Annotated in this window: 58 protein-coding genes, 1 tRNA gene, 1 pseudogene and 2 riboswitches (1 of these 62 running past the window's edge); of the genes and pseudogenes, 39 read left to right on the top strand and 21 right to left on the bottom strand. The window is 74.4% G+C overall.

Going from position 1 to position 54,913, the window contains the following annotated elements:
* Positions 1-86: 86 nt before the first annotated feature.
* Positions 87-506 carry a hypothetical protein gene (locus tag ACGF5C_RS24645; RefSeq protein WP_393305210.1) on the bottom strand — a complete coding sequence of 140 codons (420 nt, stop codon included), beginning with the start codon at positions 504-506 and terminating at the stop codon, positions 87-89.
* A 191-nt stretch (positions 507-697) separates the two neighbouring features.
* On the opposite strand from ACGF5C_RS24645, the gene ACGF5C_RS24640 reads away from it, so the two are divergent.
* Together ACGF5C_RS24640 and ACGF5C_RS24635 are read left to right on the top strand one after the other, a co-directional pair.
* Complete coding sequence (locus tag ACGF5C_RS24640; RefSeq protein ID WP_393305208.1) at positions 698-1,783, top strand: S-(hydroxymethyl)mycothiol dehydrogenase; 1,086 nt, start codon at positions 698-700, stop codon at positions 1,781-1,783.
* Positions 1,783-2,412: an MBL fold metallo-hydrolase gene (locus ACGF5C_RS24635; protein ID WP_393305206.1), complete on the top strand. Its 630-nt coding sequence runs from the start codon at positions 1,783-1,785 to the stop codon at positions 2,410-2,412. Before ACGF5C_RS24640 ends, ACGF5C_RS24635 begins: the two co-directional genes overlap by 1 nt.
* A 112-nt stretch (positions 2,413-2,524) precedes the next feature.
* On the opposite strand, the gene ACGF5C_RS24630 is transcribed toward ACGF5C_RS24635, so the two are convergent.
* Together ACGF5C_RS24630 and ACGF5C_RS24625 are read right to left on the bottom strand one after the other, a co-directional pair.
* Positions 2,525-2,860, bottom strand: a complete 336-nt coding sequence (locus ACGF5C_RS24630; RefSeq protein ID WP_393305204.1) for an ATP-binding protein — start codon at positions 2,858-2,860, stop codon at positions 2,525-2,527.
* A complete protein-coding gene (locus tag ACGF5C_RS24625) occupies positions 2,782-3,462 on the bottom strand; it encodes an anti-sigma factor RsbA family regulatory protein (protein WP_393305202.1) in 681 nt (226 codons plus the stop codon). Before ACGF5C_RS24625 ends, ACGF5C_RS24630 begins: the two co-directional genes overlap by 79 nt.
* 155 nt (positions 3,463-3,617) lie before the next feature.
* Between ACGF5C_RS24625 and ACGF5C_RS24620 the strand changes: the two genes are divergently transcribed.
* The 13 genes from ACGF5C_RS24620 to ACGF5C_RS24560 all read left to right on the top strand — a co-directional run bounded on the left by ACGF5C_RS24620 (position 3,618) and on the right by ACGF5C_RS24560 (position 18,327).
* Positions 3,618-4,094 (top strand): VOC family protein, encoded by a 477-nt coding sequence (locus tag ACGF5C_RS24620; RefSeq protein ID WP_393305201.1) that lies wholly within the window; start codon positions 3,618-3,620, stop codon positions 4,092-4,094.
* Between the two features lie 66 nt (positions 4,095-4,160).
* Positions 4,161-5,282, top strand: a complete 1,122-nt coding sequence (locus tag ACGF5C_RS24615; RefSeq protein ID WP_393305199.1) for a DUF3626 domain-containing protein — start codon at positions 4,161-4,163, stop codon at positions 5,280-5,282.
* 328 nt (positions 5,283-5,610) lie between these two features.
* Positions 5,611-6,318 (top strand): hypothetical protein, encoded by a 708-nt coding sequence (locus tag ACGF5C_RS24610; RefSeq protein ID WP_393305197.1) that lies wholly within the window; start codon positions 5,611-5,613, stop codon positions 6,316-6,318.
* Positions 6,319-7,126: 808 nt separating this feature from the next.
* The gene (locus tag ACGF5C_RS24605; protein ID WP_393305195.1) at positions 7,127-7,723 is read left to right on the top strand and encodes a hypothetical protein; all 597 of its coding nucleotides are present in this window, start codon (positions 7,127-7,129) and stop codon (positions 7,721-7,723) included.
* A 264-nt stretch (positions 7,724-7,987) separates the two neighbouring features.
* Complete coding sequence (gene fdh / locus ACGF5C_RS24600) at positions 7,988-11,284, top strand: formate dehydrogenase (protein WP_393305193.1); 3,297 nt, start codon at positions 7,988-7,990, stop codon at positions 11,282-11,284.
* Positions 11,274-12,221 carry a 4Fe-4S dicluster domain-containing protein gene (locus tag ACGF5C_RS24595; protein WP_393305191.1) on the top strand — a complete coding sequence of 316 codons (948 nt, stop codon included), beginning with the start codon at positions 11,274-11,276 and terminating at the stop codon, positions 12,219-12,221. The genes fdh and ACGF5C_RS24595 overlap by 11 nt, the downstream gene beginning before the upstream one ends.
* On the top strand, positions 12,218-13,318 hold the full coding sequence (gene nrfD, locus ACGF5C_RS24590) for an NrfD/PsrC family molybdoenzyme membrane anchor subunit (protein WP_393305189.1): 1,101 nt from the start codon (positions 12,218-12,220) through the stop codon (positions 13,316-13,318). The genes ACGF5C_RS24595 and nrfD overlap by 4 nt, the downstream gene beginning before the upstream one ends.
* A 45-nt stretch (positions 13,319-13,363) precedes the next feature.
* Positions 13,364-13,459, top strand: a tRNA-Sec gene (locus tag ACGF5C_RS24585).
* 20 nt (positions 13,460-13,479) lie between these two features.
* On the top strand, positions 13,480-14,784 hold the full coding sequence (selA, locus tag ACGF5C_RS24580) for an L-seryl-tRNA(Sec) selenium transferase (protein WP_393305187.1): 1,305 nt from the start codon (positions 13,480-13,482) through the stop codon (positions 14,782-14,784).
* A gap of 2 nt (positions 14,785-14,786) precedes the next feature.
* Positions 14,787-16,550 (top strand): selenocysteine-specific translation elongation factor, encoded by a 1,764-nt coding sequence (gene selB / locus ACGF5C_RS24575; protein ID WP_393305185.1) that lies wholly within the window; start codon positions 14,787-14,789, stop codon positions 16,548-16,550.
* Between the two features lie 40 nt (positions 16,551-16,590).
* Positions 16,591-16,788 (top strand): hypothetical protein, encoded by a 198-nt coding sequence (locus ACGF5C_RS24570; RefSeq protein ID WP_350687479.1) that lies wholly within the window; start codon positions 16,591-16,593, stop codon positions 16,786-16,788.
* Position 16,789: 1 nt separating this feature from the next.
* Positions 16,790-18,067 (top strand): hemolysin family protein, encoded by a 1,278-nt coding sequence (locus ACGF5C_RS24565; protein ID WP_393305183.1) that lies wholly within the window; start codon positions 16,790-16,792, stop codon positions 18,065-18,067.
* A gap of 74 nt (positions 18,068-18,141) precedes the next feature.
* Positions 18,142-18,327 carry a hypothetical protein gene (locus tag ACGF5C_RS24560; protein WP_350684010.1) on the top strand — a complete coding sequence of 62 codons (186 nt, stop codon included), beginning with the start codon at positions 18,142-18,144 and terminating at the stop codon, positions 18,325-18,327.
* A 7-nt stretch (positions 18,328-18,334) separates the two neighbouring features.
* Here ACGF5C_RS24560 and ACGF5C_RS24555 read toward each other — a convergent pair whose 3' ends face one another.
* Entirely contained in the window at positions 18,335-18,985 is a 651-nt protein-coding gene (locus tag ACGF5C_RS24555; RefSeq protein WP_393305181.1) for a hypothetical protein, read from the bottom strand.
* 120 nt (positions 18,986-19,105) lie between these two features.
* On the opposite strand from ACGF5C_RS24555, the gene ACGF5C_RS24550 reads away from it, so the two are divergent.
* Positions 19,106-19,309 carry a hypothetical protein gene (locus ACGF5C_RS24550; RefSeq protein WP_393305179.1) on the top strand — a complete coding sequence of 68 codons (204 nt, stop codon included), beginning with the start codon at positions 19,106-19,108 and terminating at the stop codon, positions 19,307-19,309.
* Here ACGF5C_RS24550 and ACGF5C_RS24545 read toward each other — a convergent pair.
* From ACGF5C_RS24545 to ACGF5C_RS24535, 3 genes are all read right to left on the bottom strand, one after another.
* Complete coding sequence (locus ACGF5C_RS24545) at positions 19,306-19,785, bottom strand: hypothetical protein (RefSeq protein ID WP_393305177.1); 480 nt, start codon at positions 19,783-19,785, stop codon at positions 19,306-19,308. The genes ACGF5C_RS24550 and ACGF5C_RS24545 overlap by 4 nt on opposite strands.
* Positions 19,782-19,994: a phosphatidylethanolamine-binding protein gene (locus tag ACGF5C_RS24540; protein ID WP_350683982.1), complete on the bottom strand. Its 213-nt coding sequence runs from the start codon at positions 19,992-19,994 to the stop codon at positions 19,782-19,784. Before ACGF5C_RS24540 ends, ACGF5C_RS24545 begins: the two co-directional genes overlap by 4 nt.
* 81 nt (positions 19,995-20,075) lie before the next feature.
* Entirely contained in the window at positions 20,076-20,957 is an 882-nt protein-coding gene (locus ACGF5C_RS24535; protein WP_393305175.1) for a universal stress protein, read from the bottom strand.
* Positions 20,958-21,076: 119 nt separating this feature from the next.
* Between ACGF5C_RS24535 and ACGF5C_RS24530 the strand changes: the two genes are divergently transcribed.
* The 15 genes and pseudogenes from ACGF5C_RS24530 to ACGF5C_RS24460 all read left to right on the top strand — a co-directional run bounded on the left by ACGF5C_RS24530 (position 21,077) and on the right by ACGF5C_RS24460 (position 33,349).
* Positions 21,077-21,823, top strand: a complete 747-nt coding sequence (locus ACGF5C_RS24530; protein WP_393305173.1) for an SAM-dependent methyltransferase — start codon at positions 21,077-21,079, stop codon at positions 21,821-21,823.
* 166 nt (positions 21,824-21,989) lie between these two features.
* A pseudogene (locus ACGF5C_RS24525) lies at positions 21,990-22,568 on the top strand (PP2C family protein-serine/threonine phosphatase); the annotation flags it as partial.
* A gap of 53 nt (positions 22,569-22,621) precedes the next feature.
* Positions 22,622-23,083, top strand: coding sequence for a MarR family winged helix-turn-helix transcriptional regulator (locus tag ACGF5C_RS24520; protein WP_393305171.1), 462 nt, complete (start codon positions 22,622-22,624; stop codon positions 23,081-23,083).
* Between the two features lie 328 nt (positions 23,084-23,411).
* Positions 23,412-24,053, top strand: a complete 642-nt coding sequence (locus ACGF5C_RS24515) for a CDP-alcohol phosphatidyltransferase family protein (protein ID WP_393305169.1) — start codon at positions 23,412-23,414, stop codon at positions 24,051-24,053.
* Positions 24,050-24,994 carry a DUF881 domain-containing protein gene (locus tag ACGF5C_RS24510; protein ID WP_393305167.1) on the top strand — a complete coding sequence of 315 codons (945 nt, stop codon included), beginning with the start codon at positions 24,050-24,052 and terminating at the stop codon, positions 24,992-24,994. Before ACGF5C_RS24515 ends, ACGF5C_RS24510 begins: the two co-directional genes overlap by 4 nt.
* Complete coding sequence (locus ACGF5C_RS24505; RefSeq protein ID WP_091106953.1) at positions 24,991-25,323, top strand: small basic family protein; 333 nt, start codon at positions 24,991-24,993, stop codon at positions 25,321-25,323. Before ACGF5C_RS24510 ends, ACGF5C_RS24505 begins: the two co-directional genes overlap by 4 nt.
* 10 nt (positions 25,324-25,333) lie before the next feature.
* Entirely contained in the window at positions 25,334-26,299 is a 966-nt protein-coding gene (locus ACGF5C_RS24500; protein ID WP_393305165.1) for a DUF881 domain-containing protein, read from the top strand.
* Positions 26,300-26,354: 55 nt separating this feature from the next.
* Entirely contained in the window at positions 26,355-26,735 is a 381-nt protein-coding gene (gcvH, locus tag ACGF5C_RS24495) for a glycine cleavage system protein GcvH (RefSeq protein ID WP_393305163.1), read from the top strand.
* Positions 26,736-26,951: 216 nt separating this feature from the next.
* A complete protein-coding gene (locus ACGF5C_RS24490) occupies positions 26,952-27,404 on the top strand; it encodes an FHA domain-containing protein (RefSeq protein ID WP_393305161.1) in 453 nt (150 codons plus the stop codon).
* Positions 27,405-27,454: 50 nt separating this feature from the next.
* Positions 27,455-28,156: a MerR family transcriptional regulator gene (locus ACGF5C_RS24485; RefSeq protein ID WP_393305227.1), complete on the top strand. Its 702-nt coding sequence runs from the start codon at positions 27,455-27,457 to the stop codon at positions 28,154-28,156.
* A gap of 176 nt (positions 28,157-28,332) precedes the next feature.
* Positions 28,333-28,797, top strand: coding sequence for a bifunctional nuclease family protein (locus ACGF5C_RS24480; RefSeq protein WP_089014393.1), 465 nt, complete (start codon positions 28,333-28,335; stop codon positions 28,795-28,797).
* 188 nt (positions 28,798-28,985) lie between these two features.
* Entirely contained in the window at positions 28,986-29,573 is a 588-nt protein-coding gene (locus tag ACGF5C_RS24475) for a MerR family transcriptional regulator (RefSeq protein ID WP_357697420.1), read from the top strand.
* Between the two features lie 729 nt (positions 29,574-30,302).
* On the top strand, positions 30,303-31,487 hold the full coding sequence (locus ACGF5C_RS24470) for a nitric oxide synthase oxygenase (RefSeq protein WP_393305225.1): 1,185 nt from the start codon (positions 30,303-30,305) through the stop codon (positions 31,485-31,487).
* A gap of 3 nt (positions 31,488-31,490) precedes the next feature.
* A complete protein-coding gene (locus tag ACGF5C_RS24465; RefSeq protein ID WP_393305159.1) occupies positions 31,491-32,723 on the top strand; it encodes a globin domain-containing protein in 1,233 nt (410 codons plus the stop codon).
* A complete protein-coding gene (locus ACGF5C_RS24460; RefSeq protein WP_393305157.1) occupies positions 32,720-33,349 on the top strand; it encodes a hypothetical protein in 630 nt (209 codons plus the stop codon). The genes ACGF5C_RS24465 and ACGF5C_RS24460 overlap by 4 nt, the downstream gene beginning before the upstream one ends.
* A gap of 94 nt (positions 33,350-33,443) precedes the next feature.
* Here the strand turns inward: ACGF5C_RS24460 and ACGF5C_RS24455 are convergent, their stop codons facing one another.
* Positions 33,444-34,103: an NAD(P)H-binding protein gene (locus ACGF5C_RS24455; RefSeq protein ID WP_393305155.1), complete on the bottom strand. Its 660-nt coding sequence runs from the start codon at positions 34,101-34,103 to the stop codon at positions 33,444-33,446.
* Positions 34,104-34,191: 88 nt separating this feature from the next.
* Here ACGF5C_RS24455 and ACGF5C_RS24450 point away from each other — a divergent pair, with 88 nt between their 5' ends.
* Positions 34,192-35,082, top strand: coding sequence for an NAD-dependent protein deacetylase (locus ACGF5C_RS24450; RefSeq protein ID WP_393305153.1), 891 nt, complete (start codon positions 34,192-34,194; stop codon positions 35,080-35,082).
* A gap of 21 nt (positions 35,083-35,103) precedes the next feature.
* Here ACGF5C_RS24450 and ACGF5C_RS24445 read toward each other — a convergent pair whose 3' ends face one another.
* Positions 35,104-35,448 carry a YybH family protein gene (locus tag ACGF5C_RS24445; protein ID WP_393305151.1) on the bottom strand — a complete coding sequence of 115 codons (345 nt, stop codon included), beginning with the start codon at positions 35,446-35,448 and terminating at the stop codon, positions 35,104-35,106.
* A gap of 91 nt (positions 35,449-35,539) precedes the next feature.
* A riboswitch (glycine riboswitch) is annotated at positions 35,540-35,640 on the top strand.
* Between the two features lie 75 nt (positions 35,641-35,715).
* On the opposite strand from ACGF5C_RS24445, the gene gcvP reads away from it, so the two are divergent.
* A complete protein-coding gene (gcvP, locus tag ACGF5C_RS24440; RefSeq protein WP_393305149.1) occupies positions 35,716-38,538 on the top strand; it encodes an aminomethyl-transferring glycine dehydrogenase in 2,823 nt (940 codons plus the stop codon).
* A gap of 125 nt (positions 38,539-38,663) precedes the next feature.
* Here the strand turns inward: gcvP and ACGF5C_RS24435 are convergent, their stop codons facing one another.
* Positions 38,664-38,864, bottom strand: coding sequence for a DUF5999 family protein (locus ACGF5C_RS24435; protein WP_347669485.1), 201 nt, complete (start codon positions 38,862-38,864; stop codon positions 38,664-38,666).
* Between the two features lie 90 nt (positions 38,865-38,954).
* Here ACGF5C_RS24435 and ACGF5C_RS24430 point away from each other — a divergent pair, with 90 nt between their 5' ends.
* Entirely contained in the window at positions 38,955-40,184 is a 1,230-nt protein-coding gene (locus ACGF5C_RS24430; RefSeq protein ID WP_393305147.1) for a chorismate-binding protein, read from the top strand.
* An 84-nt stretch (positions 40,185-40,268) separates the two neighbouring features.
* Here the strand turns inward: ACGF5C_RS24430 and pip are convergent, their stop codons facing one another.
* Positions 40,269-41,231, bottom strand: a complete 963-nt coding sequence (pip, locus tag ACGF5C_RS24425; protein ID WP_393305145.1) for a prolyl aminopeptidase — start codon at positions 41,229-41,231, stop codon at positions 40,269-40,271.
* Between the two features lie 52 nt (positions 41,232-41,283).
* Between pip and ACGF5C_RS24420 the strand changes: the two genes are divergently transcribed.
* Complete coding sequence (locus tag ACGF5C_RS24420; protein WP_393305143.1) at positions 41,284-41,766, top strand: MarR family winged helix-turn-helix transcriptional regulator; 483 nt, start codon at positions 41,284-41,286, stop codon at positions 41,764-41,766.
* A 140-nt stretch (positions 41,767-41,906) separates the two neighbouring features.
* On the opposite strand, the gene ACGF5C_RS24415 is transcribed toward ACGF5C_RS24420, so the two are convergent.
* The 5 genes from ACGF5C_RS24415 to ACGF5C_RS24395 are packed head-to-tail and all read right to left on the bottom strand — an operon-like array spanning position 41,907 to position 47,416.
* A complete protein-coding gene (locus tag ACGF5C_RS24415) occupies positions 41,907-42,728 on the bottom strand; it encodes an SWIM zinc finger family protein (protein WP_393305141.1) in 822 nt (273 codons plus the stop codon).
* A complete protein-coding gene (locus tag ACGF5C_RS24410; RefSeq protein WP_393305139.1) occupies positions 42,725-45,463 on the bottom strand; it encodes a DEAD/DEAH box helicase in 2,739 nt (912 codons plus the stop codon). The genes ACGF5C_RS24415 and ACGF5C_RS24410 overlap by 4 nt, the downstream gene beginning before the upstream one ends.
* Positions 45,460-45,624 carry a hypothetical protein gene (locus ACGF5C_RS24405; RefSeq protein WP_393305138.1) on the bottom strand — a complete coding sequence of 55 codons (165 nt, stop codon included), beginning with the start codon at positions 45,622-45,624 and terminating at the stop codon, positions 45,460-45,462. Before ACGF5C_RS24405 ends, ACGF5C_RS24410 begins: the two co-directional genes overlap by 4 nt.
* Positions 45,621-46,436: an ABC transporter permease gene (locus tag ACGF5C_RS24400; RefSeq protein ID WP_393305136.1), complete on the bottom strand. Its 816-nt coding sequence runs from the start codon at positions 46,434-46,436 to the stop codon at positions 45,621-45,623. The genes ACGF5C_RS24405 and ACGF5C_RS24400 overlap by 4 nt, the downstream gene beginning before the upstream one ends.
* Positions 46,433-47,416: an ATP-binding cassette domain-containing protein gene (locus ACGF5C_RS24395; protein WP_393305224.1), complete on the bottom strand. Its 984-nt coding sequence runs from the start codon at positions 47,414-47,416 to the stop codon at positions 46,433-46,435. Before ACGF5C_RS24395 ends, ACGF5C_RS24400 begins: the two co-directional genes overlap by 4 nt.
* Before the next feature lie 74 nt (positions 47,417-47,490).
* On the opposite strand from ACGF5C_RS24395, the gene ACGF5C_RS24390 reads away from it, so the two are divergent.
* The gene (locus ACGF5C_RS24390) at positions 47,491-48,279 is read left to right on the top strand and encodes a TetR/AcrR family transcriptional regulator (protein ID WP_393305134.1); all 789 of its coding nucleotides are present in this window, start codon (positions 47,491-47,493) and stop codon (positions 48,277-48,279) included.
* Between the two features lie 10 nt (positions 48,280-48,289).
* Complete coding sequence (gene def, locus ACGF5C_RS24385; RefSeq protein ID WP_393305132.1) at positions 48,290-48,799, top strand: peptide deformylase; 510 nt, start codon at positions 48,290-48,292, stop codon at positions 48,797-48,799.
* Positions 48,800-48,949: 150 nt separating this feature from the next.
* Here def and ACGF5C_RS24380 read toward each other — a convergent pair whose 3' ends face one another.
* The 3 genes from ACGF5C_RS24380 to ACGF5C_RS24370 form a co-directional block, all read right to left on the bottom strand.
* On the bottom strand, positions 48,950-50,530 hold the full coding sequence (locus ACGF5C_RS24380) for a VWA domain-containing protein (RefSeq protein ID WP_393305130.1): 1,581 nt from the start codon (positions 50,528-50,530) through the stop codon (positions 48,950-48,952).
* A gap of 265 nt (positions 50,531-50,795) precedes the next feature.
* Complete coding sequence (locus tag ACGF5C_RS24375) at positions 50,796-51,572, bottom strand: GNAT family N-acetyltransferase (RefSeq protein ID WP_393305128.1); 777 nt, start codon at positions 51,570-51,572, stop codon at positions 50,796-50,798.
* A gap of 69 nt (positions 51,573-51,641) precedes the next feature.
* Positions 51,642-51,998, bottom strand: a complete 357-nt coding sequence (locus ACGF5C_RS24370; protein WP_357697383.1) for a helix-turn-helix domain-containing protein — start codon at positions 51,996-51,998, stop codon at positions 51,642-51,644.
* A 101-nt stretch (positions 51,999-52,099) separates the two neighbouring features.
* Between ACGF5C_RS24370 and ACGF5C_RS24365 the strand changes: the two genes are divergently transcribed.
* Positions 52,100-52,711 (top strand): malonic semialdehyde reductase, encoded by a 612-nt coding sequence (locus ACGF5C_RS24365; RefSeq protein WP_393305126.1) that lies wholly within the window; start codon positions 52,100-52,102, stop codon positions 52,709-52,711.
* Between the two features lie 93 nt (positions 52,712-52,804).
* Here the strand turns inward: ACGF5C_RS24365 and ACGF5C_RS24360 are convergent, their stop codons facing one another.
* Together ACGF5C_RS24360 and ACGF5C_RS24355 are read right to left on the bottom strand one after the other, a co-directional pair.
* Entirely contained in the window at positions 52,805-53,581 is a 777-nt protein-coding gene (locus ACGF5C_RS24360; RefSeq protein WP_393305124.1) for a sulfite exporter TauE/SafE family protein, read from the bottom strand.
* 119 nt (positions 53,582-53,700) lie between these two features.
* Positions 53,701-53,958, bottom strand: a complete 258-nt coding sequence (locus tag ACGF5C_RS24355; protein ID WP_393305122.1) for a hypothetical protein — start codon at positions 53,956-53,958, stop codon at positions 53,701-53,703.
* A 94-nt stretch (positions 53,959-54,052) separates the two neighbouring features.
* Between ACGF5C_RS24355 and ACGF5C_RS24350 the strand changes: the two genes are divergently transcribed.
* Positions 54,053-54,832, top strand: coding sequence for an endonuclease/exonuclease/phosphatase family protein (locus tag ACGF5C_RS24350; RefSeq protein WP_393261805.1), 780 nt, complete (start codon positions 54,053-54,055; stop codon positions 54,830-54,832).
* A gap of 15 nt (positions 54,833-54,847) precedes the next feature.
* A riboswitch (ZMP/ZTP riboswitch) is annotated at positions 54,848-54,913 on the top strand (it continues 19 nt past the right edge of the window).

Here is a 54,913-nt window from a genome sequence, read left to right as displayed (position 1 = left end):
TGCTGGCCCCACGGGCGACGGGCAGGCGCACCGCCCCGTGGCGCGCCGACGCCGCCTGCGGTGTCGGCGAGACGCCCCGGGTGGCGTCAGCGGAAACGGCGACGGTGGGTCAGGTCGTCCACCACCAGGGTCAGGCCGGCCCCGAGCAGCCAGACGTCCTTGGCCAGGCCGATGCCCTGCTGGGTGGGCTTCAGGCTGCCGGGCTCGCGCATCCCCGGCGTCTTGAGGTAGAGCTGAACCAGACCCGCGCCGAACGCGGCCAGCCCCAGCCCCGCGAGCGCCGACGGGACGAACGGCGCGAGCAGCGCCGCGCCCAGGGCGACCTCGGCCCGGGAGAGCAGCCGGGCGAACCGGTTCGGGTCGAGCTGCCCGAGCTGCGGGATCGCCCCGACGGCCATCCCGTGCATGCCCTGCGCCGCCTCCCCTTCCAGGCTCCGCTTGCCCAGGCCGGAGTTGAGGATGAACGCGCCGGTGCTGACCCGCAGCGGCAGATGACTGACCTTCATGGCGCACTCCCGTCCCACCGTCGAACCGTGCCCCCGCCTACCCCGCCCATGAGGTGATAACCACCCGACCTGGCATTGGGACCACCGATGATCAGCGGTAGCGTCGCCGAGGGGACGTCACCCCACGGTGCCGCCGCGGCGCACCCTGGATGACGGCGGCGCGGCGCGCCGGCGTGGAGCAGGAGGAAATCGTGAGCCAACAGGTCAGGGGAGTCATTTCCCGCAGCAAGGGCGCGCCGGTCGAGGTGACGACGATCGTGGTGCCGGACCCGGGGCCCGGCGAGGCGGTCGTGCGGATCCTGTCCTGCGGGGTCTGCCACACCGACCTGCACTACCGCGAGGGCGGCATCAACGACGACTACCCGTTCCTGCTCGGGCACGAGGCCGCCGGCATCGTCGAGGAGGTCGGGGCCGGCGTCGACACCGTCGCGCCCGGCGACTTCGTGGTGCTCAACTGGCGCGCCGTCTGCGGGGTGTGCCGCGCCTGCCGCCGGGGCCGGCCCTGGTACTGCTTCGCCACCCACAACGCGTCCCAGAAGATGACCCTCACCGACGGCACCGAACTCGCCCCGGCGCTCGGCATCGGCGCCTTCGCCGAGAAGACGCTGGTCCACGCCGGCCAGTGCACGAAGGTGGACCCGGCCGCCCGGCCCGCCGCCGTCGGGCTGCTCGGCTGCGGCGTGATGGCCGGTCTCGGCGCCGCCATGAACACCGGCGGGGTCACCCGGGGCGACTCGGTGGCCGTGATCGGCTGCGGCGGCGTCGGGGACGCGGCGGTCGCCGGCGCGGCGCTGGCCGGCGCGACGACGATCATCGCGGTGGACACCGACCCCCGCAAGCTCGACTGGGCCCGCAAGTTCGGCGCCACGCACACCGTGAACGCCCGCGAGGACGACGCGGTCGAGGCGATCCGCGCCGCGACCGGCGGCTTCGGCGCCGACGTGGTGATCGACGCGGTGGGTCGCCCGGAGACCTGGAAGCAGGCCTTCTACGCCCGCGACCTGGCCGGCACCGTCGTGCTGGTGGGCGTGCCGACGCCGGAGATGACCGTCGACGTGCCGCTGCTGGACGTGTTCGGCCGCGGCGGCTCGCTGAAGTCGAGCTGGTACGGCGACTGCCTGCCCAGCCGGGACTTCCCGATGCTCACCGAGCTCTACCTGCAGGGCCGCCTCGACCTGGACGCGTTCGTCACCGAGGAGATCGCGCTGGACGGGGTCGAGGAGGCGTTCGCCCGGATGCACCGCGGCGACGTGCTCCGCTCGGTGGTGGTCCTCTGATGGCGGCCCGCGTCGACCACGCCGTCACCTCCGGCACCTTCTCCCTCGACGGCCAGACCTTCGACGTGGACAACAACGTCTGGGTCGTCGGCGACGACACCGAGTGCGTCGTCGTCGACGCCCCGCACGACGTCGACGCGATCCTGGCCGCCGTCGGCGACCGGCGGGTACGCGCCGTCCTCGCCACCCACGCCCACGACGACCACGTCCGGGTGGCCCCGGCGCTGGCCCGGGCCACCGGCGCGCCGGTGCTGCTGCACCCCGCCGACCGGGTGCTGTGGGACATGGTGCACCCGGACGAGGCACCGGGCGGGGAGCTGCGCGACGGGCAGACCGTCGAGGTGGGCGGGGTCGCGCTGACCGTCCTGCACACTCCCGGCCACAGCCCCGGCGCGTGCAGCTTCCACGCCCCGGCGCTCGGCGTGGTGTTCACCGGCGACACGCTCTTCGCCGGCGGGCCCGGCGCCACGGGGCGCTCGTACAGCGACTTCGGCACGATCGTCGCCTCGATCCGGGACCGGCTGCTCACTCTGCCGCCGGAGACGGTGGTGCACACCGGGCACGGCGACAGCACCACCGTCGGCGCGGAGGCCCCGCACCTGGACGAGTGGCTGGCCCGAGGGCACTGACCGCGCGGGCCGGCGGGCCGGCCACGGTCGGCCCGCCGCCCGGACCGGACCCGCCGGCCCGGTCCGGGCGACGCCGCCCACCCGGCGCGCGGGGGAGTAGCGTCGGCGTCGGTCAGAGCGGGCGGCGGATGTGCAGGCGGACCGTCGTGCCGACGGCGGTGCTGTGCACCCGGACCAGGTCGCAGAGCGCCTGCACGATCACCAGGCCCCGCCCGCCGACGCCGTCCTTCGCGGGAGCCAACCGGCCGGCCAGCGGGTCGGTCAGCCAGCCGTCGTCGTGGATCTCGCAGACCAGGTGCTCGGCGGTCCGCCAGACCCGCAGCACGCCCGCGCCCCCGGCGTGCGCGATGCTGTTCGTGGCCAGCTCGGTCACCGCGATCTGCAGGTCGGCCACCCGGTCCTCGTCCAGCCCGGCGGCCTGGCCGTGGCCGGCGACGAACGCGCGCACGGCGGGCAGGCTGTCGACCTGGTAGGCCAGTGCCGCGACCGGTTCCGTCGGTGCCGGCAGCGGGGTGTTGTAGCGGGCGACCACCTCCGACGGGGCGTACGCCCCGCTCGACCGCCGCCCGCGTCGTCGACGAGCACCGGGTGCGTGGCGCACGCGTCGGTCAGCACGTCGTCGTCGAGGCCCGCCACGTCGTACGGGCAGAGGATGGTGGCGTCGCGGCCGGCGAACGCCATGTTGATCAGCGCCTCGTGCTGGGCGCAGGCCGGATACTCGGTGTCGCTGCGCCCGGCCCAGATCGGCTCGCCGATGATTCGGACCCGCCGGCCGGCGTGCTCGTCGATGAACGCCTGCAAAACCCACGGGATGATCCGCCCCGGGTTCCGGCCGGCCTCGGTCATGTCCGCCCAGCGCACGCCGTCCATCGCGCCGACCGCGGCGCGGAGCAGCCACAGGTTGGCGCCGGGCATCGCGACCAGCACCGGCTCTGCGGCGGCCAACCCGCTGGTGATGAACGGCACGGTGCCCGCCAACAGTTCGCCCGGGTCGCGGTAGAAGAGGCCCTCGTGCACGAAGGTGCCCGCTGTGCCGCCCGGCCCGGTCACGCCGCCCGTTCCGGGCGGGACGGGTCGACCACCACACCAACAGCCAATTCCCTGCCTTCCGGTCGGCGCTCCCACTGTAATCCCCGGTTCCGATGCCGGCCCAGCGGGTGAACCGTAGGCGCCCGGCGCGCCGTGACCGACTAGGCTCTGCCGGCATGACGACGGACGACGCCGGCCGCCCACCCGCCGTACGCCAGCTTCGTCTGGTCGTGGAGGCCGAGGACTACGAGGCGGCAGTCGTGTTCTTCCGTGACGCGCTGGGCCTGCCCGAGCAGGCCGCCTTCGCGGGGGAGGGCGACGCGCGGGTGGTCATCCTCGACGCCGGCCGGGCGACGCTGGAGATCGCGAACCCGGCGCAGAAGCGGATGATCGACGAGGTCGAGGTCGGGCGGCAGGTCGCCCCGAAGATCAGGGTGGCGTTCGAGGTGGACGACAGCCGTTCCGCCACCCGCCGCCTGGTCTTCGCCGGCGCCACCGAGATCGCTCCGCCGACCGTGACCCCGTGGCAGTCGCTCAACGCGCGCCTCGACGCCCCGGCCGGCCTGCAGATCACGCTCTTCCAGGAACTGCTCGGCGCGGACGAGCGGGCGACCCTCGACGGCTTCGGCACCGACCGGGCGCGCGAGGAATAGCCGCGGCTCCGGCCGGCACCGAAAACCGGGTGCGTCCTGGCCCCCGCGCGGGAAGTATTCGCAGCCGTGCACCCCACCGCCGGTCCGGCCGCCGTCGACGCGGCACTCACCCCCGCCCAGCGCGCGGCGATCGGGCACGTCCGCGCGGTGGCGCTGCGCGACCGCCCCGCCGCCCTGGCCGCCATCGCCCGCGCGCTCGCAAACTCGGGCGTGACCCACCGCCCGGAGCGCCTGATCGCCGCGGTCGGCCGGCACGGCCGCCTCACCCTCAACTTCCACCCGGACCGGCTGCGCGCCGACGGGCGTACGGTCGCGTCGGCCCTCGCCGCCGAGGGCGTCTACCGCAGCCAGTTCGAGACCGGCATCTCCAACGGCGGGCTGACCGCCTTCCCCGGGGGCGACCGGGACCGTTGGGAGGAGACGCTTTTCGGCGGTGCCTACCAGATGCCCGGCGTGCCCCTTGCGGACCGGCCGAAGTACGGCGGCCTGAACCTGCTCGACCACCCGGACGGTGCCAGCCCCCGGTTTGGCTCCTGCCACCTGCGGCTGCGCCCCGAGGTGCTCGCCCGGGCGACGTTCTGCTTCGGCGACAGTCACCTGGGCCCCCGCGACCTGGGCACCGTCGACGTCTTCGAGCCGGTGCTGGCGGCCCTGCTCGCGGCGACCGACGGCACCGGAGTCAGCCTGGGCGTGCCGGGGGACGTGGTGGCCCTGGTCCGGGCGCTGCTGCGCCGCCGCGAGGACGCCGCGTGGGCCCCCGGCGCCGCGGGTCGCGCCCTCGACGACTACATCGAGGCCCAGATCCACGGGGAGTTGAGCCTGGCCCGGGACGTGGAGGCGGTGGTCGTGGACCCGTCCTTCCGGGGCACCGAGGCCGGCGAGACCCTCGACGCGCTGGCCCGTCGGCACGGCGTCGCCCTGCACTGGCACGCCGGCTTCGCGCTTCCCGTCGACCGGATCGACCCCGACTTCCGGGGGCCGGCCATCCCCCCGCTGGCCGCCCGGGTGCATGCCGAGTTCGCCCGGCCGGGCGAGCCGGTCGACGCCGCTCTGATCGGGCGCGCGGCGGTCTCCGTGGTCACCGAACCGTCCCGCTGGGCCGACCGGGGGCCGGCCGAGGTCACCCTCCAGCACCTCAAGCAGCTCTGGCACGTCCTCGTCCGGTTCGGCGCGCCCCACGCCGCCTGAGCCGGTCCGGTCCGGCACCGTGCGAGCCCTCATCGGTCCGACCTCACGGTGGCCGAGTCCCGGCCGTCCCGGCCCGGAATCGGCCAGCGTGGGTCGGTCGTCCGGTTCATCCTTCCCGGCGCCGACTTCAGGGGAATGTCCTCGCCCGTTCCGCGTGCCGAGTGACGGGGACCGCAGCAGGCCACCACCGGCTTATATCCGGAATGCCCGACAGGCCAGGCTGGTTGTGTCCCCCGTACCGCCGGAACCGAAACCTCCTCCGGCGCGGAAGTTTCCCCCGAGGAGCGCTCAGCACGGAGCGCTTCGCCTGACCGAAAGGGCAACCATCGTGAAGTACGACTTCACTCGGTGGCTCCCGGCCATCGCGAAGGACTCGAAGGACTCGAACCGCAAGGTCGCGCTGAGCGTCGTGGGTGTCGCCGCCCTCGGCGGCCTGGCCTTCGGGCCGACGGCCGTGGCCGCACCTGTCATCAGCACGCCGCACGAGGGCGCTGTGGCCGCGATCGAGCAGGCCACCGGCCAGGGCAGGTCGGCCCCCAGCGAGGAGTCGGCCCTGACCACCGGCGGCGAGACGAGCAAGCCGGTCGCCGACAAGCCCGGCCGGGACGAGCTGATCCCGCACGGCGTGCAGGGTGCCCAGTCGCGCATCCCGCTCGACGACGCGCAGCTCGCCAACGCCAAGGCCATCATCGAGGAGGCCAAGGAGACCGGCGTGGGTGAGCGGGGCGCCGTCATCGGCATCGCGACGTCGCTGCAGGAGTCGAAGCTCTACAACCTCGGCCACCTGGGCGCGTACAACGACCACGACTCGCAGGGCCTGTTCCAGCAGCGCCCGTCGTCGGGTTGGGGTTCGCCCGACCAGATCACCGACCCCGAGTACGCCTCGCGGGCGTTCTTCGAGGCGCTCAAGAACGTCGGCGGCTGGCAGGACCTGCCGCTGACCTCCGCCGCACAGACGGTGCAGGTCTCGGCCTACCCGTTCGCGTACGCGCAGTGGGAGGCGCAGGCGGCGGACATCGTCGCCCAGCTCTGGTGACGACCGCGTGACAACCGCATGACCCGACCGGCCGGTCCCGATTTCAGGGGCCGGCCGGTTGGTTGCTTCTGCGGAGGGTCCTGGGTCCTGCCCGGCGGGTGGGGTGTGTTGCGGTGCGTTCGTGGTGGGGGTGTGGCCCGCCGTGCCCGGCTCCGGGCGGTCCGGCTTGATCCCTGCGCGGGGCAGGGCGGGCCACACCCCGTCGGTGGTCGCGCGCCGTCCGTGCCTGGATGTCGGTTATGCGGTTACGGCTGCCGTGAGGTGTCGGTGAGGCGTCGGCGTGGGGTCGGCTGCGAGGCGGGCGACCGGTCGACTCGCTTTCGGCAGGGTCCGGTGGGTGCTGTCGAGCTGCCCTCTCTGTGGGACCACGCGTCACACCAGGCTCGGTCGCCTGCGGCGGCATGTTGTGTCCTGTCTGTGAGGGCAGCTCGGCAGGGCTCGGGTGGGCGGTGTCCCGTGGGTCCGGTTCGGGGTGTGACCGGGGGCATCGTGGGGGCGGAATCGTGGGCGGGGCGGGGTCGTTACACCCTGCGTACGGCCGAGCAAGGCCACCCCCGCCCCCGGGCGGGCTGGCATTGCAGGCCCCGGCCCCGGAATGTTGGTGGGTCGCTGGTCGTTACATATGGTCCCGGCCGGTGAAGGGGGCGACCCCCTCGCCCCGCGACACGGGCCGCTCCCGGTCTTCATGGCCGGTCTGATTCTTCCCGGTGCGTGACGCCGGATCCCCGAGTTTTGTTGAGCGCCGGACGGTGCTTGCGCCCCGCTGACCCCCTCAGCGTGTGGTGCCAACCCCCGAATGGAGCGTCTGATGAACACGATCATGCGTAAGAGCGTTCTTGGTATCGCTGGTCTGGCTGTTGCCGGTGGTCTGGCCGCCGGTCCGCTGAACCACACCGACACCACCCCGGTCGAGGCGACGCCGATCACCGCTGTGGCGGTGCAGGCTGAGAAGCCGGGTGTGGACAGGGCGAAGCTGGTTCCGCATGGTGTGCAGGGCGTCCAGTCGCGGATCGACCTGACCGATGAGCAGGTCGGTAACGTGAAGGCGATCATCGCGGCGACGAAGAAGGCCGGGATGGACGAGCGGGCCGCGGTGGTGTCGATCGCGACGGCGTTGCAGGAGTCGAAGCTGGAGAACCTGGGTCATCTGGGTGACCGCAACGACCACGACTCGCAGGGTCTGTTCCAGCAGCGCCCGTCGAGCGGTTGGGGCACGGTGGAGCAGATCACCGACCCGCAGTACTCGACGACGGCGTTCCTGAAGGGCCTGAAGCAGGTCGACCGGTGGCAGGACATGCCGCTGACCGAGGCCGCGCAGACGGTGCAGGTGTCGGCGTACCCGGACCACTACGCCCAGTGGGAACAGCAGGCCGCCGACCTGGTCGCCGAACACTGGAACAGCTGACACACACAGACATTCACCACAAGGGGGATCGCTGGCCGGCACCCGACACGGGCGCCGGCCAGCGGCACATCTCCACCAGCCGACAGCGTCGCCCCCCGAGTCGATCCGGCTCGGGGGCGGCGCTGTCTGCGTACGCCGATGGCGACGTCGCGGGCGCGGACGGTGACCGTCGGGTGGTGATCGGAGTCCCGGGTCGCGGCCGGGTGCGGGCTGCCCTAGTGTGCGAGGGGTCGACGGTGTTCGGGCCGGGAGAGGGGGTGCGGGATGGGTCTGCGGACCTTCATCGAGGGCTGGCCGGTCTACCGGCAGCTCACCGGCACCGACCCGCTGGGCCGGGGCGCCGCCGCGCAGTCGGCGCGCTCGGCCGGGCTGACCGCGCGCACCGAGACCGCCGACCGGATGGCCCGTTCGGTCTGCCCCTACTGCGCGGTCGGCTGCGGCCAACGTGTCTACGTCTCGGACGGCCGGGTCACCCAGATCGAGGGGGATCCGGACAGCCCGATCTCCCGGGGCCGCCTCTGCCCGAAGGGCTCGGCCAGCAAGAGCCTCGTCACCAGCCCGCTGCGGCAGACGAAGGTCCGCTACCGGCGCCCCTACGGCACGGAGTGGGAGGACCTGGATCTCGACGTCGCGGTCGACATGATCGCCGACCGGATCCTCGCCGCCCGCGCCGAGACGTGGGAGGACGTCGACCCGAAGGGTCGGCCGCTCAACCGTACGCTGGGGATCTCCAGCCTGGGCGGGGCGACGCTGGACAACGAGGAGAACTACCTCATCAAGAAGCTGTTCACGGCGATGGGGGCGCTCCAGATCGAGAACCAGGCGCGCATTTGACACTCCGCCACCGTCCCCGGTCTGGGGGCCAGCTTCGGTCGCGGTGGCGCGACGGACTTCCAGCAGGACGTCGCCAACGCTGACGTCATCGTCATCCAGGGCTCGAACATGGCCGAGGCCCATCCGGTGGGCTTCCAGTGGGTGATGGAGGCCAAGCGGCGCGGCGCCAGGGTGTTCCACGTCGACCCCCGGTTCACCCGCACCAGCGCGCTGGCCGACACCTACCTGCCGATCCGCGCGGGCTCCGACATCGCGCTGCTCGGCGGGGTGGTGCGGTACATCCTGGAGAACGAGCTGGACTTCCGGGAGTACGTGCTGGCCTACACGAACGCCGCGACGATCATCAGCGACCAGTTCGTCGACGCCGAGGACGGCGACGGGTTCTTCTCCGGCTTCGACCCGGAGACCGGCAGCTACGTGCAGGACTCCTGGCAGTACGCGGGCCACGAGACCGACTCCGGCAGCGGGCACACCGCGAAGGAGCGGGACACCGCGGCCGGGCTGCTCCACGAGTCGCACGGCGCGCAGGTGAGCGGCCGGGTGGAGCGGGACGAGACGTTGCAGCATCCGCGCTGCGTCTACCAGATCCTCAGGCGGCACTTCGCCCGCTACACGCCGGAGATGGTGGAGCGGGTCTGCGGCATCCCGCAGGAGAGGTTCCTGGAGCTGGCCCGGGCGTGGGCGGAGAACTCCGGCCGCGAGCGGACCGGCGTGCTGATCTACTCGGTCGGGTGGACGCAGCACAGCGTCGGCGTGCAGTACATCCGCACCGGCGCGATCATCCAGCTGCTGCTGGGCAACATGGGCCGCCCCGGCGGGGGGATCCTCGCCCTGCGCGGGCACGCCAGCATCCAGGGCTCCACCGACATCCCGACGCTGTACAACCTGCTCCCCGGCTACCTGCCGATGCCGCACGCCGATCACACCACCTTCCAGCGGTGGGTGGACAGTTTCCGCCGCCCCGGCCAGAAGGGTTCCTGGGGCGACGCCGGCGCGTACGCGGCCAGCCTGCTCAAGGCGTACTGGGGGGACGCGGCGACGCCGGAGAACGACTTCTGCTACGGGTACCTGCCCCGGATGACGGGCGATCACGGGACGTACCAGCAGGTGCTGAGCATGATCGACGGGAAGGTGAAGGGCTACTTCCTGCTCGGGCAGAACCCGGCGGTCGGCTCGGCGCACGGCCGCGCCCAACGGCTGGGCATGGCGAACCTGGACTGGCTGGTGGTCCGCGACCTGTTCATGATCGAGAGCGCCACGTTCTGGCGCAACGGCCCGGAGGTGGCCGCGGGCGAGATCGTGCCGACCGAGTGCAGGACGGAGGTGTTCTTCCTGCCGGCCGCGTCGCACGTGGAGAAGGAGGGCACCTTCACCCAGACCCAGCGGCTGTTGCAGTGGCGGGAGAAGGCCGTCGACCCGCCGGGCGACGCCCGCTCCGAGCTGTGGTTCTTCTACCACCTGGGGCGCCGGCTGCGGGAGAAGCTGGCCGGCTCCGACCTGCCGCGTGACCGGGCGCTGCTCGACCTGGCCTGGGACTACCCCACGCACGGTCCGCACGCCGAGCCGAGCGCCGAGGCGGTGCTGCGCGAGATCAACGGGTACGACGTGGCGACGGGCCGCCCGCTGTCCGCGTTCACCGAGGCCCGCGCTGACGGCTCGACCGCCGTCGGCTGCTGGATCTACTCCGGCGTGTACGCCGACGGCGTCAACCAGGCGGCCCGGCGCAAGCCCCGGCACGAGCAGGACTGGGTGGCCGCCGAGTGGGGCTGGGCGTGGCCGGCCAACCGGCGCACCCTCTACAACCGCGCCTCCGCCGACCCGCAGGGCCGGCCGTGGAGCGAGCGCAAGCGTTACGTCTGGTGGGACCCCGACGCCGGGGAGTGGACCGGCTACGACGTGCCGGACTTCGAGAAGACGAAGCCGCCGACGTACCGGCCGCCGGAGGGCGCGGCCGGCCCGGAGGGGATCGCCGGCGACGACCCGTTCGTCATGCAGGGCGACGGGAAGGGCTGGCTGTACGCGCCCAGCGGGGTGCTCGACGGGCCGCTGCCGACGCACTACGAGCCGGCCGAGTCGCCGGTACGCAACCCGCTGTACCGGCAGCAGGCCAACCCCACCCGCAAGGTGTACGCGCACCCGGTGAACTCGGTGAACCCGAGCCCGCCGCAGGAACACAGCGCGGTCTTCCCGTACGTGTTCACGGTCAGCCGGCTCACCGAGCACCACACGGCGGGCGGGATGAGCCGCACGGTGCGGCCCCTGGCGGAGCTGCAACCGGAGATGTTCGTGGAGGTGTCGCCGGAGGTGGCGGCCGAGCGGGGCCTGGCGCACCTGGGTTGGGCGCACCTGGTCAGTGGGCGGGCGGTGATCGAGGCGAAGGTGCTGGTCACCGACCGGCTGGCCCCGCTGCGGGTGGACGGCCGGGTGATCCACCAGGTGTGGCTGCCGTACCACTTCGGGTTCGAGGGCCTGGTGACGGGCGACTCGGCCAACGACCTGTTCGGGATCACCCTGGACCCGAACGTGCTCATCCAGGAGAGCAAGGTCGGCACCTGCGACGTGCGCCCGGGGCGGCGGCCCACCGGGGCGGCCCTGCGGGAGTTGGTGGCGGACTACCGGCGGCGGGCGGGTGTCGTCCCCGGCCATCCGCCCTCGACCCTCACCCCGGGGGCGTTTCCGGCGCCGGCCCCCACCGACGGCGCCGGGGAGGACCGTGATGCTTCCTGACCCGAACAGCCTGTCCGGGCCGCTCGATCCCGCCCCGGACGCGGGCTGGGTCGACGCCCCGCCCCGGATGGGCTTCTTCACCGACACCAGCGTCTGCATCGGCTGCAAGGCGTGCGAGGTGGCCTGCAAGGAGTGGAACGACGTCCCCGGTTCGGGGCTGGACCTGCTCGGCATGTCGTACGACAACACCGGCGCGCTGACCGCGAACTCGTGGCGGCACGTGGCGTTCGTCGAGCAGCCCCGCCCGGCCGGGCACCGCGGTCCGCCGTCCGCGGGTGCCGCGACGGCCGGTCGGGGCGCCGGGCCGGAGTTTCTGGGCATGCCCGGAGCGCAGCCGCCGGGGCGGGCCGGCGGCGCGGAGGGGCGTAGCGACTTCCGCTGGCTGATGATGTCCGACGTCTGCAAGCACTGCACCCACGCGGCGTGCCTGGACGTCTGCCCCACCGGGGCGCTGTTCCGCACCGAGTTCGGCACGGTGGTGGTGCAGGAGGACATCTGCAACGGCTGCGGCTACTGCATCTCCGCCTGCCCCTACGGCGTCATCGACCAGCGCAAGGGCGACGGCCGGGCGTGGAAGTGCACGCTGTGCTACGACCGGATCGGCGCCGGGAAGACCCCCGCCTGCGCCCAGGCGTGCCCGACGGAGTCCATCCAGTACGGTCCCCTCGACGAGCTGCGGGAGCGGGCCGCCGCCCGGGTGGCGACCCTGCACGAGCGCGGCGTCACCGAGGCGCGGCTCTACGGGCACGACCCCGACGACGGGGTCGGCGGCGACGGCGCGTTCTTCCTGCTGCTCGACGAGCCCGAGGTGTACGGCCTGCCCCCGGACCCGGTGGTCACCACGCGGGACCTGCCGAGGATGTGGAAGCGGGCCGGCCTGGCGGCCCTGGCCATGGCGGCGGCGGCCGTCGCCGCGTTCGTCGGAGGTTCCTCGTGAGTCCGGACCGCCCGGTGGGCGACCGTTTCCGTCGCTTCCGCGATGGCCTCGACGCCGGCGGGTCCGGCGCGGCGGCCGGGCTCGCGCCGGCGTCGACCCGTGCGCCCGGACGGACCCGGCGGCGGGGCGGCGGCCGGCGCGGCGGCGAGGAGCTGACGGTCCCGGAGGCCGAATTCACCTCCTACTACGGCCGGCCAATCCTCAAGGCGCCCGTCTGGAAGTGGGACATCGCGGCGTACCTGTTCACCGGCGGGCTGGCGGCCGGCTCGTCGCTGCTGGCGGCGGGCGGGCAGGTCACCGGGCGGCCCGCGCTGCGCCGCGCCGGCCGGGTCACCGCGCTGGTGGCGGTCACCGCCAGCGCCGTCTTCCTGGTCAGGGACCTGGGGCGGCCGGCCCGGTTCCACCACATGCTGCGGGTGGCCAAGCCGACCTCGCCGATGTCCGTGGGCACCTGGATCCTCAGCGCCTTCGGCCCGGCCGCCGGGATCGCGGCGGTCGCCGAGGGTGCGGCGTGGCTGCCGGAGCGGGGGCCGCTTGGGCTCGCCCGTCGGCTGCTGCCGCCGGTGGGGCACGCCGCCGGGCTGGCCGCCGCGGCGACCGCGCCGGCGCTGGCCACGTACACCGGCGTGCTGCTGGCCGACACGGCCGTGCCGTCCTGGCACGAGGCGTACCCGGAGCTGCCGACCGTCTTCGCGGGCAGCGCGCTGGCCAGCGGCGCCGGCGTGGGGCTGATCGCCGCGCCGACCGCGCAGGCCGGCCCCGCCCGCCGGATGGCGGTGGCGGGCGCCGCCCTGGAGCTGTTCGGCGCGCACCGGGTGGAGACCCGGCTCGGGCTGCTCAGCGAGCCCTACCGCACCGGGCGGCCCGGCCGGCTGCTGCGCGCCGGCCGGGCCCTGACCGCGGCCGGGGTGGCCGGCGCGCTGCTCGGCCGGCGCAGCCGGGCGGTCTCCGCCCTGTCCGGGACGGCCCTGCTGGCCGCGTCGGTGGCCACCCGGTTCGGCATCTTCTACGGCGGCGTCGCCTCGGCGAAGGATCCGAAGTACACGGTGGTGCCGCAGCGGGAACGCCTCGACCGGCGGCGCGCCGCCGGGGGCTGACGCCCCACCGTTCACGCCCACCCGGGCTGTGGTTCACTGCTGCGTGGAGGCGTTCAGGCGGCTGGTGCCCCTCCCGGTCTTCAAAACCGGTGTGGCCCGGGACCCGGGTCAGGCGGGTTCGATTCCCGTCCGTCTCCGCCAAACCTGCCGGAAGAGGGGGCATGGGGGACGTCGCAGCCGATCCGCGCCGGCGGGTGCCGCGCACCGACGCGCTGCTCGCCGACCCCCGGCTGACCGCCGCGGCGCAGACTCTCGGGCGGGACCGCGTCAAGGCCGCCGTCCGGCGGGCGCAGGAGCGGGCCCGTCGCGGCGAGATCACCCCCGAGGCCGTACGCGACGCCGCGCTGGCCGCCCTGCCGGCGCCCGCGCCCCGGGCCGTGCTCAACGCCACCGGGGTGGTGCTGCACACCAACCTGGGCCGGGCCGCGCTGTCGCCCGGCGCCGTCGCGGCGGTCACCGCCGCCGCCGGACACACCGACGTCGAACTGGACCTGCGCACCGGCCGGCGGGCCCGGCGCGGCCGCGACGCCCTCGACGCCCTCGCCGCCGCGGTGCCTGCCGCCGGCGCGGTGCACGTGGTCAACAACGGCGCCGCCGCGCTGGTGCTCGCCGCCACCGTGCTCGCCGCCGACGCCGAGATCGTGGTCAGCCGGGGCGAGCTGGTGGAGATCGGCGACGGGTTCCGCCTGCCCGAGCTGTTGGAGAGCACCGGCGCGCGGCTGCGCGAGGTGGGCACGACCAACCGCACCACGCTCGACGACTACGCCGCCGCGCTCGGCCCGCGTACCGGCTTCGTGCTGAAGGTGCACCCGTCGAACTTCCAGGTCACCGGCTTCACCTCGGCGGTGCCCGTGCGGCGGCTGGCCTCCCTCGGCGTGCCGGTGGTCGCCGACATCGGCTCGGGGCTGCTCGCCCCCGACCCGCTGCTGCCCGACGAGCCCGACGCGGCCGGCACCCTGCGGGCCGGGGCGGCCCTGGTCACCGCCAGCGGCGACAAGCTGCTCGGCGGGCCGCAGGCGGGGCTGCTGCTCGGCGCCGCCGACCTGGTCGAACGGCTGCGCCGGCACCCCCTCGCCCGGGCGCTGCGGGTGGACAAGCTGACCCTGGCCGCGCTCGCGGCCACCCTCGCCGACCCGGTCACGCCCACGCGGGCCGCGTTGCACGCCGACCCCGGCGCGCTGCGGGAGCGTACCGAGCGGCTGCGTGACATCCTCGCGGCCGACGGGTGCAAGGCGGAGGTGGTGCCGGCCGGCGCGGTCGTCGGCGGCGGCGGCGCCCCGGGCGTGGAGCTGGACTCGTGGGCGCTGAGCCTGCCCGAGCGGTACGCGGAGCCGCTGCGCGTGGGCGACCCGCCCGTGCTCGGCCGGGTCGTGCGCGGGCGGCTGCTGCTGGACCTGCGCTGCGTGCCCGCCGACGCCGACGCCGTCGTCCGTGCCGCCGTGCTGCGGGTGCGGGGGGACGGCTGAGCGTGTTCGTGGTGGCCACCGCCGGGCACGTCGACCACGGCAAGTCGACCCTGGTCCGGGCGCTGACAGGGATGGAACCCGACCGGTGGGCGGAGGAGCGCCGCCGGGGCATGACCATCGACCTCGGCTTCGCCTGGAGCACGCTGCCGTCCGGCGGGACGGTCGCGTTCGTCGACGTGCCGGGGCACGAGCGCTTCGTGCCGAACATGCTCGCCGGCGTCGGCCCGGTGCCCGCCGCGCTGGTCGTGGTCGCCGCCGACGAGGGCTGGATGCCGCAGTCGGCCGAGCACCTGGCCGCGCTGCACGCGCTCGGGGTGTCGTACGGCCTGCTGGTGGTGACCCGCGCGGACCTGGCGGACCCGGGGCCGGCGGCGGCCCGGGCCCGGGCCGAGCTGGCGGCCACCTCCCTCGGCGCGGTCGACGCGGTGGCGGTCAGCGCGGTGACCGGCGCCGGCCTGTCGGAGCTGCGCGCGGCCCTGGACCGGCTCGCCGGCCGGCTGCCCGCCCCGGCGGCGGACGCCCCGGTGCGGTTGTGGGTGGACCGCGCGTTCACCGTGCGCGGCGCCGGCACGGTGGTCACCGGCACCCTCGGCGCCGGCCGGCTACGGGTGGGCGACGAGCTGGAACTCGCCGCCACCGGCGAGCCGGTGCGGGTGCGCGGCCTGCACCGGCTCGGCGAGGCCCGGTCGGAGGTCTCCGCGGTCGCCCGGGTGGCGGTGAACCTGCGCGGCACGTCCCGGGGCCGGGTCGGCCGCGGCGACGCCCTGCTCACCCCGGGCCGGTTCCACCGCACCGACCTGCTGGACGTCCGGCTGGCCGGCGACCCCGCGGCGGAGCTGCCCGCCACCCTGACCCTGCACGTCGGCGCGGCGGCGGTGCCCGCCCGGGTGCGGCCGTTGGGCGCGGACACCGTCCGGCTGCGGCTGGCCCGGCCGCTGCCGCTGCTGGTCGGCGACCGGGCGCTGCTGCGCGACCCGGGCCGGCACCACGTGGCCGGCGGCGTGACCGTGCTGGACGTCGCGCCGCCGCCGCTGGCCCGCCGGGGCGCGTCGGCTGCCCGCGCGGCCGTGCTGGCGACCGTGGACGGCCGGCCTGACCTGGCCGGCGAGCTGCGCCGCCGGGGCCTGGCCCGCGCCGCCGACCTGGTCCGCACCGGCGTCGAGGTGACCGGGCGGCCTGTCGTGGGGGACTGGCTGGCCGACCCGGAGCACTGGCGGCGGCTCGGCGCCCGGCTGGGTGAGGAGGTGGCCCGGCACGCCCGGGAGCACCCCCTCGAACCGGGCGCGCCGGTGGAGCTGCTGCGGCGGCGCCTCGACCTGCCCGACCGGGCGCTGGTCGAGGCGCTGGTCCGGCCGCCGCTGCGGCTGCACGCCGGCCGGATCACCGCGGCCGCCGCCGACGCGCTGCCGGAGCCGGTGGCCCGCGCCGTCGCCCGGGTCCGCGCCGAGTACGCCGACCGCCCGTTCCGGGCCCCGGAGGCCGAGCGTCTGGCGGACCTGGGTCTGGGGCCCCGGGAGATCGGCGCGGCGGTGCGGGCCGGTGCGCTGCTGAGGGTCGCCGAGAACGTGGTGCTGCTGCCCGGCGCGGTCGACGAGGCCGTGCGGGTGCTGGCCGGGCTGCCGCAGCCGTTCACGCTCAGCGCCGCCCGGCAGGCGTTGGACACCACCCGCCGCGTCGCCGTGCCGCTGCTGGAGTTGCTGGACCGCCGGGGCGCCACCCGGCGGCTGCCCGACGACGCCCGGGTCGTGGTCGCGGCGCCGTCCTGAAGCCGCCCCGGCGGGGCGGGCGGTCGCCTAGCGTGGCGCCATGGACCCTTCTGCGGTCTGGCGGGACAAGCAGCACAAATGGCGGATCGAAGCGTACCGGGCCCCGGACCTGCGCTTCGCGATCTTCGCGACGAACGGCACCACCGAGTCGGCGCCGCTGTGGCTGTTCGGGATGTCGGCGCTGGCCCGGTGGTTGATGACGCACAAGATCTCACTCGACGACCTGGAGGTCGACTGACATGGGGGCACCGCTCGGGCAGCTCGCGCTGGTGGCCGTGCTGGTGCTCGTCAACGCGGCCCTGTCGGGCAGCGAGATGGCGCTCGTGACGCTGCGCGAGGGGCAGGTGCGGCAGTTGGGTCGGCGTAGCCGTTCGGGGGAGCGGCTGGCGCGGCTGGTCCGCGACCCCAACCGCTACCTGGCCACCATCCAGCTCGGCATCACCCTCGCCGGGTTCCTCGCCTCCGCCGCCGCCGCGGTCTCGCTGGCCGAGCCGCTGGTCGGGCCGCTGGGCTTCCTCGGCGAAGCCGCGCGGGGCGCCGCGGTCGTCCTGGTCACCGTGCTGCTCACCTTCGTCACCCTGGTCGTCGGCGAGCTGGCCCCGAAGCGGCTGGCGATGCAGCGCGCGGAGCGGTGGGGGCTGCTCAGCGCCGGCCCGCTGGACCTGCTGGCCCGGGTGTCCCGACCGGCGGTCTGGCTGCTGAGCAGGGCCACCGACGTGGTGGTGCGGCTCGCTGGCGGGGACCCGCGGGCCAGCCGTACGGAGATGACCGAGGAGGAACTGCGGGAGATCGTGGTCAGCCAGCGGGGCCTGTCCGCGCAGCAGCGGGAGATCCTCACCGGCGCGTTCGACATCGCCGGCCGGACGCTGCGGGAGATCCTCGTCCCCCGGCTGGACGTGACCGTGCTCCCCGCGACCCTGCCCGCCGACGAGGGGCTGCGCCGGCTCGCCGCCGCCGGCCGCTCCCGTGCCCCCGTCGTCGGGCCCGGGGGGCTGGACGAGGTGCGCGGCGTGGTGCACATCCGGGACCTCGTCGCGGCGGGTGCGGCGGCGGTCGGCGACCGGGCGCGCCCGCCGCTGCTGCTGCCCGGCACCCTGCCGGTGTCCGACGCGCTGCGCCGGCTGCGGCTGTGCCACCAGCAGCTCGCCCTGGTCGTCGACGAGCACGGCGGGGTCGACGGCCTGGTGACCCTGGAGGACCTGCTGGCGGAGGTGGTGGGGGAGCTGTACGACGAGACCGACCGGGATGTGACCGGGGTGGCCCGGGAACCGGACGGCTCGCTGCTGCTGCCCGGCGACTTCCCGTTGCACGACCTGGCCGATGTCGGGGTGCGGCTGCACTTCCGGCCGTCGCGGGAGTACACGACGGTGGCCGGGCTGGTGCTGGCCGGGCTGGGGCACCTGCCGACCGGGCCCGGGGAGACGGTGCATCTGCCGGGGCTGACCCTCGAGGTGGTGGAGGTGTCCGGCCGGACGATCCGCCGGGTCCGGCTGCGGGGCTTCGCCACCGGGGCCTGACCCGGGGTCGCGCGGTCGGGTGAACCCGGACGAACCGGCCACGCCGGGCCTGGGGCGGGCGTACCGTCCGATACGTGAAGGACCGAGGGATGCGGACGTTCGTCACCGTGCTGGCCGGGCTCGCGGTGATCTACTTCGGCACCACCGGCCGCAGCGAGGAGGACGGTCGCGGCGTGTCGGGCGGGCTCGTGGTGCTCGCGCTGCTGGCGGCGCTGCTGGTGTGGAACCTGACGAAGCCGGGCGACAAGCCGGCGAAGTGAGCCTGCCTCACCGCCCGGCGGCGCGGGCGACCTCGCCGGCGGACTCCTCGCCGAGCGACACCCGCACCAGCGCCGAGGCGAGCCTGCCGAAGTCGGCCGGCTCGACCAGCCCGGCCAGCTTGTCCGGCGAGCGGGGCAGGCCGAGCCGCTCCGCGCCGGACAGGGCGCGGCGGTCGGCGTACGGGCGCAGGTCCGGCCAGACCACCTGTGCCTCGCGCAGGAAGATGTCGGCGCCGGTCGGGCCGATGCCGGGGAACTCGGTCAGCAGCCGGCGCAGCGCGGGGGGCTCGCCGTCGGCCTCGCGGTGCAGCCTGCGCAGGTCGCCCCGCCAGCGGTCCAGGCACAGCCGGGCGCCGGTGCCGAGCATCGTCGAGGTCCGCTCGTCGTAGCGGCGGTAGTGGCCCCGGCCCAGCGCGTCGACGCGGTCCTGCCAGCTCGCCGCCTCCATCGCCTGCGGGGTCCGGTAGCCGGCGGCGAACAGCTCCCGGGCGGCCGACACCGCGACGCAGGCCCGGATCCGGGTGCTCAGCAGCGTGGCGAGCACCAGCAACTGGTAGAGCGGGGCGGGCCGGTCGGCGAGCCGGATGCCCGCCTCCTCGGCGTACGTGGTGCCCCGCCGGTCCAGCAGGACCCGCGCCATCCTCCGGTCGTCGCCCATCCTCGGGGTGTACCCGCTGGGTGCCGGGTCAGCCCTGCGACCGTCCGCCCGGGCCGGCATGCCACCCACGGCGCCGGGTAACCGAGGTGGGACACGGTCGAACCCGGAAGGAGAAAACCCGTGGTGAATCCGCAGCAGGAGGAACTGCGCCGCAACGACAAGGGCGCCACCAGCCAGTACAGCAAGGTCCCGGGCCCTGGCGGCCATCCGCGCAACCGAGGCACGTCCGGCGGCGACGAGGGCCGGCCGGTGCCCCGGGGGCAGGTCTCCCCGTACGGCCCGGCGATGGAGCCGGTCGCCGACGACGAGAGCGCCCCGGGCTAACGACCCCGGCCCGACACGGGCGGCCGCAGCCGATTCCAGGTGGCTGCGGCCGCCATGCCGTACGCGACATGCGGCACGATGTCGGCGATCCAGTCCGACCGGCGCCATCGCCGCGGGTCGGTCACTCCCAGCAGGGTCATCGACCCGTCGGACATCGTCATCACGCCGCCGCCGAGCACCCCGGCCGCCAGGGCCAGCGGCATCCGACGGCCCCGGGCCAACACGGCGTAGCCGACGCCGGCCACGATGCCCATCCCGTAGCCGAGCAGGGGCCCGAGGCCCGAGCGGCGGTTCACCGCCCGGTCCTCGGGCCCCAGGTCCACGTGCGCCATCCCGGCCAGCCGCCCGGCGGTGTTCTCCGGGGTGCTGCTCGCCGGCCTCGCGCGCAGCACCATGTCCAGGTAGCTGACCACGTTCAGGGCGGCGCTGCCGACGGCGCCGGCGATCGCCCCGTCGACCAGGTGCGTCGCCCTCACTTCGGGTCGCCCGGTTCGCGCTCGCCCTTGGGGCCGTAGACCCGCTCACCGCGGACGACGCCCCGCTGCCCGCGATCGGACTGCAGGATCCGGTTCGCCACGTCGTTCGCCTTGCGGTCCGACACCCGCCGTCCCGAATCGTCGATCACGTCACGGATGCGCGCCCGCTGCTTGTCGTACGCGTTGCTGCCCGGCCGTGGTCCTGGCATCACTGCCTCCTCCGGTCGTCCTCGCCGTTGGCGTACCGCGGTCGTCTACCCGCCTGCGGCGGGGCCAACCCCGCGCTCGACTCAGCGGGGCGCGTGGACGACGGCGACCGGGCAGTCGGCGTGGTGCAGCACGGACTGGCTCACCGAGCCGAGCAGCAGCCCCGTCAGTTCGCTGCGGCCCTGCCGGCCCACCACGAGCAGCTGGGCCCGCCGGGACGCCTCGGCGAGGACGGTGGTGGGGCGGCCCCGCGCGGTCTCCCGGCTGACCGGAACGTCCGGCCACCGCTCGGCCAGCCCGGCCAGCGACTCGGCCACCACCCGCTCCTCCTCGGAGCGCAGCTCGGTGTCGTCGTACACCAGGGGTTGCATGTCGCCCGGCGCGGTGGACGTCGGGTGCCGGTAGGCGTGCAGCGCGACCAGCGGTGCGTTGCGGACCGACGCCTCCTCGACGGCGAACTCCACGGCGAGCCGGGACGTCTCGGAGCCGTCGACCCCGACCACGACGGGTCCGTCCGGGCGGTCGGTGCCCCGGGCGACGAGCACGGGGCAGTCGGCGTACGAGGCGACCTGCACCGCGACGGAGCCGACCACCAGGGCGGAGAACCCGCCGAGCCCCCGGTCGCCCAGCACGATCATCGCGGCGGCCGGCGACTCGCCGAGCAGCACCGCGGCGGCCTCCCCGTCGATGATCTCGCCGGAGATGCGCAGCCCGGACACCGTCGCCTCGGCCTCGGTGGTCGCGGCGGCGACGAGCTGCTCCGCCTGGTGTCGCAGGCCCGCGCCGGGCGGGCCGGCGGCGGGCGCGTCCACCGGCACCCGCAGCAGGGGCCAGATGAACCCGTGCACGATCCGCAGCGGCCGGTTCCGGCGGGCCGCTTCGACGGCGGCCAGCCGTACGGCGCGCAGCGCCGCCTCCGAGCCGTCCACGCCGACGACCACCGCCGCGCCGTTCGCCGAGTTCACCGCCCACCTCCCGCCGGTTCCCGGCCAGTATCGCGGCCGGTGCCCGGTCGGCGGGGCGATACCGCCCAGGACGACCGGTGGGTACGCTGTCGACGACCGCCGGGGAGGGAGCGCCGTCGATGGTGGAGCCGGACCAGCCGAGCACCGCGCGAATGATCGATTTCTGGCTCGGCGGGGAGCACCACTTCCCGGTCGACGTGGCGGCGGCCCGCGCCTTCGAGCAGGCGTACGGGCCGTGCGCGCCGGTCTTCCGGGAGCTGCGGGCCTTCCTGGGCCGGGCGGTCCGGGCGATGGTCGCGGCGGGCGTGGACAGCTTCCTGGTCTTCGGCGCGGGGGTGCCCACCATGGGCAACGTGCACGAGGTCGCCCCGGACGCCACCGTGCTCTACACCGACGTCGACCCGGTCACCGTCCGCCTCGGCCAGCGTCTGCTCGCCGGCAGCGACCGGGCCGGCTACGGCTACGGCGACGCCACCGACATCGGCACCGTGGACCGCGCCCAGCTGCACCGGTTCGTGCCGGGGTGGGGGAGGAGGCCCGTCGGGGTGGTGTTCCTCGGCCTGGCCGCGTTCCTCGACGACGAGACCCTCGCGCGCACCCTCGACGAGCTCTACGAGGCGACGGCGCCGGGCAGCCTGCTGGCGGTCGACTTCGACACCGAGGAGCTGGCCGGCTACCCGGAGGCCCTCGCGATGATGGGCCCGGCGTTCCGCATGCGCCCGCCGGCCGCGTTCGCGCCGCTGCTCGGTCGTTGGACGCCCACCGCCGACGGCATCGTGCCGATCACCCGGTGGCGTCCCGAGGGCCCGCCGGCGCAGGTTCCGGACGCCTTCCACGGCGCGGTCGCCGTTCGCTCGGCCGGCTGACCGGCCCCGCCCGCCGTCCGCGCCGCCGCGAGGCCGCGCGGGGGCGGCAGCGTGCCGTCGGGTCGTCCGCCCGGGTCGGGTACGTCGCCCGCCGCCGACGACACCTCCGTATGATGCTTGCCCTACGGCAAGCGTTTCCGGAGGATGATCGATGGTGGAGGCACCGCTCACGGCGACGGTGTTGAACGGCGCCGGCATCGGCCTGGCGGCGGCGTTGCTCACGGCGGTCACCGTGAACCCGCTGCGCAACGCCCGGCGTTCCGGGGGCAGCCTCGTCGAGCAGGCTGAGCTGGCCTCCGACACGGTCTTCTACCAGCACCGCGGGCGGAGGTACGTGGCCACGCTGCTGCTGGAACTGGACACCGTGACCGGTCGGGTGCGGGCGGTGGACGCCGGCTCCCCGCGCCTGCTGCGGCTGCGCGGCGGCACCGTCACGCCGATCACGCTGGAGCAGCAGCTGCCGCTGGGCATGTTCGCCGAGGCCCGCTACGACGTCCAGGAGTTCGACCTGGCGCCCGGGGACCGGATCTTCGTGGTCAGTGACGGGGTGTGGGCCGCTGATCCCGGTGACCGGGGGGCGTACGGCGAGCGGGCGATGCGCGCCACGCGGCTGCAACCGCCGGCCGAGGCGGTTGGTACGGTGATGCGCGAACTGCACGCCTGGCATGCGGACGCGGATCTCCGCGACGACGCGGTCGTGGTCTGCCTGGACTGGCGTGGCGCGGGTGGCCGGGGCGACGGGTGAGGATCGTCGCCGCAACGGCCGGGCACGAGCGGGACGATCGCAGGGGACACCTGGTGGAGCGACCTCCGAATCTCGCCGCGGCGATCGACGCCGCCGCCGAGGCGCTCGTCGGTGTGCTCGACTCCGCCGCGTCCCGGCACCAGATGGCCGTCTCGCCGACGCAGTTGCGCGTGTTGTCGCTGATCAGCAGTCGGCCGGAGACCAACGTCAACGGCCTGGCCGAGTTGTTGGACGTCGTGCCGTCCTCGGCGAGCCGGCTCTGCGACCGGCTGGAGGCCACCGGCCTGCTGCGCCGGGTGGCCGACCCCCGGGACCGGCGGGAGGTGCGGCTGGTGCCGACCGCCGCCGCCGAGACGCTGCTGCGCGAGTTGATGGAGCGCCGGCACCGGGCGGTGCAGGCGGTGCTGGACCGGATGCCGGGTCGGGTACAGCACGAGCTGCTGCTGGCCCTGCGGGCGTTCGAGCAGGCCGCGACGGCGGAGTCGCAGTCGGGCTCCTCGGTCCGCACCGCCTGACGACCTTCCCCGCGCACCGTCCGTCCCGCCACGCGGCCGTCCGCTTCCCTCTAGTGTCCTAGGATGCCCTAGGGGTAGTGACTTCCCCGTCGACACCCCGACGGCGTCGACGGAACCGGACGCCTGAACCCGGGGAGGCAGCGAACGGCCCGATATAGTGGCAGCGCAGTCAGCCGGCCCGCGATCAACGTGATCGCGGGCCGAGTCAGGCGGCGGTCCCGTACGGGGATCGCAGGGGTGCCGGCGTCAGCCGGCCCGACAGCGCACACGGAACTCCGCGGTGCCCGTCCTCGGCCGGGCGGTCGGAGCGTGTGGCGGAGGAGGTTCGGTGTCGCGTCGGCCGGCTCGCTCGGAACACGCGGAGGCCAGCGCCGGCACGAGCGCACCGGCAGCGGGCGACCGCATCCTGACGGTGCCGAACCTGATCAGCTTCGTCCGGCTGCTGGGCGTCCCGCTCTTCCTCTATCTCCTGCTCGTCGCGCGCGCCGACGTGGCCGCGATCGTGGTGCTGGCCGTCGGCGGCACGACGGACTGGGTGGACGGGTGGGTCGCGCGCCGGATGCGTCAGGTCAGCCGGCTGGGGGAGCTGCTCGACCCGGCCGCCGACCGCCTCTACATCCTCGCCACCCTGGTCGGGTTCACCGCCCGGGGCGTGGTGCCCTGGCAGTTCACCGCGGCGCTGCTGGCCCGGGAGTTGCTCCTGCTGGGGTCGCTGGCGGTGCTGCGGCGGTACGGGTACGGCCCGCCGCCGGTGCACTACGTCGGCAAGACCGCGACGTTCCTGTTGCTGGCCGCCTTCCCGGTCCTGCTGCTCGCCGCAGCGGTTCCCGGTGCCGAGGCGGTGGCCGGGCCGATCGGTTGGGGGCTGGCCTGGTGGGGCCTGGTGCTCTACTGGGTGGCCGGCGCGATGTACGTGGTGCAGGCGAGCCGGCTGGTCAGGGCCGTGCGCGCCGAGGGAGCGTCGGCATGACGACGCCGCCGGGCGAGGGCCGGGGACGGTCCGACCGGGTGTACGCCCCGGACTTCCTCACCGAGTTGTTCCGCAACCCGTTGGATCCGGGGTACGCCGACGCGGCGGCCCGGCGCCGGGAGCGGCAGGCCCCGCCGGCGGGGTGGCGGCACTGGTCGGCGCGGTCGGTGAGCCTGGTTCTGGCGGTGGTGCTGGGGTTCCTGTTCGCGGTCGCGTACCGGCAGACGTTGGAGGCCGAGCCCGGGCGCAGCCAGGCCCGCTCCGGCTTGGTGGCGCAGATCAAGCAGCGGGAGAGCGAGACCGACCGGTTGTCGGAGCGGGCGGACCAGTTGCGGGCGGAGGTGGCGCGGCAGCGGGCCGCGGCGCTGGGCGGCTCGGAGGCGGCGCGGTTGCGCACCCTGGAGGCGGGCACGGGCCTGGGGCGGGTGCGGGGTGACGGCGTGGTGGTGCGGTTGGCGGACGCGCCGCAGAATCCGGACGCGGTGACGGGCGCGGACGTCGGTCCGTCCCGGGTGATCTACAGCGATCTGCAGGGGGTCGCCAACGACCTGTGGGCCGCCGGCGCGGAGGCGATCTCGATCAACGGGCAGCGGTTGACGGCGACGTCGACGATCCGGTCGGCGGGACAGGCGATCCTGGTGGACTTCCGGCCGGTGACGGGGCCGTACGAGGTGTCGGCGATCGGGCCGGGGTCGATGCGGGACCGGTACGAGGACAGTCGCAGCGCGTTGACGATGCGGAAGGTGGCGGAGGACACCGGGTTGTCGTTCGCGGTGCGGGAGGCGGAGGACCTCACCCTGCCGGCCGCTCCGGAGCCGCGGCTACGCTACGCGGAGCCTCCGGCGAGCGCGAGTCCGTCGCCGTCGGGGGCGGACCGTTCCGCCAGTTCTCAGCCGTCCGGTTCGAGGACGTCTCCCAGCCCCTCCGGAGGTGGTCGATGATCGCGGTGCTGGCGTTGCTCGCCGGTGTGGTCCTCGGGGTCTGGCTCGACCCCACGGTTCCCGCGGGTTTGCAGCCGTATCTGCCGATCGCGGTGGTGGCGGCGTTGGACGCGGTGTTCGGTGGGGTGCGGGCGAAGCTCGACCGGATTTTCGACGACAAGCAGTTCGTGGTGTCGTTCATCTCCAACGTGCTGGTGGCGGGTCTGATCGTGTACCTGGGTGACCAGCTCGGGGTGGGTGGCCAGTTGTCCACGGGTGTGGTGGTCGTGCTGGGGGTGCGGATCTTCGGGAACGTGGCGGCGATCCGTCGGCACCTGTTCCGGGCGTAGGTTTGTGGCGATGAGCAGCGAGGAGCACACGGAGACGGGCACGGGTTGGCCGCAGCCGGCGGGGCCGGTTCGGCCGTCGGGTCCGGCGGGGGAGCCGGATCCGCGGCCGGACGCGCCGGATCCGGACGAGTTGAGCCCGTTGGCGCCGGAGCGGGCGGAGCCGCCCGTGGCGGAGCCGGACCGGTTCGACGAGGGCGCGGCGGTGGATCTGAGCCGGGCTGCCGGTGAGGGGTCGGGCGGGTCGTCGCCGGAGGCGCCGGCGGTCGCGGAGTCGTCGCGGCGGCGGGTGAGTTCGGCCGGGGTGATGATCGCGGTGCTGCTGGCGTTGCTGGGGTTCACGCTGGTGGTGCAGTTGAAGACGACGTCGACGGATCCGACGGTGGCGGCGACGCGGCAGGAGGACCTGGTCCGGATCCTGTACGACCTGAATTCGCGGGAGGTCCGGCTGCGGCAGGACATCGCGGCGCTGGAGGAGAGTCAGCGGCAGTTGCGTTCGGGTGAGCAGGGGCGGCAGGCGGCGTTGGACGAGGCGACGCGGCGGGCCGACGAGTTGGGCATCCTGGCGGGGACGTTGCCGGCGACGGGTCCGGGGTTGGCGGTGCGGTTCGAGGCGGGTGAGAAGCCGATCTCGGCGTCGCGGGTGTTGGACGCGGTGCAGGAGTTGCGGGGTGCCGGTGCGGAGGCGATGCAGATCTCCGGCGGTGACCGGGCGACGGTGCGGATCATCGCGTCGACGTACTTTCTGGACGGGGAGAACGGGTCGTTGGTGGTGGACGGGCGTCGGTTGACGGGTCCGTTCACGATCACGGTGATCGGTGATCCGGCGACGATGCGTACGGCGTTGAACATTCCTGGCGGGGTGGTGGCGTCGGTGACGGGCGACGGCGGTAAGTTGATCGTTGAGGATCGTGAGGCTGCCGAGGTTTCGGCGCTGCACGCGCCGATCAAGCTGGAACACGCCCGTCCGGTCTCCTGACCGGCGCGGCTCGCACCGGTGGTGTCCGGTGTGTCGATGGTGAAGGACGCGTCTGGTGATTCCTGAGGATCTGCGGTATACCGCCGAGCACGAGTGGGTGGCGGGTGACGGCGGCGGCCCGGTGCGGGTCGGCATCACTCACTTTGCGCAGGACGCCCTGGGTGACATCGTGTATGTCCAGCTGCCCGACGTCGGTGCGGTGGTGGCGGCGGGTGAGTCGTTGGGTGAGATCGAGTCGACGAAGAGTGTGTCGGAGATCTACGCCCCGCTCGGCGGTACGGTGGCGGCGCGCAACGAGGCGCTCGGTGACACCCCTGAGGTGATCAACACGGACCCGTACGGTGCGGGTTGGTTGGTGGAGATCACCCCGGATGATCCGGCGGCGGTCGAAGGGCTGCTGTCCGCGGACGCGTATCGTGAGCTCACCGAGAGCTGAGTGCGTCCCCTCCGGGCGTGGTGGTTGTGTCCGCGCGTCCGGTTGCCCTGCATTTCGGCGCTGGCTAGGCTCGCCCAGTCGACCGAGAACCCAATAGTTGAGCGTTGCGGAATTGCCTTTCCGGGCACGGGGAGCCAGCCGCCGGGTGTTGGACTGCCCGGCGGCCAGACCCGCCATTACCCCGACGCCGACCGAACAGATCCGTGAGGTGGTCCCATGACGCGCCCAGACGACGAGTTCCCCCCGCTCGACGTCACTTCGACGCTCAATCTCGGTTCGCTCGACGAAGTGCTGGAGGGGCCGGACACCGATGTGGTGCCGAGCCGGGTGTCCGGTTCGTTGCCGCCGGGGATGGCGCTGCTGGTGGTTCGCCGGGGTCCGAACGCGGGTGCCCGGTTCCTTTTGGATCACGATGTGACGACGAGTGGCCGGCATCCGGACAGTGACATTTTCCTGGACGACGTGACGGTGTCGCGGCGGCACGCCGAGTTCCACCGTGATGGTGGGACGTTCACTGTGCGGGACGTGGGAAGCCTGAACGGCACGTACGTGAACCGGGAGCGGGTCGAGGCGGCCACGTTGAGCAACGGTGACGAGGTGCAGATCGGTAAGTTCCGGGTGGTGTTCATCGCCGGTCCGCGCCCGGAGGAGGAGGCCGGCCGGGGGTGAACGAGCCTGCGGCCTCCACGCCGCCCGGGGCGGCGCGTGCCCGACCGTTGATGAGCATCGGTGAGGTGCTGGGTCAACTGCGGGTGGATTTTCCGGACGTGACGATTTCGAAGTTGCGGTTTCTCGAGGCTGAGGGCCTGGTGGAGCCGCAGCGGACGGCGGCGGGTTACCGGAAGTACAGCTGGGACGATGTGGCGCGGTTGCGGTTCGTGCTGACCGCGCAGCGGGACCAGTATCTGCCTCTGCGGGTGATCCGTGATCAGTTGGCGCAGTGGGACGCGTCCGGGGAGTCGCCGGGTCGGCAGCGGCCGACGTTGGTGGCGGTGGGCCCGGGTGGCGAGGTGCCGGGGCGGGTGTCGGAGGAGCCGGCCGGGTCGCCGCAGGTGCGGCTCGGCCGGGCGGATCTGGTGGCGCGTAGTGGGATCAACGAGTCGACGCTGGGTGAGTTGGAGCGGCTCGGTGTGGTGGTGTCGGATCCGCCGGGTTGGTACGACGACGATGCGTTGATCATCGCGCGGGCGGTGGCGGGTCTGGCGGCGTACGGGTTGGAGCCGCGGCATCTGCGGGGTTACCGGACGGCGGCGGACCGGGAGGTCGGTTTGTTCGCGCAGTTGGTGGCGCCGTTGGCGCGGCAGAGTGATCCGGCGGCGCGGGCGCGGGCGGCGGAGACGGCGCGGGAGTTGGTGGCGTTGTCGCAGCAGTTGCACGCGGCGTTGGTGCGGGTGGGGTTGCGGTCGACGTTGGGTCGGTGATCCGGCGGGGTTGTGGGGAAAGATCTGCCCCGGGAAGCGTGTCGTAGGCTTGCCGGGGTAACCCCTTTCTGGCGCGGGCGTGGTGCGGGTAGCGCATGGGACGGCCGTGTCGCGGTCCGTGTACCGTGCAGGGAAGGGCACGGTGCGGCGTAGGTGACAACGACACGGAGGCGGCGGTGCGCGAGCTGAGCGTGGTCGGAGTTCGGGTGGAGCTGCCCAGCAACCAGCCGATCGTCCTGCTCAGGGAGGTCGAGGGGGACCGCTATCTGCCGATCTGGATCGGCGCGGTCGAGGCGACGGCGATCGCTTACGAGCAGCAGGGGGTCAAGCCGGCCCGGCCGCTGACTCACGATCTTCTGCGGGACGTGTTGGCGGCGTTGAAGGCGCCGTTGCGGGCGGTGGAGATCACCGAGCTGAAGGAGAACGTCTTCTACGCGGATCTGTTGATCGGTGACGGGGTGCGGGTGTCGGCCCGGCCGAGTGATTCCATTGCGTTGGCGTTGCGGGTCGGTGCGCCGATTCGTTGTGCGGAGGAGGTCCTCAGCGAGGCGGGGATCGTGATTCCCGACGAGCAGGAGGACGAGGTGGAGAAGTTCCGCGAGTTCCTGGAGCAGGTGCGTCCGGAGGACTTCGCCGGCTGAGTCCGGTGTCTTTTCGGGGCGTCACGTTCGGTGATGTTCCGGCGCGGTGGGTGATCTTCGTTGTCGTGGCGCGGCGTGTCGCGCCGGTTTCTCCGGGGCAATCTCTGAAGGCGGCTATAGGGTTGCCGTGTCGAGGGGTGCACGTCCCGGAAACGACGTGTCACCGCACTGGCGGGGAGGTTGTCCGGATGCACGAGCCGCGAGATCCCGATCCGGGTACGGAGCTGGACGAGCCGGGTGTGACGTCGCCGGGGTTGGCGACTGAGGGTGACGACACCGTTGGCTATCGAGGTGTGACGGCCTGCCATGCGGTGGGGATCAGCTACCGCCAGTTGGATTACTGGGCGCGCACCGGGTTGGTGGTGCCGAGCGTGCGGGACGCGTCGGGTTCGGGCACGCAGCGGTTGTATTCGTTCCGGGACCTGGTGGTCCTGAAGGTGGTGAAGCGGCTGCTGGACGCCGGGGTGTCGTTGCAGAACATCCGGAAGGCGATCGAGGCGCTGCGGTCGCGTGGGGTGGCGGATCTGGCGGGTATCACGTTGATCTCCGACGGGACGACCGTGTACGAGTGCCGGTCGCCGGAGGAGGTGGTCGACCTGTTGCAGGGCGGCCAGGGGGTGTTCGGCATCGCGATCGGCGGGGCGTTCAAGGAGATCCAGGGTTCGTTGTCGCATCTGCCGGCGGAGCCGGCGACGTCGGTGCCGCCGTCGGCGCCGGCGGGGGATCCGGTGGGTGACGAGTTGGCGGCGCGCCGGGCTCGGCGTCGGGCGGGCTGAGCGCGGCCTCGGGGGGGCGTTTCGTTGGCCCCTGGTCGGGGTGGCGGCGTGCTCACTTTCTGGATGTGAGGGGTGGTCCCACAGATGGGGCAGCTCGACAGCGCCCACACAACACCCCGACCCACCCACCGTGCGGGATCAGCCGCACAACCTGCCGACAGCGGGTTGACGGGTCGTCACCCCGCAGCCGACCCCACGCCGACAAGTCGGGGACGCCTCGCGACGGCCGTACCGCACAGCTGACATCCAGGCACGGACGGCGCGCGACCCCCGACGGGGGGTGGCCCGCCGTGCCCGGCGCAGGGATCAAACCTGACCGCCCGGAGCCGGGCACGGCGGGCCCCACCCCCACACCCCACACCGCTGTGCCAACGCGCCCACCGCCGGCCACCGGGCGAAGCAAGGCAAGCACACGCATGGCGATGTCCAGAGTGGCGTGCTTGCGGGGGCAAGCGTCGATTGTGGACGTTTTCGGCGTGAGTCGGGCTGTTGACAGTCTTTGCGTGGCCGGGAATCCTATGTGCGGCGCGCGGCTTGCTGCGCACATGTCACTGTCCGTGACGTGTGCGGCGGTGGGTCGGTGAACCGTGCCGGGGGACGACGCAGAAGGCGACGACCGCGCCTACCCGACGATCGGATTTGAACAAAGTGCAGACTGACTTTCATGCCGCCGCGGTTTTGGTGGATGCCGGTGGGCGTGTCGTGGACGGCGAGGGGTCGGGCTGCCCGGTGGCGCACGCCCGGCCGCAGGCGCCTGCGGTGGCGGACGTGGTGGCGGAGGCCGTCGAGTTCCTGCGTCTCTACCACGCGGAGCGGCGGCTGCCGGACGTGGCCGCGCGGATCGCGGAGGTGCGGGAGGAGATCGCGCTGACCGGCACGTACCGGCACACCTCCGAGGAACTGGCGTACGGGGCGAAGGTGGCGTGGCGGCAGTCGGTGCGCTGTGTGGGGCGGGTCCGGTGGGCCGGGTTGAAGGTCCGGGACCGGCGTGACGTGACGACGGTGGCGGGGATCGCGCAGGAGTTGGCGCAGCACCTTTCGGTGGCTGACAACGGTGGGCGGATCCAGTCGGTGATGACGGTGTTCGCGCCGGACCGGCCCGGGGTGGGTCCGCGGGCGCGGATCTGGAACGACCAGTTGGTCCGCTACTGCGGTCATCGGATGGACGACGGGTCGGTGCTGGGTGATCCGGCGCAGGTGGCGATGACGGACGCGGCGCGGCGCCTGGGGTGGCGTCCGCCGGCGGTGCCGGGACGGTTCGACCTGCTGCCGTGGGTGATCGAGACGGCGTACGAGGATCCGACGCTGGTGGAGGTGCCGCGGGACCTCGTCCGCGAGGTTGCCCTGACGCATCCGGCGTACCCGTGGTTCGAGGAGTTGAGGCTGCGCTGGCACGCCCTGCCGGTGATCAGCAACATGCGCCTGCGGGTCGGTGGGGTGGACTACAGCTGTGCCCCGTTCAACGGGCACTACCTGAGTGACGAGATCGGCACCCGGAACATGGGTGACCGGGATCGGTACGACCAGTTGCTGCCGGTGGCGCGGGGGTTGGGGCTGGACACCTCGCGGGAGGACACCCTGTGGCGGGAGCACGCCGTGTTGGTGATCAACCAGGCGGTGTTGCACTCGTTCCGGGCGGCGGGGGTGCGGGTGTCGGATCCGCACACCGAGTCGGAGCTGTTCATGAAGTTCTGCGCGCAGGAGGAGCGGGCGGGCCGGCCGGTGCACGGTGACTGGTCGTGGCTCAACGGCAGTGTGGGGTGGGCGGCGTTGCACGCGGTGCACCACCGCTACTACGACACCCGGGTGCCGGATCCGAACCTGTGGCAGGGTGACCGCGCGTACGGGGCGTCGGGCGTGGTGGGGCTGACCCTGCGGGAGCGTCACGACGCCGCCCGCCGGCAGGAGGGCTGAGGCATGGACGTCGCGGCGTTACGCCAGAGTTGGGCGCAGTTCTGCGTGGCTGGTCCGGAGGCGGCGAAGTACTTCTACGCCACGTTGTTCGTGATCGCGCCCGAGGCCCGCACGATGTTCCCGACGAACATGCAGTACCAGCAGGACAAGTTGCTCTCGGCCTTGGGGCACATCATCACCCACGTCGACGACGAGCGGGAGCTGACGGCGTTCGCGCAGCGGTTGGGGGCCGACCACCGCCGGTTCCGCGGCGAGGACCAACAGGGTCGGCCGGTGCCGTTGGCGGAGTGGCACTACATCTGGGTGGGGCAGGCGTTGCTGGCGACGCTGGAACGTTTTCTCGGGCCACGGTGGACGCCGGCCCTGCGCGCGGAGTGGGCCGCGGCGTACGAGTTGGTGGCGCGGTTGATGCTGACGGGGGCGGCGGAGGCGGAGCGGACGTCGCCGCCGTACTGGGAGGCGGAGGTGCAGCGGGTGCAGCGGCGGCGGGCCGACGTGTGCGTGTTCACGGTCCGCCCGAACTACCTGTGCGACTACCTGCCGGGGCAGTCGCTGCCGGTGCAGGTGCCGCAGTTGCGCATGTGGCGGTACCTGTCGCCGGCGAACGCGCCGCGCGCCGACGGGACGATCGAGTTCCACGTCCGGGCCGCGGGTCGGTTCTCCACGCATCTGGTGCGGAAGCTGCGCGAGGGCGACCAGTTGCTGTTGGGGTTGCCGGTGGGGGTTGCGTTGTCGTCGTACGACCGGTCGCCGCAGCTGCCGTTGCTGCTGGTGGCGGGCGGCACCGGGTTGGCGCCGTTGCGGGCGGTGGCGGAGGCGGTGCAGCAGGGGCCGGGGCGCGCGACGACGCTGGTGGTGGGTGGTAAGACCCCCGACGACCTGTACGACGACCAGGCGTTGCGGGAGTTGGCGGCGACGCCGCCGGCGGGGTCGTGGCGCTCCGGTGCGGGCGGCGGGTGGTTGCGGTACGTGCCGACGGTGGAGAGCGGCTGGCAGTGGCAGGGTGAGGTGGGTACGGCCGGTCAGACGGCGGTGCGGTTGGGTCCGTGGCGGGACACCGACGTGCTGGTCTGCGGCAGTCCGGAGATGACCCGGGAGACGATCACCGCACTGACGGTGTCCGGTGTGCCGCCGGAGCGGATCCTGGTGGAGAGTTACGACCAGTCTCTTTATCCACCTCTCGCGAGCGCGGCGGCCGCCGCGCCGCAGGACTTCAGTTGGACAGGTGTCCGATGAGCATCGATCATGGCGACCGGGCCTCCGCCGTCCCGACGGGCGAGCTGACCCGGGCGTTGGGCGCGTTGGAGGCTCGCCGCTTCCGGGGCAGCCAGTGGTTGTCCGCCGACGAGGTCGCCGGCCTGGCCCGGTCGGTCGACGAGCGGATGGCGTTGCTCGACGGTGAGGTGGATCGGCTGCGGCGGGAGAACGACGGGCTGGTGCGGCAGGTGGAGATGCTGCGTCACGGCGCGCTGCCCAGCACGGCCCCGCAGGGCCCGGACCCGCTGGTGGTCGAGTTGGCGGTACGGGCGCAGGACGAGGCGAACCGGACGATCAGCGAGGCCAGCACGGAGGGCGCGGAGATCATCGCCGACGCCCGGCGGCAGGCCGACGAGATCCTCGCCGAGGCGCACCGGCGGGCGGGGTCTCTTTCCCCTCAGGGGGAGCCTCGGGGTGAGGACCTGCGGGGGCAGGTGCGGGAGCTGGAGGGCCGGCACGCGGCGCTGGTGGCGGCGGTGACGACGGCGCAGCAGCAGCTGAGCCAGTGGCAGGAGCACCTGTCGGCGCAGTCTGAGCAGTTGCGGGCCGACGCCTATGCGGCCGGGGCGGCCAGTGCGCGGCTGCGGGCCGTGCTCGACGGCTGACCCGCGGGGACGCCGCGGGGGCGGTGCCCCCGCGCCGGGCGGGCGTGCCGGATGGGTGCCGCCCGATTCCGGCCCAGCGGGACCTTGCGGCCGGTCAGCCGGCGGCGACGGAGGCGACGGCGTCGGCGATCGGGGTTTCCCCGCCGACCAACTCCAGGACCTGCCCGGCGGTGCGGGGCTTGTAGAGCAGGGCGAGCAGCACGCGGGCGACGTCGGTGCGGGTGACCGCGCCGGGAGGCACGTGCCGGGCCAGGGTGATCCGCCCGGTGGGTGGGTCGTCGGTGAGTCGGCCGGGTCGCAGCACGGTCCAGTCGAGGTCGCGGCCGGTCAGGTCGTCCTCGGCGGCTTTCTTCGCCCGCAGGTACGCCGCGAACACCTCGTCGGTGCCGGCGGGCGGCTCGCCGTCCACCCCCATCGAGGAGACCAGCAGGTAGCGGCGGACGCCGGCGCGTTCGGCGGCGTCGGCGAGCAGCACGGCGGCGGCCCGGTCGACGGTGTCCTTGCGGGCGGCGCCGCTGCCGGGGCCGGCGCCGGCGGCGAAGACGACCGCGTCGGCGCCGGCGAGGTGGCCGGCGAGGTCGTCGACGCCGACGTGTTCGAGGTCGGCGACGACGGGGTGGGCGCCGGCGGCGGTCAGCGCGGCGGCGTGGTCGGGGTTGCGGATCAGGCCGACGGCGGTGTCGCCGCGCCCGGCGAGTTCCCGGTGAGTCAGTTTGGCGATCTTGCCGTGGCCTCCGGCGATGACGACGCGCATACCTGCCAACCTAGCCGCCGCTCCGGCACGCCGCGGCGGGGTCGCGGGGTGTTCGCCGGGGCGCGGGTCGCTGAGGCAGCATGGACGGGTGACGGAGACGATCGACGCGCTGGCCGGCCTGGTGGCGGGCGGTGGTGTCGTGGTGTTGAGCGGGGCGGGCCTGTCGACCGAGTCGGGCATCCCGGACTACCGGGGGCCCAGTGGGGCGGCCCGTCGGCACACCCCGATGACCTATCAGGTGTTCACCGGGGACGCGCAGGCGCGGCGGCGTTACTGGGCGCGCAGCCACCTGGGGTGGCGGGTGATCGCGCGGGCGGCCCCGAACGACGGGCACCGGGCGGTGGCCCGGTTGCAGCGTGGCGGGCTGGTCGACGGGGTGATCACGCAGAACGTCGACGGGTTGCACACGGCGGCGGGCAGCCCGCGGGTGGTGGAGTTGCATGGTCGTCTCGACGAGGTGGTGTGCCTGGGGTGCGGCAACCAGACGTCCCGGGAGGAGTTGGACCGGCGGCTGCGGGAGGCGAACCCGGGGTTCGACGCGCGGGTCGCGGCGGTCAACCCGGACGGTGACGTGGATCTCGCCGACGACGAGGTGGCGCGGTTCCAGACGCTCGACTGCACGTTCTGCGGTACCGGGGTGCTCAAGCCCGACGTGGTGTTCTTCGGTGAGACGGTGCCGGCGCCGCGGGTGGCCCGCTGTTTCGACATGGTGCAGCGGGCGCGGCTGCTGCTGGTGCTGGGGTCGTCGTTGACGGTGATGTCGGGTCGCCGGTTCGTGCTGCGGGCGGCGAAGCTGGGCATCCCGGTGGTGATCGTCAACCAGGGGCCGACGCGGGGCGACGGGTACGCGGCGTTGACCCTCGACGCGCCGCTGGGCCGGTTGCTGCCGGCGTTGGCTGACCGGACGGTGGGGGCGCCGGCCGGTGGTGACGTCGGTTCGGGCGTGGTGCCGACGGGCCTGACCGGCGTCGGCCGGTAGCCGTCGGGGGCGCGCCGGGGGTCAGCCGGCGGCGCGGGGCTGGTCGATGACCCACCGCCAGGTGCCGTCGGGCTGGTGGCGGGCCACCTCGACGGTGACGCTGCCGTCGTCGAGCCGGGTGGAGGTCAACGCCAGGTCGCCGGCGCGCAGGGTGGGTCGCGCCTCGCCGGGGACGAAGGTGGGCCGGTCGGCGAGCAGCCGGGTGAACGCGGCGCGGATCGCCTGCGTGCCGGTGGCCGGGCCGGCGGGGGTGTCCAGGACCGCGTCGGGTTCGTAGAGGGCGACCAGGCCGTCGACGTCGCCGGCGTTGGCGCGGGCGACGAAGAACCGGCCGAGGTCCTCCGGGTGGGTCGCGGGCTCGGGCATCACATCACACCTCCACAGGTCCCCGTGATCATGCGGTGGGGGTACGACATCCATCGGCCGACGGGGCGCTGGTAGCGTTGACCATGCCGGTACCACCCACGTGGGAGAGACCGCCCAGAAAAGCACCTCGGGCGGCGCCGAAGGGGCAAATCCTCCCCGGAACCTCTCAGGCAAAAGGACCTCGTGGGGCAGGCACTGTGGAGCGCTGTGCGGGCGCGACAGAGGGGGAGGCCGACCTGTCGACCTCGCCTCAGGGGAGCGCCGCCCATGACCGCAGAGCAGTTCGCCGCCCGCCACATCGGCCCGGATCCGGCCGACGAGCGCCGGATGCTGGAGGCCGTCGGCTACGGCTCGATCGACGAGCTGATGGACGCGGCGATCCCCGAGGTGATCCGCTGGCACGGCACCCTGGACCTGCCGGAGCCGGCCACCGAGCACGACGCGCTCGCCGAGTTGCGGGCCCTCGCCGCCCGCAACACCGTGGCCGTGTCCATGATCGGCCTGGGCTACCACGGCACGCACACCCCGGCGGTGATCCGCCGCAACGTGCTGGAGAACCCGGCCTGGTACACGGCGTACACGCCGTACCAGCCGGAGATCAGCCAGGGCCGGCTGGAGGCGCTGCTGAACTTCCAGACGATGGTCACGGACCTGACGGGGCTGGCCACCGCGAACGCGTCGATGCTCGACGAGGGCACCGCGGCGGCGGAGGCGATGACCCTCGCCCGCCGCGCGTCGAAGAGCAAGAGCCCGGTGTACGTGGTCGACGCCGACACCCTGCCGCAGACCGTCGCGGTGATCACCAGCCGGGCCGAGCCGCTCGGCATCGACGTGCGGGTGCTCGACGTCGAGCGCGGGGAGCTGCCGGCGGAGTTCTTCGGTCTGCACCTGCAGTATCCGGGGGCGTCCGGGGCGGTACGCGACCAGGCGGGCCTGGTCGAGGCGGCGCACGCGGCCGGCGCGCTGGTCACCGTGGCGGCGGACCTGCTGGCGCTGACGCTGCTGCGCCCGCCGGGGGAGATCGGCGCCGACATCGCCGCCGGCACCACCCAGCGGTTCGGCGTGCCGATGGGCTTCGGTGGCCCGCACGCCGGCTACCTGGCCGTGCGGGCGGGTCTGGAGCGGATGCTGCCCGGCCGCCTCGTCGGGGTGTCCCGCGACGCGGACGGCAACCCGGCGTACCGGCTGGCGTTGCAGACCCGCGAGCAGCACATCCGGCGGGAGAGGGCGACCAGCAACATCTGCACCGCGCAGGTGCTCCTCGCCGTGATGGCCGGCATGTACGCCGTGTACCACGGCCCGGACGGGCTGCGCGCGATCGCGGCGCGTACCCACTCCTGGGCGGCGCGGTTGGCGGGCGCGCTGCGCGTCGGCGGGATCGAGGTCACCGATGTCGCGTTCTTCGACACGGTCACCGCGGTCGTGCCGGGGCGGGCCGCCCAGGTCGTCGCGGCCGCGGCCGAGCGGGGGGTCAACCTACGGCTGGTCGACGCGGACCGGGTGGGGATCTCCTGCGACGAGACCACCACCCACGCGCACCTGGACGCGGTGTGCGACGCGTTCGGGGTGCCGCGTGCCCACGGGGAGACCGACTCGCGGCTGCCCGAGGCGTTGGTCCGCACGTCGGACTTCCTCACCCACCCGGTGTTCCGCAGCCACCACTCCGAGACGGCGATGCTGCGCTACCTGCGGCGCCTGTCGGACTTCGACTACGCCCTGGACCGGGGGATGATCCCGCTCGGGTCGTGCACGATGAAGCTCAACGCCACCACCGAGATGGAGCCGGTGAGCTGGCCGGAGTTCGCGCACGTGCACCCGTTCGCGCCGCAGGCGCAGACGGCCGGCTACCGGGAGATGATCGCCCAGCTGGAGGCGTGGCTGGCGGAGGTGACCGGCTACGACGCGGTCAGCGTGCAGCCCAATGCCGGCTCGCAGGGTGAGCTGGCGGGTCTGCTGGCCATCCGGGCCTGGCACCGCAGCCGGGGGGAGGGCCACCGGGACGTGTGCCTGATTCCGTCGTCGGCGCACGGCACGAATGCGGCCAGCGCGGTGATGGCCGGGATGCGGGTCGTCGTGGTGGGCTGCGACGACGGCGGCAACGTCGACATGGTCGACCTGGACGCGAAGATCGACAAGCACCGCGACGTGCTCGCCGCGATCATGGTGACGTACCCGTCGACGCACGGGGTGTACGAGACGGGGATCGCGTCGCTGTGCGCGAAGGTCCACGACGCCGGCGGTCAGGTGTACGTCGACGGGGCGAACCTCAACGCGTTGGTCGGGTTCGCCAAGCCGGGCCGGTTCGGGGCGGACGTGTCGCACCTGAACCTGCACAAGACGTTCTGCATCCCGCACGGCGGCGGCGGCCCTGGGGTGGGGCCGGTGGCGGTGCGGGCGCACCTGGCGCCGTTCCTGCCGGGCGACCCGCTGGGCGCGCACGTCGACGGCCGGCCCGCGATCTCGGCGGCGCGGTACGGGTCGGCGGGGATCCTGCCGATCCCGTGGGCGTACCTGCGGATGATGGGCGCGGCGGGGCTGGCCCGGGCGACCGGGGTGGCGGTGCTGGCGGCGAACTACGTGGCGGCGCGGCTGCGCGGGCACTTCCCGGTGCTGTACGCCGGCAACAAGGGCCTGGTGGCGCACGAGTGCATCCTCGACCTGCGGCCGCTGACGAAGGCGACCGGGGTGAGCGTGGACGACGTGGCGAAGCGGCTGATCGACTACGGGTTCCACGCGCCGACGATGTCGTTCCCGGTGGCGGGGACGCTGATGGTGGAGCCGACCGAGAGCGAGGACCTGGCCGAGCTGGACCGGTTCTGCGACGCGATGATCGCCATCCGGGCGGAGATCGACAAGGTGGGTGCCGGGGAGTGGCCGGCGGGCGACAACCCCCTGGCGAACGCGCCGCACACGGCGGCGATGGTGGCCGGGGACGAGTGGCCGCACGCGTACCCGCGGTCGGTGGGGGCGTACCCGGCCGGGGTGGACCGGGCCGGGAAGTACTGGCCGCCGGTGCGGCGGATCGACGGCGCGTACGGCGACCGGAACCTGGTGTGTTCCTGCCCGTCACCGGAGGCGTTCGAGAGCTGATGTCGTGGCGCGCCGGGGCGGTCGTGGTGCCGCCCCGGCGGATGCGTCGACCTGGGGCGCGGCGGTCCCGACCGGGGGACTAGCCTGGGTCGACGCCACAAGACTGCGTGACGGAGAGTGACAGGTCAGGCGACGAGGGCGTGTCGGGCCGGGCCGCGGTGCGGGGCGATGGTCCTGCCGTCGGGGAGTAGTTCGCCGGTGTCCTCGAAGACGATGACACCGTTGCAGAGCAGGCTCCAGCCCTGCTCAGGGAAGCAGGCGAGGACGCGGGCGGCTTCCCGGTCGGTCGCTTCGGCGGATGGGCAGGTGGGTTGGTGCTGGCACATCGGGATCTCCGGACTGTGGGGGCACTGTGTCATGGTTCACATGACCAGTGACGCACAGTACCAAGCGAAAGTGGACGGCATCGAGCAGGTATGCGCGTCATTTCCGGGAAATCCACTGAACGGATGAGGGACAATAGGCCGGACGGCGTGGAAACGCTTTCACGGGCGGGGGTCGATGTGCCGGCGGCGCCGGCCGCCTGCCGCCGTACGCTCGTCGAACGGGCCCGCTGGCAGTGGCGGCCCGCCGACGGCGGCGACCCGGCCGCGCTGGCGCAGGAGTTCCTGGCCGCGCACGGCCTGGCGCTGCACGACCTGGCCCGCCCCGCCGCCGGCCACGACCCCGCCGGCGCCTGCGGGGCCGCCCTCTACGTCTCCGCCGCCGCCGGCGCGGTTCTCGCCGGCGCACCGCCCGGCGCCGCCAGCCCCGCCCCCGCGCTGCCGGAGGTCGCCGTGGTCGTCTACGGCCACGGCCCGCCCGCCCCACCGGCCGCCACGGCGCCGGTCGCCGGCTGGTGGCTGGGCGACTGGGCGGAGAGCTGGAGCCCGCGGCAGCACGCCGAGGCGGTGACCGCGGTACGCGCCGCCATCGGCCGGGGCGACGTCTACCAGGTCAACCTCGTCGGGCACGCCGCCGCCCGGTACGCCGGCGACCCGCTGCCCGCCCTGGGCCGGCTCGCCGGGCTGCCCGGCGCCCGCTATGGCGGCACCCTCACCGGGGCAGGCTGGGCGATCGGCTGCGCGAGCCCGGAAACCCTGGTCGAGCTGACCGGCGGGCGGCTGGTCACCCGACCGATCAAGGGCACCCGGCCCGCGACCGCCGCCGGCCGCGCCGAGCTGCTCGCCTCGACCAAGGAACGCGCCGAGCACGTGATGATCGTCGACTTGGAGCGCAACGACCTGGCGCGGGTCGCCCGCACCGGCAGCGTGCGGGTCGACGAGCTGTTCGCCGTGCGCCGCTGGTGCGACCTGTGGCAGGCCGAGTCGACGGTGTCGGCGGCGGTCGCCGACGGGCTCGGCCTGGCCGACCTGCTGCGCGCGGTCTGCCCGGGCGGCTCGGTCACCGGCGCCCCGAAGCTCGCCGCCCTGGACCGGATCGCCGCCCTCGAGCCGGTCGGGCGCGGCGCGAGCATGGGCGCCCTCGGCTGGGTCGCCCCAGGGCGGATCGACCTGGGGTTGACCATCCGCACCGCCGCCGTCGACGCCGACCGCGTGCACGTCTGGGCGGGCGGGGGCATCACCTGGGGCAGCGACCCCGACGCCGAGGTCGCCGAGGCCGCTGCCAAGACCGGGCCCGTGCGCGCCGCGCTCGCCGGCCGCTGACCACCGCCCACGGCCGCAGCGCCGACCCCGCACCCTGCACCGGCCCGGAGGTCTCCTGACCTGACCGGTGGGGCGGGGGGGGCGTCAGCGGCGGTCGGCGAAGCCGTCCAGTGCCGCCACGACCCGCTCCGCCATGCCGCCGTGCCTGCTGCCGTGGCCGGCATGTTCCAGCAGCTCCAGGCGCGCGTCCGGCCAGGCCTGTGCCAGCTGCCACGGGATGTCGGGCGGGCTGCTGATGTCGAGTCGGCCGTGCAGCAGCACGCCGGGAATGCCGGCCAGGCGGCCCACCTCGCGCAGCACCTGATCGTCGGGCAGGAAGCAGTCGTGCCGCCAGTAGTGGGTGACCAGCCGGGCGAGCACCATCCGGAACACCGGGTCGGCGTAGCGGGGGTCGGGCCGGTGACCGGGGACGGTGGCGACGTGGCTGTCCTCCCAGGCGCACCAGTCCCGGGCGGCCCGGTCGCGCACCGCCGGGTCCGGGTCGGCCACCAGCCGGGCGTACGCGTCGGCCAGGTCGCCGTCGCGGTCGGCCGGCGGAACGCCGTCGCGGAACCGGGCCCACTCGGCGGGGAACACCCGCCCCATGTCCCGGGTGATCCAGTCGATCTCCCGCCGGGTGCCGGCGGTGACGCTGAACAGCACCAGCTCGCTGATCCGCTCCGGGTGCCGCTGGGCGTACGCCAGCCCGAGGCAGGACCCCCAGGACGCGCCCAGCACCAGCCAGCGGTCCACCCCGAGGTGCTCGCGCAGCCGTTCGACGTCCGCGATCAGGTGGCCGGTGGTGTTGGTGGACAGGTCCACGGCGGGGTCGGCGGCGTGCGGGAGGCTGCGTCCGCAGCCGCGCTGGTCGAACAGGGTCACCCGGTAGCGGGCCGGGTCGAAGAAGGTCCGCCAGCTGGGCCCGCAGCCGGAGCCGGGCCCGCCGTGCAGCACCACCGCGGGCTTGCCGTCGGGGTTGCCGCAGGTTTCCCAGTACACGAGCTGGCCGTCGCCGACGTCGAGCATCCCGTGCGCGTACGGCTCCGTCGGGGCATACCGCTGCGTCATCGCCTGTCCCTTCTCGTCCCACCAGATACAACAGCGCTGTTACATTAGCGGGGTGACTGACGTACCGGACCGGGAGGCCGTGGGCACGCTGCTGCGGCACGTCCTCGACGTGCTCGACGGCGACGTCGCCGCGGTGTACGCCGAGCGGGGCCTGGCCGACTACCGGCCCCGGTTCTCGCCGCCGCTGCGGTTGCTGGTGGCCGACGGGCCGCTGCCCATCCGCGACCTGGCCCGCCGGGTGGGGGTCACCCACTCGGCGGCCAGCCAGACGGTGGCCCAGATGGCCCGCGCCGGCCTGGTGGAGCTGACCCCCGGCGCGGACGCCCGGCAGCGCATCGTGCACCTGACCGACCGGGCCCGCGAGCTGCTGCCGGTGATCGAGGCGGAGTGGGCGGCGACGACCGCCGCGATGCGGGAGTTGGACGCCGAGCTGCCCGTGCCGCTGGCCGACCTGCTGCACGAGGTCCTCGCCGCGGTGCGCCGGCGGCCCATGCGGCAGCGCATCGCCGACGCGGGTCTGCCGCCGCCGGCCTGACCAGCCACCTCGCCCCCCCACCGCCGGTACGTGGGCACCGGTTCCACGAGGACACGTCGGCGGTCTCCGCGCCGCCGACGGCACCCGGGCCGGGGGGCGGGCGGGCCGCGTCGACTCGCCCAGCCGCCGCGGCTGGGCGGTCAGTGCTGCCGCAGTAGGGCCGCCGCCCGCTCGGCGGTCACCGCCACGAGTCGGCGCAACGCGTCGACGTCGACGTCCGGGCCGGGCGGCAGCAACGGCAGCGTCGGCGCTCCCGCCGACCCCGGTGGCGGCGGCAGGGGCGGCGTCGGGCGGGCGTACGCCTCGACGGCCGCCGTCCCCGCCGCGTCGGGACGCCCGGCGGGTGGCTCCGGCGCGACACGGGCCTGACCGGGCGACCCGGACGGCGACGCCAACTCCGGCCGCGGCACGGTGGAGCCGGGGGACGGCGTCGCGGCGAGCAGTTGCCGGGCGTCGCGGCCCCGGATCAGCAGCAGCAGCGCCGGGTCGGCGTCCAGCAGCCAGGACACCTGGTGGCACAGCGCGGCGGCGTGCCGGCACGGGTGGTCCCACTCCGGGCAGTCGCACTCCGGGGTGATCTCGCCCAGCGCGGGCAGCAGCCGCACCCCGGCCAGGTCCGCCAGGTCGCGGGGCAGTTGCCCCGCCAGCAGCGCCGCCTGGTGCCCGGCCCGGGCGGCCACCTCGCCGGTCAGCAGGTCCCAGTCGTCGGCGTCCAGCGGTGCGACGCGCACCCGGGTGGCGTACGCCTGCTCGGTGTCGCCGTCGTGCACGGCGGCGGCGAGCCGGCCGGGGCTGACGGTGATCGGGCCGACGTGCCCGGCGGCGGCCAGCCGGCGCCCGGCGCGCAGCGGCCCGGCGTCGAGGGCGTCGGCCTCCCACGCCCGGTTCCACGCCGAGCCCCACCACGTGCGGGGTCGGCGGGCCCGGCCGGGCGGGAACGCGGTGAAGCCGCGTGGGCTCATCGGTCGCCTCCGAGGGTCACGAGTTCGGCCAGTTCGGTGTCGCTGAGCGCGGCCAGGGCCGCCGGTCCGGCGTCGAGGACGGCCTCGGCGAGTTCCCGCTTGCCGGCGAGCAGCGCGGCGATGCGGTCCTCGACGGTGCCCTCGGCGATGAGCCGGTGCACCTGCACGGGCCGGGTCTGCCCGATCCGGTACGCCCGGTCGGTGGCCTGGTCCTCCACGGCCGGGTTCCACCAGCGGTCGTAGTGCACGACGTGGTCGGCGCGGGTGAGGTTCAGGCCGGTGCCGGCGGCGCGCAGCGACAGCAGGAACACCGGGGCCTCGCCGGCGTCGAAGCGGCGGACCAGGTCGTCGCGGGTGGCGACGGGCAGCCCGCCGTGCAGCAGCAGCGCGCCGACGCCCCGGTCGGTCAGGTGCCGGTGCAGCAGTCGGGCCATCGCCACGTACTGGGTGAACACGAGCACCGAGGAGCCGGCGGGCACGATCGTGTCGAGCAGCTCGTCGAGCAGGTCGAGCTTGCCGGAGCGGCCAGCCAGCGGTGGCGCGGTCTGGCGCAGGTACTGGGCGGGGTGGTTGCAGATCTGCTTGAGCGCGGTGAGCAGCTTGACCACCAGCCCGTGTCGGGCGAAGCCGTCGGTGCCGGCGATCGCCTCGAGCAGTTCGGTGACGCACGCCTGGTAGAGGGCGGCCTGTTCGGCGGTGAGCGCGACGGGCTGGTCGGTCTCGGTCTTGCCGGGCAGCTCCGGGGCGACGCCGGGGTCGCTCTTGCGGCGGCGCAGCAGGAACGGCCCGACGAGCCGCGCCAGGTCCCGCCCGGCTTCGGGGTCGCGGTCGGTCTGCACCGGCTTGACCCAGCGGGCGCGGAACTCGGTGAGGGTGCCGAGCAGCCCGGGGGTGGTCCAGTCCAGGATCGCCCACAGGTCGGTGAGGTCGTTCTCCACGGGGGTGCCGGTCAGGGCGACCCGGGCGGCGGCGGGGATCGCGCGCAGCGCCGCCGCGGTCTCCGAGTGCGGGTTCTTCACGTGCTGTGCCTCGTCGGCGACGAGCAGCGGCCACCGCCGGGTGGCCAGCCGGGTCGCGTCGCGGCGCAGGGTGGCCCAGGTGGTGAGGACGAACCCGCCGTCGAGGTCGTCGAGGTGGCGGTCGGGGCCGTGGAAGCGACGTACGGGGGTGTCGGGGGCGAAGCGCCGGATCTCGCGTTCCCAGTTGCCGAGCAGCGACGCGGGACACAGCACCAGGGTCGGGCCGGCGGTGGCGGGGTCGGCCTGCCGGTGCAGGTGCAGCGCGATGAGGGTGACGGTCTTGCCCAGCCCCATGTCGTCGGCGAGGCAGCCGCCGAGGCCGAGCGCGGTCAGCCGGGCCAGCCAGCGCACCCCGTGCCGCTGGTAGTCGCGCAGGGTCGCGGTCAGCCCGGCCGGTGTGGGCACCGGGTCGGCGGTCCCGGCGTCGGCGAGGCGCCGCGCGGCGTCGGCCAGCCAGCCCTCGGTGGCCACGTCGACGCGTTCACCGTCGACGTGCGTGGCGCCGGTCAGCGCGGCGCGCAGCGCGGGCATCGCGGCCAGCGTCGCGGCGTGCGGGTCGCGGGCGCGGCGGGCCAGCTCCGGGGGCACCAGCACCCACCGCTCCCGCAGCCGCACCACCGGCCGGTGCGCGTCGGCGAGCCGGGCCAGCTCGGCCGGGGTGAGCGGCGTGCCGTGCAGGCTCAGCCGCCAGTGCAGCGACAGGTCGCCGGGCTCGGCGAGTAGCCCGGGCCCGCCGGCGCGGCGGGTTGGGGCGCGCAGCACGGCCGAGGCGGTGAGGTCGCGGTCGAGCCCCGCCGGCCAGTGCACGTCGATTCCGTCGCCGGCGAGGCGGGCGGCCGCGCCGCCGGCCAGGTCGACGACGTGGGCGTCGGTCAGCGCCACCGCGTCCGGCACAGCCGTCTCCAGCAGCCCGGCCAGGGGCGGCCACACCCGCGCGGCGTGTCGCAGGGCCAGCAGCGCGGCGTCGCGGGCGGCGGGCGGAAACCCGGGGACCGTGGCGTGCCACAGCGCGGCGGTGTCGGTGAGCAGCCCCGGCGCGGCGGCGCGGTGCACCTGCGCCACGAGCCGCCACGGTTCGTTGGGGGCGTCGAGGTGTTCCAGGCGCAGCGACAGCCGTACCGCCGCGTCGGCGTGGGCGGCGACCCGGGCGGCCCAGTCGCGCAGCCGCCCGACGGGGGTGGGTGCCGGCGCGGCCCACGCCCCGGTGGCGCCGTCGGCGCGGGGCAGGGTGTCGGCGACGGCGTCGAGGAAGTCACGCAGCAGCCGTGCCGGGTCGGGCAGCCAGGCGGGGGTGCGTCCGGGCACCGGCACCGCGCGCGCGGTGGCGGGCATCGCGGCGGCGAGCCGCGCCTGCCGGGCCTCGTCGTCGGCGGTGAGCGGCCCGACGCGCCAGGTGTCGTGCCCGGCGGGGGTCACGGCGGGCAGCAGCAGGCCGTGGGCGGCCAGGTGCAGGGCCTCCCGGGTGGCGGCGGCCCAGAACGCGGCCGCCGGGTCCGTGGGCCGTGCGGCGAGCAGCAGCGGTACGCCGGCCGCCAGCGACGCCCGCCGCGCGGGCACCGGGGTGGGGTGGCCGTGCGGGGGCGCCGCCAGGGTCACCTGGGTGGGTTCGCCGATCCCGTCGGGCGGTGGGCCGCCGTCGGGCGACCAGACGAGCAGCACCCCGGCGCGGGGCGGGTCGGCGGGGGTGAACGTGACGGCGTGGGAGCCGATCGTCACGGGCGTCCTTCCGAATGCAGGTCGGCGGTCAGGTCCTCGGCACGGCGCAGGTCGTCGCGGACCTGGTCGCGTTCGGCGGGGGTGAGCGGCACCGCCGTGGCGGCGGCGTCCAGGGCCTCGCGCGCCCGGTCGGCGTGGATCGGGATGGTCCGTTCGGTCACCGGCTGAGCCTGCGGTAGCGGTGCACCGCGAGGGGCAGGAACACGGCGATCAGCAGCAGCGGCCAGGCGACGGCGAGGGCGACGGCGTGCTGCGCGGCGAAGGACTCGCCGCGCCAGCCGGGGTTGCCGAACAGCTCCCGGCAGGCCGCGACGGTCGCGGACAGCGGGTTCCACTGCGCGAGCGCCGCCAGCGGGCCGGGCATGGTGTCGGGGGCGACGAACGCGTTGGAGGTGAACCCGACCGGCCAGACCAGGATCTGCAGCACCACCACCGACTCGGGTCGGCGCAGCACCAGCGCCAGGTGGATGCCGACCCAGATCAGAGCGAAGCGCAGCAGCAGGAGCAGCCCGACGGCGGCCAGGGCCGCCGGCGCGCCGGCGCGCCACTGCCAGCCGACGGCGAGGCCGCAGGCCAGCATGACGGCGAGGCCGGCGGCAGAGTGCAGCAGGTCGGCGGCGGCCCGGCCGGCGACCACCGCCGAGGGCGCCATCGGCAGGGACCGGAACCGGTCGGTGACGCCGCGGGCGGTGTCGGTGGCCACGGCCGCGTACGTCGACTCGATGCCGAAGGCCATCGTCATGGCGAACATGCCGGGCAGCAGGAACTCCCGGTAGTCGCCGCCGCCGGGCACGCTCATCGCGCCGCCGAAGAGGTAGCCGAACATCAGCACCAGCAGTACGGGAAACAGCAGCCCGACGATCGCCTGCGCGGGTTGCCGGACCCAGTGCGCCAGCGCGCGGCCGGTGAGGGCGACGCCGTCGGCGACAGCCCAGCGCAGGCGGTGCGGCAGCGGGTGGACGGTCACGGTCATGCGGTCACCTTCTCTTCGGCGGGGCGGGCGGCGGGGGAGTCCTCGCCGGTCAGCTTCAGGAACACCTCGTCGAGGGTGGGGCGCCGCAGCGCGATGTCGGCGGCGGTCAGGCCGGCGTCGTCGAGCGCCCGCAGCACGGCGGCCAGCGCGGCGACGCGCCCGGAGACGGGCACGCTGACCCGCAGGGCCACCGGGTCGACGTGCGGCCTCGCCGCGACGGCGGCACCGACGGCCCGCGCCGCCCGGTCCAGTTCGTCGGCGCGGGACAGCACCACGTCGACCCGGTCGCCGCCGAGCGCGACCTTCAGCTCGTCGGGGGTGCCGTCGGCGATCACCCGGCCGGCGTCGACGACCCGGACGCTGTCGGCGAGCTGGTCGGCCTCCTCCAGATACTGGGTGGTCAGCAGCACGGTGGTGCCGTCGGCGACGAGGCCCCGCACGGCGTCCCACACCTGCGCCCGGGCGCGCGGGTCGAGGCCGGTGGTGGGCTCGTCGAGGAACAGCACCGGCGGGTCGAGAACCAGGCTGGCCGCGAGGTCGAGGCGGCGTCGCATCCCGCCGGAGTACGTGCCGGCGGGCCGGTCGGCGGCGTCGGTCAGGTCGAAGCGGGCGAGCAGCTCGGCGGCCCGGGCGCGGGCCCGTGCGCCACCGAGGTGGTGCAGCCGGCCGAAGAGCACGAGGTTCTGCCGGCCGCTGAGCACCTCGTCCACGGCGGCGTGCTGGCCGACCAGCCCGATGCGGGCGCGCACCCGGTCGGGGTGTCGCCGCACGTCGGCGCCGGCCACCCGGGCGGTGCCGGCGTCGGGCCGCAGCAGGGTGGTCAGCACCCGCACCGCGGTGGTCTTGCCCGCGCCGTTGCGCCCGAGCAGCCCGCAGACCGTGCCGGCGGGCACCGTCAGGTCGAGGCCGGCGAGGGCCTCGGTGCCGCCGTAGCGCTTGCGTAGTCCCTCGGCCTCGATGGCCGGCCCGTTCCGGTGCATCCGCACCCCCGTCCGCTCGTTCCGTACGCCGTACCGTACACCATACGGTACGGCGCACGGTAGAGTTCCGGGGCATGACGACCGAGTACAGCGGCACCGGCGACCCCGCGCGCAGCCTCGCCCTGCTCTGGCGCACCCGCGAACGCGCCAGCCGCAAGGGCCGGCCCGACCTGTCCGTGGATCGGATCGTCCGCGCCGCCATCGAGGTCGCCGACGCCGACGGGCTGGCCGCCCTGTCCATGCGCCGGGTCGCCGAACGCCTCGGCGTCGGCACCATGAGCCTCTACACGTACGTCCCCGGCAAGGGTGAACTGCTCGACGTCATGCTCGACACCGTCTACGGCGAGACCGCCCGCCCCGACGACGTGCCCGGCGGCTGGCGCGGCCGCCTCGCACACATCGCCCGCGAGACCTGGGCGCTCTACCTGCGCCACCCCTGGCTGCTCCAGGTCGCCACCACCCGCCCCCCGCTCGGCCCCAACGTGATCGCCCGCTACGAGTACGAACTGCGCGCCGTCGACGGCATCGGCCTGACCGACCTGGAGATGGACGCCGTCGTCACCCTCGTCTCCGGGTACGTCCACGGGGCCGTCCGCAGCGCCGTGGAGGCCGCCCAGGCCGCCGCGCACACCGGCATGACCGAGGAACAGTGGTGGCAGGCCCACGCCCCCTACCTGGAGAAGGCCCTCGACCCTCGCCGCTACCCCCTCGCGGCGCGCGTCGGCAGCGCCGCCGGCCAGGAGTACCAGGCCGCCGGCGACCCCGCCCGCGCGTTCGAGTTCGGCCTGGCCCGCATCCTCGACGGTGTCGAGGTGCTCGTGTCCGCCCGCCCGGGCACCGCCACCGCGGGCGACGACGGATAACCTTGCCGGCATGACGATGCGACCCATCAGGATCATCGGCGACCCCGTGCTGCGCACCCCGAGCGAGCCGGTGACCAGCTTCGACGCCGACCTACGCGCCCTGGTCACCGACCTGATGGACACCCTGCTCGGCGCTCCCGGCCGCGCCGGCGTCGCCGCGCCCCAGATCGGCGTCAACGCGCAGGTGTTCGTCTACGACGCCGACGGCCACCGTGGCCACCTGGTCAACCCGACGCTGGAGCTGTCGGAGGAGTTGCAGGACGACGACGAGGGCTGCCTGTCCGTCCCCGGGCTCTACTTCCCGACCCCCCGGGCGATGCACGCCACCGCCCACGGCTTCGACCAGCACGGCGAGCCGCTGACGATCTCCGGTAGTGGGTTCCTCGCGCGGGCCCTGCAGCACGAGACCGACCATCTGGCCGGCCGCCTGTACGTCGACACGCTGCGCGGGGACACGCGCCGCCGGGCGCTGCGCGAGATGCGCGCCGGCCGCTTCGACTCGCCCAGCCGCCGCGGCTGAACCGCGCACGCGCGGCGACCCGCCGCACGTGAACGGCCTGAGCCGCGGCGGGTCGCCGTGGCTCAGGCGCGTACGCGAACGGCCGCCGGACCCCGACGGGGCCCGGCGGCCGGGACGTCACCCGCGGGGCTCACCCCCGCGCGGCGGCCGTCACTTCGGCGGGGGAGCCACCAGGCACACCGCCGGCGACGAGGCGTTGCCCGCGTCGTCCACGCCGACGATCAGCGCGTCGCCGCGCAACGTCACCTTGTAGTCGATGTCGCCGGTGCCGTCCTTCACCCGCGACTGCGCACCCGGCGCCTGCACCAGCTTGATCTTCGTGCCGGCCGGGAACGGCCCGAACCGCACGCTCGGGTCCGCCGCGTCACCGATGAACACCTGCACGGCCGTGTCCACCACGTCCGTCGACGTCAGCTCGTAGAACCCGTCCGGGTTGTACGAGCCGGGGACGTTGCCGCCGCTGGGGTTGTTCGTCGGCACGCACGCCGTCGCCGGCGGGGTGGTGTCCACCACCCGCATCACGGCGGTGTCGCTGCCGGTGTTGCCGGCCGCGTCGGTGGCCGTGCACGTCACCGTCGTCGCGCCCAGCGAAAACGTCGAGCCGGGCGGCGGCACGCAGGTCGGGGTCAGCGGACCGTCGACGTTGTCGGTCGCCGTCGCCGGGTAGTCGATCACCGCGCCGGCCGGGCTGGTCGCCTCCACCGTCCGGTCGTCGACGACCACGGTCGGCGGGGTGACGTCGTTGACCCGCACGCGGATCTGCTGCGTGAACGCCGGCCCGCCGGACAGGCCGTTGAGCAGGAACTCCACCGTGCAGGTCAGCTCGGCGCCCTGCGCGGCGTCCGCCGCCACCGTGATCGTCTCGGCGAACGGCACGTCGGTGCCCGACTGCTGCGTCCGCGACGCCGCGTCGAAGCCCACCGACAGGCCCGCGTCGCACGACGTCACCGTCGGGGTGACCGTGACGTCCAGGTCCCGCAGGCCCGCCAGGATCGCGGCGGTCACCGTGTCGGGGGAACTGCCCACGAGCTGCCCGCCGGTGGCCGACACCGCCGCCGTGGCCTGCCCGGTCGCGTCCAGGCCGCCACCGCCACCGCTGACGTTCACCGCCAGCAGCCGCGCCTCGTCGGCCTGCAACGCCGCCGTCGCCTGGGCCAGAGTGCGACCGTTGCTCGGGTCGTGGCTCGGCGCGTCACCCACCAGCACCACGATCCGGCTGCTGCCCGACCGGTAGCCGATCGCTCCCTCGGACACCTCGACCAGCGCGTTCACCCACGCCTCCGGGGTGTCCCCGCCGCCGCCGGCGGCCAGCCCGTTCACCGCGTTCTGCAGCGCCGTCGCGTCGTCGGTGAGGTCCTGCCGCACCCGGAACAGCTCCGCGCCGTCGCCGGTGTCCCGGTAGGAGGCCACCGCGAACTGCGCCGACGGCTGCGCCGCGCGCACGTCGGTGATGACCTGCTGCAGGTTGGTCCGTACGTTGGCGATCGCCCCGCCCATGCTGCCGGTCGTGTCGACCAGCAGCACCACGTCGGGCTTCGGCGGGATCGGCGGGGTGGACACCACCTTGCTGACGCCGATCGACGTGCCAGGGTCGGCGTCGCGGTCCACGAGGGCCGGGTTCACCCCGGGCGCCGCCGCCGCAGGTGTCGCCAACGCGGTCACCACCGCCGTCACGCCGGCGAGCAGGCTCACCGTCCGTGTTCGCCGCCAGGGCACTGCTGCTGTTGCCATGCGTTGCTCCTTCAGCTCCGCCGCGCGTCGTACGCGACCTCTGCCGGGAGACGCTAGGGCCGGGACGGGCCCCCGCCGGTCCGACACCAGCACCGCTCAGCGTCGGGTTCCCGACCCCCCTCGTCGGCCGAACATGCAGGTGAAAGGGTTCTCAGGTCGACCCTCCGCCGGTCGTTCGGGCCACGCCGCCGGACGGCGGACGCCGCCCGCTCCGCACGGCGCGAACACGAGGCCGCGCGGTCCGTGGTCGCCGGACGACCGGCCGTCACCGCCCGCAGGCGGTCAACGCATACTCCCCGTAGTCGGCGACCCGGGTGAAGCCCAGCCGCTCGTAGAGCCGCACGGCCGGCCCGTTGTCCGCCTTCACGTTCAGCGTGACGTGCGCGACGCTGGTCAGCAGCCGCCCGCACAGCGCGGCCACCACCGCCGCGGCCAGCCCGCGCCCCCGGGCCCGGGGATGGGTGGTCACGTTGCCCAACGCCGCCACCCGGTACGCCGGCGAGAACACGTGCACCCCGGCGACGGCCACCACCTCGCCGTCCTCGCGGATGCCCACGTACTGGCCGGTGTCCAGCATCCGCGGGTCGAACCAGTTGCCCGGGTAGGCGTCCGCGTACAGCCGGTGCAGCGCCGGCAGGTCCGCGGCGTCCAGCACCACCCCGGCGGGCGGGGTCGCGGCCAGCCGGGCCGGGTCGGTCAGCGCCATCTTGTGGTGCGGGCCTGCCGGCTCCATCCGGTACGCCCCGGCCAGCGCCGGCTCCAGGCCGGGGGACAGGTGCGCCCACAGCCGGGCCGGCAGCATCGGCGCCAGCTCCCGCAGCAGCGCCGCCAGCTCCGCGACCCGCGGCGGCGCCGCGAACGCCAACAGGGTGGGCGGGTCGGCTCCGTGGTACAGCAACGCCACCTCCTCGCCCCGGCGGAACCAGGAGGTGTACGGCCAGAAGAAGTCGTCCAGGTCGCCCAGCTGGTAGGCGTGCAGCACCGGGTCGCGTCCCAGCAGCCCGGCGAGGACGGCCCGGTCGTGTTCGGCGCGCACCGGCATCCGCTGATGATCACACATCCGCTCGGGCGGTCCCACGGCCGGTGAGCCCCGTGGGCGTGGTGGCGCGGGTCAGCAGCCCGTGGGCGGCGCGGCGGGGAGGTTCTCGTCCGCCCAGCGGGCCAGCGCGTCGAGGGCCGGCACCAGCGCGGCGCCCCGCTCGGTCAGCTCGTAGCTCACCCCCAGCGGCGGGCCCTGCCGCACCGTCCGGCTGACCAGCCCGACCCGGACCAGCTCGCCCAGCCGGTCGGACAGGACGGACTCGCTGATCCCGGGCAGGGCGCGACCCAGCTCGGCGAACCCGGCCGGGCCGTCGGCGAGGGTGCCCAGGAGCATGCCGTTCCACCGCTTGCCGAGGAACGCGAAGGCCCGGGTGATGCCCCCGTGGCACGCCCGACGCGCGCCGTCGACCTCCCGTTCGACCGTCATGGTCCCAGGATACGGCGGGGACCGACGGAACCAGGGACTACTAAAAACCTAGCTGCTACTGTCATCGTAGTCAGCCAGTCCGTTTGCATGGAGATACCCCGATGACCGACGTCTTTTCGCCCCTGATCACCCTCGACCCCGAGGCCCAGGCGCAGCTGTTCACCGACGCCCGGACCGCCAACGCCTTCACCGACGAACCCGTCACCGACGAGCAGCTCCAGGCGATCTTCGAACTCGCCAAGTTCCCGCCCACCGCGGTCAACGCCCAGCCCCTGCGCATCCTCTTCGTCGGCCCGGGCGAGGCCCGCACGCGCCTGGTCGCCCACATGAGCGAGGGCAACCAGGCCAAGACCAGCACCGCTCCCATGGTCGCCGTACTCGCCGCCGACACCGACTTCCACGAGTTCATCCCGCAGGTGTTCCCGATCCGACCGCAGCTGCGCGACGACCTCGCCGGCAACCCCGAGGCCCGCGAGAAGATGGCCCGCTTCAACGCCACCCTGCAGATCGGCTACTTCCTGCTCGCCGTCCGCGCCGCCGGCCTCGCCGCCGGCCCCATGGCCGGATTCGACGCCGCCGGCGTCGACCAGGAGTTCTTCACCGACTCCACCTGGAAGAGCCTGCTGGTGGTCAACATCGGCCGGCCCACCGAGAACGCCTGGTTCCCGCGCCTGCCCCGCCTCGGCTACACCGACGTCGTCCGGCACGCCTGACACCACCCACCGGCGCCGAGGCCGGCCGTCGCGCCCCGGGGAAAACGGACAGTCGCAGACACCGGCACCGAAGGCCGGCCTCGCGCACCGCGGTCAGGTCGACGCCACCCACTGGTCGTAGCCGAGCTTGCCCACCAGCGCCAGCACCACCACCAACAGCACGATCCGTACGAAGCCGGAGCCGCGCCGCAGCGCCATCCGCGCCCCGAGCGCGGCTCCGGCGACGTTGCACACCGCCATCGCCGCACCCAGCAGCCACCACACGTGCCCGGTCGCCGCGAACACCACCAACGCCCCCAGGTTCGTGCCCGCGTTCACGATCTTCGCCATCGCCGAACCGTGCACGAAGTCCGCACCCACCAACGCGGTGAACGCCAACACCAGAAACGTCCCCGTGCCCGGCCCGATCAACCCGTCGTACAGAGCGATCCCCACACCCGCCACCGCGACCACCGTGGCCACCCGCCACCGCGTCCGCCGCTCCGGCTGCGCCACCACCCCCAACCGGGGCCGCAGCACCACGAACACCGCCACCGACACCAGCACCGCCAACACCAACGGCCGGTACGCCGACGCCGGCACCGCCCCCGCCAGAGCCGCACCCAACCCGGCGCAACACACCGCCAACCCCGCCGACGGCCCCGCCACCGCCCAGTCGATCTTCGTACGCCGCGCGTACGTTACCGCCGCCGTGGTCGTACCCGCGATCGCCGCCAGCTTGTTCGTTCCCAACGCCGACGCCACCGGCATCCCCGGCGCCGCCACCAACAACGCCGGCAACAGCAACAACCCCCCACCCCCCACCACGGCATCGACCCAACCGGCCATGGCGGCCGCAGCGAGCAGGGTGGTCAGCGACAGGGGGTCCACGGGCCGCCATTCTTCCCACCGCCGCCCGCCCCACGAGACCCCTTGTGGCCAGCCTCACCAGCAGTCACGCCACAAAAGCCCAGTGCCGCTTCACCACCCCCGGCTGTCACGGGCAAGGCTCAGGCCAGCATGTCCTCGACGAGGTCAGCGGCGCGCGGGGTGCCGCCCTCGGCCTGCGTGCCGACGCGAAGCAGTGCCGAGCGGCGGGCGACCTGCGCGGCGGTGACCAGGTCGTTCAGGGCCGCCCGTAGGGTCCCGACGGTAGCTTCGGGGGTGTCGATACGGCGGGCCACGCCCATTCCCACGAGCCGGTCGGTATTCATGAACTGTTCGACGGCCCGCACCACCGTCACCGGCCCCGCCGCCGACGCAACCACACACCCACCGCACCCACCGCCACGAACAGCACCACCGAATACCACAGCACCTTCAACACCCGGCAACCCTCCCACGGCCACGTAGGGTGCAAACGTGCGCCTGGCCACCTTCAACCTGCTGCACGGCCGGTCCCTCACCGACGGCCTCGTCGACCCCGACCGGCTCACCGCCGCCGTCACCGCCCTCGACGCCGACGTCCTCGCCCTGCAGGAAGTCGACCGCGACCAGAGCCGCAGCGGCAAACTCGACCTCACCGCCATCGCCGCCCGCGCCCTCGGCGCCGACGAACACCGCTTCGCCGCCGCCGTCGTCGGCACCCCCGGCGAACAGTTCCGCCCCCTGCGCCACGACGACGACGGACACGGCGAACCCTGCTACGGCGTCGGCCTCGTCACCCGCCACCGCGTCCGCAGCTGGCAGGTCACCCGCCTGCGCCCCGCCCCCGTACGCTCACCCGTCTACGTCCCCGGGCCCGGCGGCGGACTCACCCTCCTGCACGACGAACCCCGCGTCGTCCTCGCCGCCGTCCTCGACACCCCACACGGCCACCTCACCGTCGCCGCCACCCACCTGTCCTTCGTCCCCGGCTGGAACGCCCACCAACTCCGCCAGACCGTCCGCGCCCTACGCACCCTGCCCGCGCCCCGCATCCTCCTCGGCGACCTGAACCTCCCCGCCGGCCCCGCCCGACTCCTCACCGGCTGGCGCCCCCTGGGCCGCCGCCCCACCTACCCCGCGGGGCAACCCCGCGTGCAACTCGACCACATCCTCGCCGACCGCCACGGCATCGACCGGCTCCCGCCCGTCACCGCCGTACACACCCCCCTGTCAGCAATCTCCGACCACCGCCCCCTCCTGGTCGACCTCGGCTGACCGCCTGTGGCAAGCTGAACCCGACGCGACTGGCGGCCAGGGGATGGCAACAACCATCGGGGAGCTCCACGAGCAGAGGTC

This window comes from Micromonospora sp. NPDC047620 (assembly GCF_043205005.1).
Taxonomy (GTDB): domain Bacteria; phylum Actinomycetota; class Actinomycetes; order Mycobacteriales; family Micromonosporaceae; genus Micromonospora.
The sequence above is the reverse complement of the archived record's forward strand: the minus strand, read 5'-3'. Positions and strand labels throughout refer to the sequence as shown.

Bases quoted from the DNA above. Each gene is read 5' to 3' on its own strand.
- ACGF5C_RS24645 (WP_393305210.1), bottom strand. From the start codon at position 506: ATGAAGGTCAGTCATCTGCCGCTGCGGGTCAGCACCGGCGCGTTCATC.
- ACGF5C_RS24635 (WP_393305206.1), top strand. From the start codon at position 1,783: ATGGCGGCCCGCGTCGACCACGCCGTCACCTCCGGCACCTTCTCCCTC.
- ACGF5C_RS24620 (WP_393305201.1), top strand. From the start codon at position 3,618: ATGACGACGGACGACGCCGGCCGCCCACCCGCCGTACGCCAGCTTCGT.
- ACGF5C_RS24605 (WP_393305195.1), top strand. From the start codon at position 7,127: ATGAACACGATCATGCGTAAGAGCGTTCTTGGTATCGCTGGTCTGGCT.
- ACGF5C_RS24595 (WP_393305191.1), top strand. From the start codon at position 11,274: ATGCTTCCTGACCCGAACAGCCTGTCCGGGCCGCTCGATCCCGCCCCG.
- selA (WP_393305187.1), top strand. From the start codon at position 13,480: ATGGGGGACGTCGCAGCCGATCCGCGCCGGCGGGTGCCGCGCACCGAC.
- ACGF5C_RS24570 (WP_350687479.1), top strand. From the start codon at position 16,591: ATGGACCCTTCTGCGGTCTGGCGGGACAAGCAGCACAAATGGCGGATC.
- ACGF5C_RS24565 (WP_393305183.1), top strand. From the start codon at position 16,790: ATGGGGGCACCGCTCGGGCAGCTCGCGCTGGTGGCCGTGCTGGTGCTC.
- ACGF5C_RS24555 (WP_393305181.1), bottom strand. From the start codon at position 18,985: ATGGGCGACGACCGGAGGATGGCGCGGGTCCTGCTGGACCGGCGGGGC.
- ACGF5C_RS24540 (WP_350683982.1), bottom strand. From the start codon at position 19,994: ATGCCAGGACCACGGCCGGGCAGCAACGCGTACGACAAGCAGCGGGCG.
- ACGF5C_RS24530 (WP_393305173.1), top strand. From the start codon at position 21,077: ATGGTGGAGCCGGACCAGCCGAGCACCGCGCGAATGATCGATTTCTGG.
- ACGF5C_RS24510 (WP_393305167.1), top strand. From the start codon at position 24,050: ATGACGACGCCGCCGGGCGAGGGCCGGGGACGGTCCGACCGGGTGTAC.
- ACGF5C_RS24505 (WP_091106953.1), top strand. From the start codon at position 24,991: ATGATCGCGGTGCTGGCGTTGCTCGCCGGTGTGGTCCTCGGGGTCTGG.
- ACGF5C_RS24500 (WP_393305165.1), top strand. From the start codon at position 25,334: ATGAGCAGCGAGGAGCACACGGAGACGGGCACGGGTTGGCCGCAGCCG.
- ACGF5C_RS24490 (WP_393305161.1), top strand. From the start codon at position 26,952: ATGACGCGCCCAGACGACGAGTTCCCCCCGCTCGACGTCACTTCGACG.
- ACGF5C_RS24485 (WP_393305227.1), top strand. From the start codon at position 27,455: ATGAGCATCGGTGAGGTGCTGGGTCAACTGCGGGTGGATTTTCCGGAC.
- ACGF5C_RS24475 (WP_357697420.1), top strand. From the start codon at position 28,986: ATGCACGAGCCGCGAGATCCCGATCCGGGTACGGAGCTGGACGAGCCG.
- ACGF5C_RS24465 (WP_393305159.1), top strand. From the start codon at position 31,491: ATGGACGTCGCGGCGTTACGCCAGAGTTGGGCGCAGTTCTGCGTGGCT.
- ACGF5C_RS24460 (WP_393305157.1), top strand. From the start codon at position 32,720: ATGAGCATCGATCATGGCGACCGGGCCTCCGCCGTCCCGACGGGCGAG.
- ACGF5C_RS24455 (WP_393305155.1), bottom strand. From the start codon at position 34,103: ATGCGCGTCGTCATCGCCGGAGGCCACGGCAAGATCGCCAAACTGACT.
- ACGF5C_RS24445 (WP_393305151.1), bottom strand. From the start codon at position 35,448: ATGCCCGAGCCCGCGACCCACCCGGAGGACCTCGGCCGGTTCTTCGTC.
- gcvP (WP_393305149.1), top strand. From the start codon at position 35,716: ATGACCGCAGAGCAGTTCGCCGCCCGCCACATCGGCCCGGATCCGGCC.
- ACGF5C_RS24435 (WP_347669485.1), bottom strand. From the start codon at position 38,864: ATGTGCCAGCACCAACCCACCTGCCCATCCGCCGAAGCGACCGACCGG.
- ACGF5C_RS24430 (WP_393305147.1), top strand. From the start codon at position 38,955: ATGCGCGTCATTTCCGGGAAATCCACTGAACGGATGAGGGACAATAGG.
- pip (WP_393305145.1), bottom strand. From the start codon at position 41,231: ATGACGCAGCGGTATGCCCCGACGGAGCCGTACGCGCACGGGATGCTC.
- ACGF5C_RS24415 (WP_393305141.1), bottom strand. From the start codon at position 42,728: ATGAGCCCACGCGGCTTCACCGCGTTCCCGCCCGGCCGGGCCCGCCGA.
- ACGF5C_RS24400 (WP_393305136.1), bottom strand. From the start codon at position 46,436: ATGACCGTGACCGTCCACCCGCTGCCGCACCGCCTGCGCTGGGCTGTC.
- ACGF5C_RS24395 (WP_393305224.1), bottom strand. From the start codon at position 47,416: ATGCACCGGAACGGGCCGGCCATCGAGGCCGAGGGACTACGCAAGCGC.
- ACGF5C_RS24390 (WP_393305134.1), top strand. From the start codon at position 47,491: ATGACGACCGAGTACAGCGGCACCGGCGACCCCGCGCGCAGCCTCGCC.
- def (WP_393305132.1), top strand. From the start codon at position 48,290: ATGACGATGCGACCCATCAGGATCATCGGCGACCCCGTGCTGCGCACC.
- ACGF5C_RS24380 (WP_393305130.1), bottom strand. From the start codon at position 50,530: ATGGCAACAGCAGCAGTGCCCTGGCGGCGAACACGGACGGTGAGCCTG.
- ACGF5C_RS24375 (WP_393305128.1), bottom strand. From the start codon at position 51,572: ATGCCGGTGCGCGCCGAACACGACCGGGCCGTCCTCGCCGGGCTGCTG.
- ACGF5C_RS24370 (WP_357697383.1), bottom strand. From the start codon at position 51,998: ATGACGGTCGAACGGGAGGTCGACGGCGCGCGTCGGGCGTGCCACGGG.
- ACGF5C_RS24365 (WP_393305126.1), top strand. From the start codon at position 52,100: ATGACCGACGTCTTTTCGCCCCTGATCACCCTCGACCCCGAGGCCCAG.